The sequence below is a fragment of the Tatumella ptyseos ATCC 33301 genome, assembly GCF_000735525.1.
GTDB classification, from domain to species: Bacteria; Pseudomonadota; Gammaproteobacteria; order Enterobacterales; family Enterobacteriaceae; genus Tatumella; species Tatumella ptyseos.
Map to the genome: position 1 here is coordinate 1 of NZ_JMPR01000041.1, position 57,671 is coordinate 57,671.

The 57,671-nt window shown below is 50.6% G+C and carries 47 protein-coding genes (1 of these 47 running past the window's edge); 22 read left to right on the forward strand and 25 right to left on the reverse strand.

Annotation, left to right across the window (positions count from 1 at the left end):
* Positions 1-40: 40 nt before the first annotated feature.
* The 5 genes from ihfB to serC form a co-directional block, all read right to left on the reverse strand.
* A complete protein-coding gene (gene ihfB / locus GTPT_RS13210; RefSeq protein WP_025902848.1) occupies positions 41-337 on the reverse strand; it encodes an integration host factor subunit beta in 297 nt (98 codons plus the stop codon).
* Between the two features lie 90 nt (positions 338-427).
* Positions 428-2,107, reverse strand: a complete 1,680-nt coding sequence (gene rpsA, locus GTPT_RS13215; RefSeq protein WP_025902849.1) for a 30S ribosomal protein S1 — start codon at positions 2,105-2,107, stop codon at positions 428-430.
* Between the two features lie 125 nt (positions 2,108-2,232).
* On the reverse strand, positions 2,233-2,916 hold the full coding sequence (gene cmk / locus GTPT_RS13220) for a (d)CMP kinase (RefSeq protein WP_025902850.1): 684 nt from the start codon (positions 2,914-2,916) through the stop codon (positions 2,233-2,235).
* Positions 2,917-3,116: 200 nt separating this feature from the next.
* Entirely contained in the window at positions 3,117-4,397 is a 1,281-nt protein-coding gene (gene aroA, locus GTPT_RS13225) for a 3-phosphoshikimate 1-carboxyvinyltransferase (protein ID WP_029990818.1), read from the reverse strand.
* Between the two features lie 76 nt (positions 4,398-4,473).
* A complete protein-coding gene (serC, locus tag GTPT_RS13230) occupies positions 4,474-5,559 on the reverse strand; it encodes a 3-phosphoserine/phosphohydroxythreonine transaminase (RefSeq protein WP_025902852.1) in 1,086 nt (361 codons plus the stop codon).
* Between the two features lie 291 nt (positions 5,560-5,850).
* Between serC and ycaO the strand changes: the two genes are divergently transcribed.
* The 4 genes from ycaO (at position 5,851) to pflA (ending at position 12,067) form a co-directional block, all read left to right on the forward strand.
* Positions 5,851-7,614, forward strand: a complete 1,764-nt coding sequence (gene ycaO / locus GTPT_RS13235) for a 30S ribosomal protein S12 methylthiotransferase accessory factor YcaO (protein ID WP_025902853.1) — start codon at positions 5,851-5,853, stop codon at positions 7,612-7,614.
* Between the two features lie 331 nt (positions 7,615-7,945).
* Complete coding sequence (gene focA, locus GTPT_RS13240; RefSeq protein ID WP_025902854.1) at positions 7,946-8,806, forward strand: formate transporter FocA; 861 nt, start codon at positions 7,946-7,948, stop codon at positions 8,804-8,806.
* Positions 8,807-8,894: 88 nt separating this feature from the next.
* Complete coding sequence (pflB, locus tag GTPT_RS13245) at positions 8,895-11,177, forward strand: formate C-acetyltransferase (protein ID WP_025902855.1); 2,283 nt, start codon at positions 8,895-8,897, stop codon at positions 11,175-11,177.
* Between the two features lie 149 nt (positions 11,178-11,326).
* A complete protein-coding gene (pflA, locus tag GTPT_RS13250; RefSeq protein WP_025902856.1) occupies positions 11,327-12,067 on the forward strand; it encodes a pyruvate formate lyase 1-activating protein in 741 nt (246 codons plus the stop codon).
* A 50-nt stretch (positions 12,068-12,117) separates the two neighbouring features.
* Here pflA and GTPT_RS13255 read toward each other — a convergent pair whose 3' ends face one another.
* The 10 genes from GTPT_RS13255 to lrp all read right to left on the reverse strand — a co-directional run bounded on the left by GTPT_RS13255 (position 12,118) and on the right by lrp (position 27,456).
* Complete coding sequence (locus tag GTPT_RS13255; RefSeq protein ID WP_029990817.1) at positions 12,118-13,269, reverse strand: MFS transporter; 1,152 nt, start codon at positions 13,267-13,269, stop codon at positions 12,118-12,120.
* A gap of 829 nt (positions 13,270-14,098) precedes the next feature.
* Positions 14,099-15,055 (reverse strand): Csu type fimbrial protein, encoded by a 957-nt coding sequence (locus tag GTPT_RS13260; RefSeq protein ID WP_029990815.1) that lies wholly within the window; start codon positions 15,053-15,055, stop codon positions 14,099-14,101.
* Entirely contained in the window at positions 15,046-17,295 is a 2,250-nt protein-coding gene (locus GTPT_RS13265; protein ID WP_235501127.1) for a fimbria/pilus outer membrane usher protein, read from the reverse strand. Before GTPT_RS13265 ends, GTPT_RS13260 begins: the two co-directional genes overlap by 10 nt.
* Before the next feature lie 58 nt (positions 17,296-17,353).
* Complete coding sequence (locus GTPT_RS13270; protein ID WP_025902860.1) at positions 17,354-18,067, reverse strand: fimbrial biogenesis chaperone; 714 nt, start codon at positions 18,065-18,067, stop codon at positions 17,354-17,356.
* Between the two features lie 24 nt (positions 18,068-18,091).
* Positions 18,092-18,571 carry a Csu type fimbrial protein gene (locus GTPT_RS13275; protein ID WP_025902861.1) on the reverse strand — a complete coding sequence of 160 codons (480 nt, stop codon included), beginning with the start codon at positions 18,569-18,571 and terminating at the stop codon, positions 18,092-18,094.
* Between the two features lie 1,055 nt (positions 18,572-19,626).
* On the reverse strand, positions 19,627-20,919 hold the full coding sequence (serS, locus tag GTPT_RS13280) for a serine--tRNA ligase (protein ID WP_029990812.1): 1,293 nt from the start codon (positions 20,917-20,919) through the stop codon (positions 19,627-19,629).
* Between the two features lie 96 nt (positions 20,920-21,015).
* Positions 21,016-22,359: a replication-associated recombination protein A gene (locus GTPT_RS13285; RefSeq protein ID WP_156022696.1), complete on the reverse strand. Its 1,344-nt coding sequence runs from the start codon at positions 22,357-22,359 to the stop codon at positions 21,016-21,018.
* 7 nt (positions 22,360-22,366) lie between these two features.
* Positions 22,367-22,978 (reverse strand): outer membrane lipoprotein periplasmic chaperone LolA, encoded by a 612-nt coding sequence (lolA, locus tag GTPT_RS13290; protein WP_025902864.1) that lies wholly within the window; start codon positions 22,976-22,978, stop codon positions 22,367-22,369.
* Between the two features lie 174 nt (positions 22,979-23,152).
* Positions 23,153-26,845, reverse strand: a complete 3,693-nt coding sequence (locus GTPT_RS13295) for a DNA translocase FtsK (protein WP_038011599.1) — start codon at positions 26,843-26,845, stop codon at positions 23,153-23,155.
* A gap of 116 nt (positions 26,846-26,961) precedes the next feature.
* Entirely contained in the window at positions 26,962-27,456 is a 495-nt protein-coding gene (lrp, locus tag GTPT_RS13300; protein ID WP_025902866.1) for a leucine-responsive transcriptional regulator Lrp, read from the reverse strand.
* A gap of 510 nt (positions 27,457-27,966) precedes the next feature.
* Here lrp and trxB point away from each other — a divergent pair.
* From trxB to infA, 5 genes are all read left to right on the forward strand, one after another.
* Positions 27,967-28,926 (forward strand): thioredoxin-disulfide reductase, encoded by a 960-nt coding sequence (gene trxB, locus GTPT_RS13305; protein WP_025902867.1) that lies wholly within the window; start codon positions 27,967-27,969, stop codon positions 28,924-28,926.
* A gap of 143 nt (positions 28,927-29,069) precedes the next feature.
* A complete protein-coding gene (gene cydD, locus GTPT_RS13310) occupies positions 29,070-30,842 on the forward strand; it encodes a heme ABC transporter permease/ATP-binding protein CydD (RefSeq protein WP_029990809.1) in 1,773 nt (590 codons plus the stop codon).
* Positions 30,839-32,614, forward strand: coding sequence for a heme ABC transporter ATP-binding protein/permease CydC (cydC, locus tag GTPT_RS13315; RefSeq protein ID WP_025902869.1), 1,776 nt, complete (start codon positions 30,839-30,841; stop codon positions 32,612-32,614). Before cydD ends, cydC begins: the two co-directional genes overlap by 4 nt.
* Positions 32,589-33,281: a leucyl/phenylalanyl-tRNA--protein transferase gene (aat, locus tag GTPT_RS13320; RefSeq protein ID WP_025902870.1), complete on the forward strand. Its 693-nt coding sequence runs from the start codon at positions 32,589-32,591 to the stop codon at positions 33,279-33,281. The genes cydC and aat overlap by 26 nt, the downstream gene beginning before the upstream one ends.
* A 346-nt stretch (positions 33,282-33,627) precedes the next feature.
* Positions 33,628-33,846, forward strand: coding sequence for a translation initiation factor IF-1 (gene infA, locus GTPT_RS13325; protein ID WP_002211347.1), 219 nt, complete (start codon positions 33,628-33,630; stop codon positions 33,844-33,846).
* Positions 33,847-33,933: 87 nt separating this feature from the next.
* On the opposite strand, the gene clpA is transcribed toward infA, so the two are convergent.
* Positions 33,934-36,216, reverse strand: a complete 2,283-nt coding sequence (gene clpA / locus GTPT_RS13330) for an ATP-dependent Clp protease ATP-binding subunit ClpA (RefSeq protein ID WP_025902871.1) — start codon at positions 36,214-36,216, stop codon at positions 33,934-33,936.
* Positions 36,217-36,266: 50 nt separating this feature from the next.
* On the reverse strand, positions 36,267-36,590 hold the full coding sequence (clpS, locus tag GTPT_RS13335) for an ATP-dependent Clp protease adapter ClpS (RefSeq protein WP_025902872.1): 324 nt from the start codon (positions 36,588-36,590) through the stop codon (positions 36,267-36,269).
* A gap of 301 nt (positions 36,591-36,891) precedes the next feature.
* On the opposite strand from clpS, the gene cspD reads away from it, so the two are divergent.
* The gene (cspD, locus tag GTPT_RS13340; protein WP_025902873.1) at positions 36,892-37,119 is read left to right on the forward strand and encodes a cold shock domain-containing protein CspD; all 228 of its coding nucleotides are present in this window, start codon (positions 36,892-36,894) and stop codon (positions 37,117-37,119) included.
* 50 nt (positions 37,120-37,169) lie between these two features.
* Here the strand turns inward: cspD and GTPT_RS13345 are convergent, their stop codons facing one another.
* On the reverse strand, positions 37,170-38,777 hold the full coding sequence (locus GTPT_RS13345; protein WP_029990806.1) for an ATP-dependent nuclease: 1,608 nt from the start codon (positions 38,775-38,777) through the stop codon (positions 37,170-37,172).
* A gap of 121 nt (positions 38,778-38,898) precedes the next feature.
* Here GTPT_RS13345 and GTPT_RS13350 point away from each other — a divergent pair, with 121 nt between their 5' ends.
* From GTPT_RS13350 to ltaE, 3 genes are all read left to right on the forward strand, one after another.
* Positions 38,899-39,798: a LysO family transporter gene (locus GTPT_RS13350; RefSeq protein ID WP_025902875.1), complete on the forward strand. Its 900-nt coding sequence runs from the start codon at positions 38,899-38,901 to the stop codon at positions 39,796-39,798.
* Between the two features lie 124 nt (positions 39,799-39,922).
* Positions 39,923-41,644: a ubiquinone-dependent pyruvate dehydrogenase gene (gene poxB, locus GTPT_RS13355; RefSeq protein ID WP_025902876.1), complete on the forward strand. Its 1,722-nt coding sequence runs from the start codon at positions 39,923-39,925 to the stop codon at positions 41,642-41,644.
* A 64-nt stretch (positions 41,645-41,708) separates the two neighbouring features.
* Positions 41,709-42,710 (forward strand): low-specificity L-threonine aldolase, encoded by a 1,002-nt coding sequence (gene ltaE, locus GTPT_RS13360; protein ID WP_029990805.1) that lies wholly within the window; start codon positions 41,709-41,711, stop codon positions 42,708-42,710.
* Positions 42,711-42,726: 16 nt separating this feature from the next.
* Here ltaE and GTPT_RS13365 read toward each other — a convergent pair whose 3' ends face one another.
* Entirely contained in the window at positions 42,727-43,548 is an 822-nt protein-coding gene (locus GTPT_RS13365) for an N-acetylmuramoyl-L-alanine amidase (protein ID WP_025902878.1), read from the reverse strand.
* 185 nt (positions 43,549-43,733) lie between these two features.
* On the opposite strand from GTPT_RS13365, the gene artP reads away from it, so the two are divergent.
* Genes artP through artM form a run of 4 tightly spaced genes read left to right on the forward strand, consistent with a single transcriptional unit; the run spans position 43,734 to position 46,598 of the window.
* A complete protein-coding gene (gene artP, locus GTPT_RS13370) occupies positions 43,734-44,462 on the forward strand; it encodes an arginine ABC transporter ATP-binding protein ArtP (RefSeq protein ID WP_025902879.1) in 729 nt (242 codons plus the stop codon).
* Positions 44,463-44,475: 13 nt separating this feature from the next.
* Positions 44,476-45,207, forward strand: a complete 732-nt coding sequence (gene artJ, locus GTPT_RS13375; protein WP_029990804.1) for an arginine ABC transporter substrate-binding protein — start codon at positions 44,476-44,478, stop codon at positions 45,205-45,207.
* 6 nt (positions 45,208-45,213) lie between these two features.
* The gene (artQ, locus tag GTPT_RS13380; protein WP_025902881.1) at positions 45,214-45,930 is read left to right on the forward strand and encodes an arginine ABC transporter permease ArtQ; all 717 of its coding nucleotides are present in this window, start codon (positions 45,214-45,216) and stop codon (positions 45,928-45,930) included.
* Positions 45,930-46,598, forward strand: coding sequence for an arginine ABC transporter permease ArtM (gene artM / locus GTPT_RS13385; protein ID WP_029990803.1), 669 nt, complete (start codon positions 45,930-45,932; stop codon positions 46,596-46,598). Before artQ ends, artM begins: the two co-directional genes overlap by 1 nt.
* Before the next feature lie 120 nt (positions 46,599-46,718).
* Here the strand turns inward: artM and GTPT_RS13390 are convergent, their stop codons facing one another.
* The 3 genes from GTPT_RS13390 to GTPT_RS13400 form a co-directional block, all read right to left on the reverse strand.
* Positions 46,719-47,192, reverse strand: coding sequence for a YbjN domain-containing protein (locus GTPT_RS13390; protein WP_025902883.1), 474 nt, complete (start codon positions 47,190-47,192; stop codon positions 46,719-46,721).
* Positions 47,193-47,355: 163 nt separating this feature from the next.
* The gene (gene nfsA / locus GTPT_RS13395; RefSeq protein ID WP_029990801.1) at positions 47,356-48,078 is read right to left on the reverse strand and encodes an oxygen-insensitive NADPH nitroreductase; all 723 of its coding nucleotides are present in this window, start codon (positions 48,076-48,078) and stop codon (positions 47,356-47,358) included.
* A gap of 34 nt (positions 48,079-48,112) precedes the next feature.
* Entirely contained in the window at positions 48,113-48,352 is a 240-nt protein-coding gene (locus GTPT_RS13400; protein WP_025902885.1) for a DUF1418 family protein, read from the reverse strand.
* A 167-nt stretch (positions 48,353-48,519) separates the two neighbouring features.
* Here GTPT_RS13400 and GTPT_RS13405 point away from each other — a divergent pair, with 167 nt between their 5' ends.
* The 3 genes from GTPT_RS13405 to ybjG all read left to right on the forward strand — a co-directional run bounded on the left by GTPT_RS13405 (position 48,520) and on the right by ybjG (position 51,582).
* Positions 48,520-48,783, forward strand: coding sequence for a GrxA family glutaredoxin (locus tag GTPT_RS13405; protein ID WP_025902886.1), 264 nt, complete (start codon positions 48,520-48,522; stop codon positions 48,781-48,783).
* 181 nt (positions 48,784-48,964) lie between these two features.
* On the forward strand, positions 48,965-50,650 hold the full coding sequence (locus GTPT_RS13410; RefSeq protein WP_029990799.1) for an aspartate:alanine antiporter: 1,686 nt from the start codon (positions 48,965-48,967) through the stop codon (positions 50,648-50,650).
* 326 nt (positions 50,651-50,976) lie between these two features.
* The gene (gene ybjG, locus GTPT_RS13415) at positions 50,977-51,582 is read left to right on the forward strand and encodes an undecaprenyl-diphosphate phosphatase (RefSeq protein ID WP_025902888.1); all 606 of its coding nucleotides are present in this window, start codon (positions 50,977-50,979) and stop codon (positions 51,580-51,582) included.
* A gap of 43 nt (positions 51,583-51,625) precedes the next feature.
* Here ybjG and GTPT_RS13420 read toward each other — a convergent pair whose 3' ends face one another.
* Entirely contained in the window at positions 51,626-52,825 is a 1,200-nt protein-coding gene (locus GTPT_RS13420; protein WP_029990798.1) for a serine hydrolase, read from the reverse strand.
* 563 nt (positions 52,826-53,388) lie between these two features.
* Here GTPT_RS13420 and moeA point away from each other — a divergent pair.
* Positions 53,389-54,627, forward strand: coding sequence for a molybdopterin molybdotransferase MoeA (gene moeA / locus GTPT_RS13430; protein WP_029990796.1), 1,239 nt, complete (start codon positions 53,389-53,391; stop codon positions 54,625-54,627).
* Complete coding sequence (locus GTPT_RS13435; RefSeq protein WP_029990795.1) at positions 54,628-55,389, forward strand: molybdopterin-synthase adenylyltransferase MoeB; 762 nt, start codon at positions 54,628-54,630, stop codon at positions 55,387-55,389. It begins immediately after the preceding gene.
* Positions 55,390-55,436: 47 nt separating this feature from the next.
* On the opposite strand, the gene GTPT_RS13440 is transcribed toward GTPT_RS13435, so the two are convergent.
* Both GTPT_RS13440 and GTPT_RS13445 read right to left on the reverse strand, forming a co-directional pair.
* Positions 55,437-57,029, reverse strand: a complete 1,593-nt coding sequence (locus GTPT_RS13440; protein ID WP_025902893.1) for an ABC-F family ATPase — start codon at positions 57,027-57,029, stop codon at positions 55,437-55,439.
* Between the two features lie 253 nt (positions 57,030-57,282).
* Positions 57,283-57,671, reverse strand: the 3' portion of a protein-coding gene (locus tag GTPT_RS13445; RefSeq protein WP_025902894.1) for an H-NS family histone-like protein. 10 nt of this gene lie beyond the right edge of the window; 389 of the gene's 399 nt are visible here — the last part of the coding sequence; its start codon lies beyond the right edge, outside the window; it ends in the stop codon at positions 57,283-57,285.

The following is a 57,671-nucleotide window of genomic DNA, read 5'->3' on the forward strand; positions in this document are numbered from 1 at the left end:
AACGATACCCTAAGGTATCGTTTTTAGCATCTTCTGAAATTCAGGCTTTGGCATTAACCGCTAAATTCGCACGGTCACGTAACTCTTTTCCTGGTTTAAAGTGGGGAACGTATTTACCTTCCAGTTCCACTTTGTCACCCGTTTTCGGGTTACGGCCAGTACGGGGAGCACGGTAGTGCAAAGAAAAACTGCCAAATCCCCGGATTTCGATGCGTTCGCCTTGTGCCAGGGTCGATGCCATATGTTCAAGCATCTCTTTAACAGCATCCTCAACAGCCTTAGCCGGTATATGAGTTTGCTGGCTGGCAAGGCGTTCGATCAACTCTGACTTAGTCATGAATCCTCCGGTGATTTCCTTTAGGGAACTTTTTGACAGCTTGCCTGAACAGACAACAGCATTACACCGTTGTCTGTCTCTTCAGGGCAATTACTCGCCTTTAGATGCTGCTTTGAATGCTTCAGCCATCGCATTAGAGAAGGTGCTTTCGTCTTGCTGTTTGTTGTTAACAGTAGCAATTGCATCTTTCTCGTCAGCTTCGTCTTTCGCACGAACAGACAGGCTTACAACGCGGTTCTTACGATCAACACCGGTGAACTTAGCTTCAACATCGTCGCCTACGTTCAGAACCAGAGTCGCATCTTCGATACGGTCGCGTGAAGCTTCAGAAGCGCGCAGGTAACCTTCAACGCCGTCAGCTAATTCAACTGTAGCACCTTTCGCGTCAACTGCAGTAACTTTACCAGTTACGATCGCACCTTTTTTGTTCAGTGTGATGTAGTTGTTGAAAGGATCTTCAGCCAGCTGCTTAACGCCTAAAGAGATGCGCTCGCGCTCTGCATCAACCTGCAGTACAACGGCAGCGATTTCGTCGCCTTTTTTGTACTCACGAACAGCTTCTTCGCCGGTCGCGTTCCAGGAGATGTCTGACAGGTGAACCAGACCATCGATGCCACCGTCCAGGCCGATGAAGATACCGAAGTCAGTGATTGACTTGATTTTACCTTCAACACGGTCGCCCTTGTTGTGGGTTTCTGCGAACTGCTGCCATGGGTTAGATTTGCACTGCTTCAGACCCAGGGAGATACGACGACGTTCTTCGTCGATGTCCAGAACCATAACTTCAACAACATCGCCCACGTTAACAACTTTAGATGGGTGAATGTTTTTGTTAGTCCAGTCCATTTCAGAAACGTGTACCAGACCTTCAACGCCTTCTTCGATTTCAACGAAGCAGCCGTAGTCAGTCAGGTTGGTTACACGGCCGGTCAGACGAGTGCTTTCCGGGTAACGCTTAGCGATAGCAACCCAAGGATCTTCGCCCAGCTGTTTCAGGCCCAGAGATACACGGGTACGTTCGCGGTCGAATTTCAGTACTTTAACTGTAATTTCGTCGCCAACGTTAACAATTTCGCTTGGATGTTTAACACGTTTCCACGCCATATCAGTGATATGCAGCAGACCGTCAACACCACCCAGATCAACGAATGCACCGTAGTCAGTCAGGTTCTTAACGATACCTTTGACTTCCATGCCTTCCTGCAGGTTTTCCAGCAGCTGATCACGTTCAGCACTGTTTTCAGATTCGATAACCGCGCGACGTGAAACGACGACGTTGTTACGTTTCTGATCAAGCTTGATTACTTTGAATTCAAGCTCTTTGCCTTCCAGGTGCAGAGTATCACGAACCGGACGTACATCTACCAGTGAACCTGGCAGGAACGCACGAATACCGTTCAGCTCAACAGTGAAGCCGCCTTTGACTTTGCCATTGATAACACCGGTAACAGTTTCAGCTTCTTCGTAAGCTTTTTCCAGCGTGATCCACGCTTCGTGACGCTTAGCTTTCTCACGGGACAGCAGAGTCTCACCGAAGCCGTCTTCGACAGCGTCCAGGGCTACATCAACTTCGTCACCTACCTGGATTTCCAGTTCGCCGGCTGCGTTTTTGAACTGCTCTGCAGGAATTGCAGATTCAGATTTCAGGCCCGCATCAACCAGGACGATGTCTTTGTCGATAGCAACAACAACACCACGAACAATGGAACCCGGACGGGTTTCGATTTCATTCAGCGACTCTTCAAAGAGTTGAGCAAAAGATTCAGTCATATTGATAATCTTCAGGATTCTTCAATTTAACGTCCATCTGACATCATGTCGGATGGGGTTGTTTCACATTCTTCGCCTCATCCATGAAACGAAGGTAAAGCATTCTGTACGGTGTTCCCCGGGAATTAATCGAAACTCTTCAGCAAGGACTTCGCATAATTCAGAGATTTTTCAATCACCTGGTCGATAGTCATGCCGGTCGAATCAATCACCAGCGCGTCCGCTGCAGGAACCAAAGGTGCCACTGCACGATTGCGGTCCCGATCATCCCGTTCTTTTATCTCGGATAAAAGGCGCTCAAAGTTAACATCAAAGCCCTTCTCCTGCAACTGTAGCATGCGTCGTTGCGCTCTTTCTTCTGCACTTGCATCGAGAAATATCTTCACCGGGGCCTCCGGAAAGACCACGGTGCCCATATCACGGCCATCCGCAATCAGGCCTGGTGCTTCTTTAAATCCGCGCTGGCGACGCAGTAATGCCTCACGAACGCGCGGGAAAGCGGCGACTTTAGATGCGGTATTGCTGACTTCCTGGGTACGGATTTCGTGGGTGACTTCCTCACCTTCGAGGATCACCTGCAACTCGCCCTCTACCGACACAAAGCGGACATCCAGATGGGCAGCGATAGGAACTAATGCTTCTTCGGAACTGATATCCACCTGATGATGCAAAGCGGCCAATGCGAGCACCCGATAGATAGCCCCTGAATCAAGTAAGTGCCATTGCAATGTTTCAGCCAGGGCTTTACATAACGTACCCTTTCCTGCTCCGCTCGGGCCATCAATGGTAATCACCGGGACTGTTGTCATCGTTATCTCCTTGTCACTTTACTGAATTCAGCCTGTAAAAACGCCATCAGCTATCAGTATACCTTCTCTTAAACGTAATAAGTAGCAGAGGCTTATGCTGTCAGTCAGCCAGGAAAACAACATTTTCAGCTAATCTCTCAACACCGGTGTCCCGGTGCTGAGAATAAACATAGACGATAATTTATCATCGCGGGCAATTTTTACTGACTCAATGCCGCAAACTGCCGGAAATAATCAGGGAATGTTTTCGCCGTACAGCCCGGATCAAGAATAGTCACCGGCGTGTCTGAAAGTGCCACCAGCGAGAAACACATCGCAATACGGTGGTCATTGTAGGTCGCGATATCCGCATGCTGAAGCTTTTGCGGTGGTGTGATTTCGATGTAATCATGGCCTTCTTCAACCACCGCACCCACTTTACGCAGTTCCGTTGCCATCGCCGCCAGACGATCGGTCTCTTTCACACGCCAGTTATAGATATTGGTCATCCGCGTAGTGCCTTCAGCAAACAGCGCGGTCGTCGCAATGGTCATGGCCGCATCAGGGATATGGTTCATATCCATATCGATACCTTTCAGACTGCCACGGCGACAGGCAATATAATCGTCACCCCATTCGACCTCCGCGCCCATATTCTGCAGCACATCCGCAAAACGGATATCACCCTGAACGCTGTTCCGGCCAATGCCGGTCACCCGCACGGTACCGCCACGAATGGCCGCTGCCGCGAGAAAATAAGAGGCGGAGGATGCATCTCCCTCGACCAGGTAATCACCGGGAGACAGATATTGCTGCCCTCCTTCGATAACAAAACGCTGATAGGCCTGATTTTCTACCGTAACACCAAAGCATTTCATCAGGTTAAGCGTAATGTCGATATAAGGTTTCGAGACCAAATCACCCTTGATAGTAATAACCGTCTGTTGCGGGGCCAGAGGTGCCGCCATCAGTAACGCCGTCAGAAACTGGCTGGAGACGCTGCCATCCACACTGATCTCGCCCCCGGTGAAACCTCCCCCAATACGCAGTGGCGGATAGTCTTCATTTTCCAGGTAAGTAATCTCCGCGCCGCCCTGACGCAAAGCATCGACCAGATGGCCAATCGGCCGTTCTTTCATGCGAGGCTCACCGGTCAGGATGATATCATTGCCGGCCAGACTTAACGCCGCGGCCAGCGGACGCATTGCGGTACCGGCATTCCCCAGAAACAGTTCAACCGCGCCCGGGGAGCGTAATGCGTCCCCGGTCCCGGTCACAACACATTCGGTACGGTCGTCAGAAAGTGAATACTGAACCCCGAGCAGGGACAATCCGTTCAGCATATGTTTAATATCATCGCTGTCCAGGAGGTTGGTCAGGCGTGTCGTACCTTTCGCCATGGCAGCAAGTAACAGGGCCCGGTTTGAAACACTTTTAGAACCCGGCAGGTTTACGGTGCCCTCAACATGGGCAACAGGTTGTAAGGTCAGAGAATCCGACATGTAAAATCACTCTTTTTAAAAGACAAAAACCCCGTCCATGACGGGGTAAACACAAAAACCGGCATCCCCGGGGGTATCAGCCGTGGCGACGTTCAAAGTCCAGCATAAAATCAGTCAGGGCCTGTACGCCAGCCAGTGGCATAGCGTTATAGATGGAAGCACGCATTCCGCCGACCACACGGTGGCCTTTCAACGCATGCAGTCCCTGACTCAGAGACTCTTCCAGGAAAAGTTTATCCAGCGCAGAATCCGCCAACTGGAAAGGCACATTCATCTGTGAACGGTTGGCTGCTGCCACATTATTCCGGTAGAAGTCACTGTTATCAATGGTGCTGTACAGGAGATCCGCTTTCTGCTGGTTACGTTTTTCCATTGCAGGTACCCCCCCCTGCTCTTTCAGCCATTGGAACACTAACCCTGAGAGATACCAGGCAAAGGTCGGTGGGGTGTTAAACATCGAACCGTTGTCTGCCAGCACGGAATAATTAAAGACTGACGGTAAATCGGTACGGGCTTTGCCGAGCAAATCTTCACGGACGATCACCAGTGTCAGCCCGGCCGGACCGATATTTTTCTGAGCACCCGCGTAAATCACACCATAACGGCTGACATCAATTTCATGGGACAAAATGGTGGACGAAAAGTCAGCCACAACCACTTTATCGCCGAAATCCGGTTGTTCGAAAATCGCCGTGCCATCAATCGTTTCATTCGGGCAATAGTGAACATAAGCCGCATTATCATTCAGTTTCCACTGGCTCATCGGCAGAAGCGCCGTTTTGCCCTCTTCACTGACTTTGATATCGATAGTGTTTGGCGTACAGAATTTTTCAGCTTCTTTGATGGCGCTATGTGCCCAGTAACCCCCGTCGACATAATCCGCATGGCTTGCACCGTTGAGCAGGTTGCCAGGGACAGCAGCAAATTGCCCGCGCCCGCCACCATGGCAGAACAGTACTTTGTAATTCGAAGGGATTTTCAACAGATCACGAAAATCCTGCTCAGCCGTTTCCGCCACCTGGATGAATTCTTTACTGCGATGGCTGATTTCCATTACAGACGTGCCAAGTCCCTGCCAGTTGGTCAGTTCCTGCTGTGCACGACGAAGTACTTCTGCTGGCAACATTGCGGGGCCAGAACTAAAATTATACACCTGCGTCATTTATACTCACCATGGTTACAACGAATGATTATCCGGTACTTACCGGTTTTATCACTGCGGCAATAACGCTGCAATAATAAATCTCTGCCGGAGATGATTTTAAAGGATATCCCCCTGTTCCTTCATGGCGTTGGTGTTTTATCCTGCCACCGTTTACAGGCCTGCAGGCTCCCTCAGCCGCCGCATTCTGTGCGGGTAAGAATTTTCATTCATCCTCATAGCGATAGAGAAAGAAAATCCGTATCATTGCCGGCAACTCAATTACTCATGATCCCCGGGAGAACGCGGCCCATGACACAAACATTTATACCTGGCAAAGATGCTGCACTGGAAGATTCCATTACCCGGTTCCAGGACAAATTACAGGCACTTGGCTTCAATATTGAAGAAGCCTCATGGCTGAACCCTGTCCCCAATGTATGGTCAGTACATATCCGCGATCGCGATTGTCCGCTCTGCTTTACTAATGGTAAAGGCGCAAGCCGCAAAGCGGCACTGGCCTCGGCGCTGGGTGAATACTTCGAGCGTTTATCCACTAACTATTTCTTTGCCGATTTCTGGCTGGGCAACCGTATCTCAGAAGGTGATTTTGTACATTACCCGGACGAAAAATGGTTCCCGTTGACGGAAGATGACAGCCTGCCGGAAGGGCTGCTCGATGAAGGTTTACGTAAATTTTATGACCCGGATGATGTTCTGGGGGCCAGCCTGCTGATCGATTTACAATCCGGCAATGATGAACGCGGGATCTGCGCCCTGCCGTTCACCCGACAGTCGGACAACAAAACGGTCTATATTCCGATGAATATCATCGGTAACCTGTATGTTTCTAACGGCATGTCGGCAGGGAATACCGCGAGTGAAGCCCGTGTACAAGGGCTTTCTGAAGTCTTCGAGCGTTATATCAAAAACCGCATTATTGCTGAGTCCATCAGTCTGCCGGAAATTCCTGATGCGGTGATGGCGCGTTATCCTGCCGTGACTGAGGCTATCGGTCAGTTGGAAGCCGAAGGTTTCCCTATTTTTGCTTATGATGCATCGCTGGGTGGCAAGTATCCGGTGATCTGTGTCGTGCTGTTTAATCCCGCGAATGGCACCTGTTTTGCCTCATTCGGCGCACACCCCGACTTTGGTGTGGCTCTGGAGCGTACCGTCACCGAACTGTTACAGGGCCGTAGCCTGAAAGATCTCGACGTCTTCACACCGCCAACATTCGATGATGAAGAAGTCGCTGAACACACCAATCTGGAAACGCACTTCATCGATTCCAGCGGCCTGATTTCCTGGGATATGTTCAAAGACACGCCTGATTATCCGTTTGCTGACTGGTCTTTCTCCGGCACGACTGGCGAAGAATTTACGACGCTGATGAATATCTTTAAAGCGGAGCAGCAGGAAGTCTATATTGCGGACTACGAACATCTCGGGGTTTATGCCTGCCGTATTATCGTCCCTGGCATGTCAGATATTTATCCTGCAGAAGACCTGATGCTGGCTAATAACAACATGGGGGCAGATTTCCGTGATCTCTTCCTGAGTCTGCCTGACAGTGAGTGGGAGGCTCAGGATTATCTGGATCTGATCACGCGGATAGATGATGAAGGTCTGGATGATTTCACCCGGGTGCGTGAACTGCTCGGTCTGGCAACCGGTAAAGACAGTGGCTGGTCTACCTTGCGTGTCGGTGAGCTGAAAGCCATGCTTGCCCTGGCCGGAGGTGATACAGAGCAGGCCCTGATCTGGACAGAGTGGACCATTGAGTTTAATGGTTCTGTCTTCAGTGCTGAACGGGCAAATTACTACCGCTGTCTGCAGACATTACTGTTACTGGCTCAGGAAGATGAACGTACTGCGGTGGAATATCTGAACGCGTTTAACCGGATGTACGGCAGTGATACCGTTGAAGCCGCCTCTGCCGCCCTCAGCGGTGAAGCGCCTTTCTATGGATTACATCCTGTGGATACCGATCTGCAGGCCTTCCCTGCACATCAGTCATTGCTGGCAGCTTATGAGAAACTCCAGAACGCCAAACGTGAGCACTGGAAAACACGCTGATCCCCTGCCTTTTAGCATTCCCGACAGCGCCGTGAGAACGGCGCTGTTTTTCTTTCTGCCCCCCGCTTTTCTTCTTTTAATGACGAGCCTGTTTTCCGGCACAGCTCTCCCGGTAAAACAACTACCGTACGGTAGGGCGATAGCACAAAAATCAAAAATAAGGATATTTTTTAAAATAAATTTTATCATTTTATTTCAATGAATTAACCTAAAAACACCTCTAAAACCCCCCCTTTTACTCTGCCTGCAGAGGTGAATGATGATCCATATCAAGTTGCCTTCATAGCCGTTTTGTTACGCTTAATTCAGCGAAATACCCGGAGGGGTTAGTGTGAAAACTGACAATCCTTTTGATTTACTGATGCCGGCAGCCATGGCTAAAGTTGCCGAAGATACCGGGGTGTATAAAGCCTCGAAACATCCCTTAACCACGTTCTTGTTGGCTATCACTGCCGGCGTATTTATCTCCATCGCGTTTACCTTTTACATCACCGCGACGACCGGGAGTGCTGTTCTGCCTTACGGTTTGTCAAAACTGGCAGGCGGTTTCTGTTTTTCACTCGGGCTGATTCTGGTCGTGGTCTGCGGTGCCGATCTTTTTACATCAACCGTCCTTATGGTGGTCGCTAAAGCCAGTCAACGTATCAGCTGGGGTCAGCTCGCACGGCACTGGGTCAACGTCTACATAGGAAATTTGTTTGGTGCGCTTTTCTTTGTCGGGTTAATCTGGTTTTCCGGAGAGCATATGTTGGCAAACGGAGGCTGGGGAATGAATGTCCTGCAAACGGCTGACCATAAGATGCACCATACCTTTGTTGAGGCTGTCGTGCTGGGAATACTGGCCAATTTGCTGGTCTGTCTGGCTGTGTGGATGAGTTATGCCGGTCGTTCACTCACCGAAAAAACGATTGCCATGATTTTACCGGTCACAATGTTTGTCTCCAGCGGTTTTGAGCACAGCATTGCTAATATGTTCATGATCCCTTTAGGGATCATCATCAAAAACTTTGCGTCTCCCGAATTCTGGCAAACGGCGGGGATCTCAGCAGATCAATTCCCCTCCCTGACCCCCGGACATTTTATTCTGAACAATCTGATTCCGGTCACCCTGGGCAACATTCTCGGCGGAGGCCTGTTAGTAGGCTTAACTTACTGGATGATTTATCTGCGTAACGACGGTGTCAGTCAGTGACCGCTCGTTACCTTACGGATTCTTTGTACCGCCAGGCACGCATAATGCTGCCAGTGCGTTCAACTCAACTTAATAAGGCAGGCATATCATGACTGAACTCAACGAAAAAATGACCCTGGCGTGGCAGGAATTCACTGCGGGTGAATGGCAGGACAGCATTAATGTCCGCGATTTTATCCAGAAAAACTACACTCCTTATGAAGGCGATGAAACCTTCCTGAGTACTGCGACCGAAGCCACCACCGTGCTTTGGGATAAAGTCATGGAAGGGATTAAAATCGAAAACCGTACCCATGCACCGGTCGATTTTGATACTGACCTTGCCTCCACAATCACTTCTCACGATGCGGGATATATTAATAAGTCCCTGGAAAAAATCGTTGGTTTGCAAACGGATGCCCCGCTCAAACGTGCATTGATCCCTTATGGCGGTATCCGTATGGTGGAAGGCTCCTGTCAGGTTTACGGCCGCCAGCTCGACCCGTCACTGAAAAAAATCTTCACTGACTACCGTAAAACCCATAACCAGGGGGTTTTTGATGTCTATACCCCCGATATCATGCGCTGCCGTAAATCCGGTATCCTGACCGGCTTACCTGACGCCTACGGTCGCGGCAGGATCATCGGTGATTATCGTCGTGTGGCACTGTATGGTATTGATGCCCTGATGAAAGACAAACTTGCACAGTTTGGTTCTCTTCAGAGTGATCTTGAAAGCGGTAAAAATCTGGAAGATACCATCCGCCTGCGGGAAGAAATCGCGGATCAATATCAGGCATTAAAAGACATGAAAGAGATGGCCAGCCGTTACGGTTGTGATATCTCTGTACCGGCGGCAAACGCCCGGGAAGCCGTTCAGTGGACTTATTTCGGCTATCTGGCCGCCGTAAAATCACAGAACGGTGCGGCCATGTCTTTTGGCCGCGTCTCAACGTTCCTCGATATCTATATTGAACGCGATATCCGTGCAGGAAAACTCAGTGAAGATGAGGCTCAGGAACTGATTGACCACCTGGTCATGAAATTACGTATGGTTCGTTTCCTGCGGACACCGGAATATGATGAACTGTTTTCCGGGGATCCTATCTGGGCAACAGAATCACTGGCCGGGATGGGGCTTGACGGCCGGACACTGGTCACCAAAAGTACCTTCCGCTTCCTGAATACCCTCTACACCATGGGACCTTCACCGGAACCTAACATGACCATCCTTTGGTCAGAACACCTGCCGCTGAATTTCAAAAAATTTGCGGCAAAAGTTTCTATCGATACCTCGTCTATCCAGTATGAAAACGATGACCTGATGCGTCCGGATTTCAACAGTGACGACTATGCAATTGCCTGTTGTGTCAGCCCGATGGTGATCGGTAAACAAATGCAGTTCTTCGGCGCCCGTGCTAACCTGGCGAAAACGATGCTCTATGCCATCAACGGGGGCATGGATGAGAAACTGAAAATCCAGGTCGGTCCGAAAGAAGCGCCAATGACCGATGAGGTGCTGGATTTTGATAAAGTGATGGACCGGATGGATCACTTTATGGACTGGCTGGCGACTCAGTATGTCACTGCGCTAAACATTATCCATTACATGCATGATAAATACAGCTATGAAGCTGCCCTTATGGCGCTACACGACCGTGATGTTTACCGCACTATGGCGTGTGGTATCGCCGGGTTATCTGTCGCTGCTGACTCACTTTCCGCCATTAAATACGCAAAAGTAAGGCCGGTGCGTGATGAGAATGGCCTGGCCATCGACTTTGATATCGAAGGGGAGTATCCGCAATTCGGTAACAACGATTCACGTGTTGATGACCTCGCGTGTGACCTGGTAGAACGTTTTATGAAAAAAATTCAGAAACTGAATACCTATCGCAATGCGGTGCCAACGCAGTCTGTCCTGACCATTACGTCCAATGTGGTTTATGGTAAAAAAACCGGGAATACCCCGGATGGTCGCCGGGCTGGCGCACCTTTCGGTCCGGGGGCTAACCCGATGCATGGACGTGACCAGAAAGGTGCTGTTGCATCACTGACTTCCGTCGCGAAATTACCGTTTGCCTATGCGAAAGATGGCATCTCTTATACCTTTTCCATTGTGCCTAACGCGCTGGGTAAAGATGATGATGTGCGTAAAGCAAACCTGGCAGGTCTTATGGATGGCTACTTCCACCATGAATCAGCAATTGAGGGTGGACAGCATCTAAACGTAAATGTTATGAATCGTGAAATGTTACTGGAAGCGATGGAAGATCCGGAAAAATATCCGCAACTGACTATTCGTGTCTCAGGTTATGCCGTTCGCTTCAACTCTCTGACGAAAGAACAGCAACATGATGTCATTACCCGTACGTTTACTCAGTCTATCTGAAGCCACTGAGTCATGACCGATTAAGGCTCCTTAAAAGGAGCCTTTTTACTTGCGTTGTTTTATTATCGGTTAGATAACAATACGACCATCGTAGCCTGTTGAATACCCGCCCTGCATACACCGTTGCAGGTAAAAAGAGGAGCCATTCCATGTCAGTGACTGGTCATATTCATTCTATTGAATCCTGTGGAACCGTTGACGGACCGGGGATCCGGTTTATCGTCTTTTTTCAGGGATGCCTGCTTCGCTGTCTCTATTGTCATAACCGGGATACATGGGATATCCATGGCGGTAAAGAGGTATCAGTTAAGGAACTGATGGATGACCTTCTCTCTTACCGTCACTATATTAAGGCTTCCGGCGGTGGAGTGACGGCATCAGGCGGTGAGGCAATTTTGCAGGCAGAGTTTGTTCGTGACTGGTTCCGGGCCTGCAAAGAGGCAGGCATTGATACCTGTCTGGACACCAATGGCTTCGTTCGCCGTTATGATAAAGTGATCGACGAACTGCTTGATGTGACAGACCTGGTTATGCTGGATCTGAAACAAATTAATGATGAGATCCACCAGAAACTGACCGGTGTGCCAAATCATCGGATGCTGGAATTTGCAGAGTATTTACACAAACGTGGGCAGAATACCTGGATACGTTACGTGGTCGTGCCGGGGTACAGCGATGATGATGCATCAGCCCATCAACTGGGACAGTTTATCGCGCCGATGGATAATATTACGAAGGTTGAACTGCTGCCCTATCATGAGCTGGGCAAACATAAATGGACGGCCATGGGTGAAGACTATCAGCTCGAAGGCGTCCGGCCTCCACCGAAAGAAACAATGGAAAGAATTAAGGCCATTATTGCCGGTTATGGTCATAAGGTCATTTACTGATCTCCGGACAAAAAAGGGCCAGCAGCCCTTTTTTGTCGTTAGTCTGAGAGTCAGGCATGTGCTACCGGGGTCGTCTGGTGGTCTGCTTTTCGCAGTAACATCACCAGATAAACAAAAGACACGGCTGCAATCATAGTAAACAGAATATTGTCCGAGTAGTGTTCCATCAGCAATGAGGTCATTACCGGCCCCAGCAGGCTGCCAATGGTATAACTCAGCAGCAAAGCCTGGTTCATAGCAATCAGTTCATGATGTGCCACTTTCTCACAAGCCCATGACATGGCCACCGGATAGAGCGTAAAACAGGAGCATCCCAGAATAAACAACGCCGGTACCATTGCCATTTGAGATAACATGGCCAGAGCGCCCAGTATCACCATAAATACCTGGATCCGTAACACCATCAGACGCCCGAAACGATCTGCAAGCCGACCGATCGGCCACTGCCCGAGGATCGCAGCACTGACCAATAATGCCATCCAATAGCCTACATTCGAGTCACTCATGCCACGATGTGAAAGGTATAAGGGGAGTAAGCCATACAATGAACCCAGCACCACACCGGACAGGATGCAGCCATTGATCCCTAAGCGAGAAGAATGACGGCTGAACATCTCACGAACATTAGGCGTTTCAGCTTCATCCGCGATTTCAGGGGTGTTAATACGGGTAAACAGTAATGGCAGGAAGGCTACGATAATCAGCATCACCAGCATAGGCAGTACATAACCTGCTTTATCGGAAACGAAGCTGACCAGTAACTGCCCCAACACCGTAGCAATATAATAAACGATCATATACGCTGCCAACAGGCGTCCGCGGTTGCGCGGTGTACCTGAACACAGTAAAGCACTCTCGACAACAACCCAGATTAATGCACAGCCGGTCCCTGCCAGGAAACGCCACAACGTCCAGCCTGCAAAACCGCCAGCGATGAGCAAAGCCCCGGTCGCCATTGCAAACAGCGCAGCAGCAAAGTAATAACTGCGGTTAAAACCGAGCCGGCGAATCACTTTGCCGGCAATGATCGTACCGAGTAAGTTACCGGAGAAATAAGCGGAACTGACGACGCCAACCTGCCAGGTCGCAAACCGGTCATGAGCCAGCCACAAAGGCACAAGCGTATTTAACACCGCAATCGCAATGGTTAATAACAATAAACCACTAAGTAAAAGCAATACGGGACGGGACCATGCAGACATAGCCATAACCACAGAAGGAAATAATGTGGCGAATAATGGCACCAACAATTTTAAAGTCAATTAACAAAAATAAGCAGAGCATTTTTTGCTGTCGTACAGGGAAATTGATGAGAAAACGGGAAAGGCAGGGTCTGTGTAAATTAACAGTTTAATCACTTCAGGGCATAAAGATAGGTAGCAATATCGGGCAGGACATAGAAGCTCTGCCACGGATACATCCTCTGATAGCGTCAGATTTTCCTTTTTATATATCTTTTTAGTAACTCACCACCACACGGTTCATACCATCCACATTCACCACATCCGGACGAACAGAAATCCTATAGGCTACGTGTCTGTTGCAATGCACTGAGATATCACCTGCTGAGGCTTCTAGTAACATTGCACAGCGGTTAACCACCTGCAAATGTACTCCCAAAGAGGCCTCAACTATCTGACTCGATGCCGGAAAAGCTACCATCAGACTCATTGCTGAAAAAATAGCTGAAAAAACTAAAACTCTGATACTTCTGTATGGATATCGCATTTACCACCCCCTCTTGCAATAAATGCAGCAGGCTAATGCTTTCCGCCCTGGTTAAATGTTTAAAATATAAAACTACTTTAGGTAATCTCTGTTACCTGTTGTCTTAGATATACAAGAGGGTGCGAATATTTACAAATGAAATTAATATTTTTTATGATTTTAATCAGTTTTAAGAAAATCATCTGTTTTAACAGAACAAGGGATGAGCAGAATTTGGGTGAAGCGGGGGAAAATACATCAGGTGTTACTGAAGCCGGCTTGTAAAACGCCCTGAGTCGGGCAGAGTACAAGCCGGAAAGCAGATTAATAATTTAGTGTCACGGTCACTGTATCATTATAGCTGCCAGGCGTTGGCCAGCTTTGGGAAGGGACCACACCATAAACGGTCATACTTTGGCTGGAACCGGTTGCTGAAGAGAACGTTTGAGTATTGGTGTTATCCCATACCTTACTGTGTGCAGCATCCTGATACAGCTTATAAGACACACACTGATTATCTGAACTGTTACACAAATAACGGGTTGATTGCTGGCTATGAAGCCCGCTACCAAGCCCTACTGAGAAAGATGTATTCACAGGGCAGGTCACCGTGATTGTTGAGGTGGAAGTTGTCGACAATGTGGATGAAGCCGCCGGGCTTTGTTCACCGAAGCTCAGGTCACTGACATTGTTTATCTGACAACCATTTTTGATCACTGCACTGGCCCCACTGGATGCCTGATACACTTTTGTGGCGGGCATTGACGCACAGGAAGGCAGTTGAGACGCGCTGCTGGCATAGCTGTACTTAGTAATCGTTGTGAAATTATAGTTATAGTAGTCACCTGCCGAAAGCTTACTCTGTCCGGCGATAATCTTTGCAATCAAAGGAATATTTAACCCTGATTGCTGTCCTGAAGCGAGCACCAGATCTTGCTGAGCATAGACAGTGCTGCTTGCACTTAACGGCGAATCGGGATCAGTCGTTGGATACAAATTAAAATACAACGGATAGCCATTATCCGGATTGAGATGCATAGACAATGGCGCATTATCCTGCAATGTCAGACATGCTCTGATATAGGTCGGGGCTGAAGTATAATTCTGGCATGACAGGGGAACCTGAGCCGACGTCGATGCCGACTGCCCCGCTGTCACTGTACCAAAAGCGAAACTCGTCCCGCCATTTGTCCAGCAATACGGATCGGCAGAAGCGCCGGAAGAAAAACTGAATCCGATCCCGGCAACGATTATTAACAGAATAACTCTGATCACTGGCATATCGCCTCCATCTGCACCACATTTTGCTCTGCGGGCAACTGTGCTGGTAATTTTATCCGGCAATCTCCGCCGGTACGGTGGACAACGACGTCACCACTGGCCGGAGGATCTTCCAGATAGATATTGCCTTCATAGCCAACTACCGTATGGGTTGTCCCTTTATCGGCAGTCAGCCCCTCGGCGTTTGTTACATCAACCGCGGCTGCAAAAGGTAACGCCGTCCCGTTTGCCTGTTTACCGATAATCAGTAATGCATGCGTGCGATAAATCGAGAACGATGCTATCGCCCCGCCTCCCCCTTTAGGGATGATCTCCTGCTCGGTATAAAGTGCGCGGTAGTCGAGCGGCAGAGACAGCACATCAATCGTAATATCATTTTTGAAGTAAGGATCCAGATCATTCAGGAACAATGTCCCATGCTTATCCGTCTTACCTGCCGGTCGGTGCTGAAGATATACAGGAATATTCGGTACCCCTGCAGTATCAACAATAGCGAACGCATCACCCAGTTCCCGGGTGGCATAGAAATGCCCCATAAAGAACCCAACAGCTCCGGTCATAGATGCGTAATAATTATTCTGCTGGTTGTACCGGTTATAGCCGAGCTCCAAATCACTCCAGGTAGTCCGCTGACGATAGTCTGCATGGGTATTCGGGTTATCCCCGTTTTGCACCGACAGATTGCCCCCCCAGCCTGGTTTATTAGAGTCCAGAGAACGTGACCAGCTAAGCTGGTTATACGTCGACTGACTTCCCTGCGACCGCTGAATCGATACATACTGATGATCTGTCAGCGGGAACGACAGATTGATATATACCGTCTTATCGTGTGTATCCTCCATCGATTGCGTCAGGCTGGTCGCGATATTAAAACGCTGACCGAACGTCTTAAACCATGAAAAACCTGCATATTGCTGATGTGTTTCCGGATACTGACGGTTAATCCAGCTCATACCGACGGTACCGATATGCCTGAAAGACCAACTGATAAATGCATTATCGGAATGTGTGGCTAAGGTGCTATCTGACAGCGCTGACATATCACGATAAGCCGTACTGCGCCGCGTTTGCGACACGGAAGCACTAAAGCGCTGATCCGACCATTGCCAGCCCATCCCCCATTGCTCGCCGGAATCTCCGTCATGGCGGCTGACAGAAAAATCACTATGAACAATCCCCAGTTCCGGGGAGAGCAAATAGTTAAATCCTAAGCCACCGTTCTGAAGAGGTTGCCCCTGTTCCGTATGCCCCTCAAGAGTAAGGTTATCGGCCAGTCCATAACGCCAGTTGCCTGTTGCCATCAAATCAGGATCGTAACTGAACGATCTGTAGCTGTAATTCTCACGGATCCAGCCTGCGTTCAGACTCCAGGTATTCAACCCTTTAGTCAGTAACAGGTCAGAACCATAAAGATTGAGATTGATGACGCGTTGCTGACCATTAATATCGGTGATCACGACCTGAGCCGTATTACTACCGGTAAAAAATGGTGAGGTTGTCAGAGTAAACTGACCGGGATTCACATGTTCTGACGATTGTTTAATCCCCTGCACATAGAGATCGACAGTCGACGGTAATGCTGTCGTATCTGATAATACATCCTGTGTTGAGGTATTAAAGTTTGGCTGCAAACTATAGTTATGAGAAATGCTGAGTCCGCCGAAACGGACGCTGTTAGTCCATGATTGCGAACCGGTATAACTATCGCCCAGGGTGACACTCAGCAGTTTTTCCGGATTGTCATAACTCCAGCTTGTCATAAGACGCTGTGTGTCATTCTCCGTATTCCCCTCCAGGTCCTCAAAACGACTGTTAAAGGAACTGCTGAAATTCCCCGGGCCGATGCCAAAAGAACGTAACTGCGTATAAGCGGTTAAGTCCTGCCCTGAAATATCCTGGCTGGCATAGAGGTCATAATTCAGAGCCATCCCTTTCACTGCCGGAGAGAATTGCTGGCTGGAAATAAAGCCGGAATGCTGCTGGCTATTGAGCTTTTGATCCCCCCCCAGCCAGTGCTTATCTGCTTTTATTTCCAGGATCTGATTTAAGGCATCATAATTGATCACGAGTCCGGGCTGACTGCTCAGATCTAAATGATTATTTTTTAATGGTAACTGCTGAGTATTAATATTTAATTTTTTCGCATCTTCAGCAGAAATATAAAAATTATTACCATTTTTTGAAATCTGAAACAGACCAGGAATGGATGCTCCATTGACAGAAATATTCAGATATAGCATTTCATCCGGAGCAGCAAAAACAGACGAAGAAACGATAAGCGATGTATATAAAAAATATTTACTGGATAGTGATCGGGACTGTTTTTGTTGTCGAATCATCATTAGTGGTAAAAGTAAGTGTTGAACCGGAGTACCTGCCTTTCGGCAAAGACCATGAACGGGTACTATGTGCTAAAACATACCCCATTAACCCCTGGTTAATCGTTACCTGATGCTTACCTGAAGATAAAATTACATTACTCAGTTTCAAGTGTTCCGGCCCATTATTTACGATGCGCAGTTTTTCAGGAACAGAATGAGTATCCAGATAAAAATTAATGTTACTTAAATTTGGCACGCTCTGAGGCGTATTAATAAATACCGGAAGTGTGTAACGCAGTAAGAATCTTACAGCACGCTTTCCGCTAGTATCTGCAGCTCCGGGCAATTCATCTACAACCAGTTTGTAAGTTTGCTCAGATGGCCCTGCCGGGACAGGAAGGATAATACGTAATAACTGCTGCTTGCCTGGCGGTATTGCTGTAATGGGCGGACTGACTATCAGAGACTGAGTTTCTGTCAGCACATCAGTTTCATTCTGCTGCGTCCATTTATAGACCCGAACCTGTGCGCTGATAGGATCGGCACCCGTATTGTTTACATATATTGCTTTGACATTTTCTCCCTGTGAAAAATTAATATTCACGGGGAAAACCTGTAAGCTGGCGGCATATGAAGAAGAAAAGACAAAAGTCGCAATCAGGATACTGAAAAAATAACAGATACGAGTCATATACCTTACCAGCCAGGAAAATAATTAATAATCTACAGTCAGCATTACTGTATCAGTATAATCGCCAGCAGGTGCAACCTGCAATGCAGCTGAACTTACCTGGCCATAAATGTTAATGCTCTGAGCAACACCGCTACCGGTACCAGTGCTACCTGTGGTAAATGGTGTCGTTGCAGTCTTATCAGTATAGAGACTATAGGCAATTTTGTCTCCGTTAGTATCTGACATTTCATAATCATGTGAACTATCAGACGAAACCTTATACGGCGTATTTTTGGTGCAAACGACCGACGCTGTGGTTGAAACAGATAAGTCACCCGCGTTGCTGTATTGCTTACCAAAAGACATATCACTGGCAGTAATACTACATGCCTTTAATACTGTCAGCGACACATTCATATTGGCAGTTGCCTGCTCAGTATAAGCAGAAGTATCTGCATAACTTGCAGAAGTAAAAACTAAAGATGAAGTTACAGAAATCATTAACAGTGATTTTTTCAACATATTCTTTCTCTTTTTATTTTTTTGGTTGGTATGTTCAATCAGAAGATCGCCGGAGTACCTGAATAAACAGATTAGCGATTCAAATGATTCGTAGTGCGGCAGCATTATACTCGTCAATAATAAAAATCCAACGCAGATGAATGATCAAATATAACTATCAATGAAGTTAGCATCAATAAAACCCATGATGGAGATATTTTTTAGAGTATATAACTATTAATATTCAAAATTTTAGCACAGAACACTATATAAATAAATAATATGCAATTAAATACTCTAAGGTGCCGCCTTGCATTAATAGGGAAAAACTATTAATCAGTCATTTAATCCAGCTTATAAATCGTCTAAACACCTCTTTTCAAGACTAAAATATCGTCGTAAATTACAAATAGCCTTGATTAATATCGTTATCTTTACAATAAAATTACTCTAAAGGCATTGACCTGATTATGTATTCACCAAAATAACTCTTTTATTCATAAGTACGTATATATATTCCATACATGTTTATTTTTTAACCAGATAAAACACTGGGTTTTTAATGCTTTTTTGTCACTTGTCGTTTTAATCAGGGTGCTATATATTTCAGGGCTATTCTATATTTCGCGGTAAATGTTCTGGTTATTATTAATATTCTTATTTGCGATTTCGTTTCGTTGGTTAATTATTCTGAGCCTATCGAATACACGCCTTTTATTATGATATCTATTGATGCATAAACATTAGGCAGGTAACTATACGCAGTAGGGTGCGGTATATTCTTCTTCTGATTATGGCTAAGCCCATTATCCCGGGACACTGTAAGCCTGTCTGAGAAGCCCCTCACCTGCTTGCTTCACAGGAAGTCAGCAGGCATGCATAAGCATCATTCCGGAATACATACCTGCCAGTAATAGTACTGCTTTTTTAGTACGGTTTAGCTCTGTTCATCACTGGCATGAGAAACATTCAGTGCCCGGCACGACGGTATCGAGAGCATCCTTAACAGGCTGTTTTACAGGCAAAAAAAAACCTGCCGTTCTTTCGAAAGGCAGGTTTTTGATCAGCATGAAGGATCAGCCAATAAAGTCCAGATTATTCATATAAGGCTTCAGGACTTCCGGAACACGGATCCGACCATCGGCCTGCTGGTAGTTTTCCAGTACAGCCACCAGAGTACGTCCGACCGCCAGTCCTGACCCATTCAGAGTATGCAGCAGCTTCGGTTTTTTCTCGGTTTTACTGCGGCAACGTGCCTGCATACGACGAGCCTGGAAGTCAGCCATATTTGAACAGGAGGAAATCTCGCGATAGGTATCCTGTGCCGGTAACCAGACCTCAAGGTCGTAAGTCTTAGTGGCACCAAAGCCCATATCGCCGGTGCATAGCAGCATTTTGCGGTAAGGAAGTTCCAGTAACTGCAGAACTTTCTCTGCATGACCGGTCAGTTCTTCCAGCGCCTGCATCGACGTCTCCGGAGCAACAACCTGCACCATTTCGACTTTATCAAACTGATGCATACGGATTAATCCGCGGGTATCACGACCGTATGACCCGGCTTCAGCACGGAAGCAAGGTGTGTGTGCCGTCATTTTCAGCGGTAAATTTTCTTCGTCCAGAATTTCATCACGGACCAGATTCGTCAACGGAACTTCCGCTGTCGGGATCAACGCATAATTACTGCTGTCGGCTTCTTCTTCCAGCGGACGAGTATGGAACAGGTCGTTACCAAATTTTGGTAACTGACCGGTGCCGTATAATGAATCCTGATTCACCAGATAAGGGACATACATCTCGGTATAACCATGTTCACCGGTGTGCAGGTCCAGCATAAATTGCGTCAGGGCACGGTGCATACGGGCAATTTGCCCTCTCATCACCACAAAACGTGAACCGGTCAGCTTAACCGCAGAGGCAAAATCCATCCCGCCGGCAAGCTCACCCAGATCCACATGGTCACGTACCTGGAAATCAAACTTCAGAGGTTCACCCCAGCGACTGACTTCCAGGTTATCTTGCTCATCTTTCCCCTCAGGCACTTCATCTGCTGGCAGGTTTGGCAATGTCAGTGCAAGATTACGGATGTCCGTCTGAAGTGCGTCCAGTTCTGCTTTGGCAGCTTCCAGTCGCTCTCCCAGTTCATTCACTTCCTTACGCAGTGGCTCGATATCTTCCCCACGCGCTTTGGCCTGACCGATGGATTTGGATCGTGAATTACGTTCCGCCTGGAGATTTTCGGTTTCTACCTGCAAAACTTTACGACGTTCTTCAAGAGAACGTAACGTCTCAACATCCAGAGTAAATCCCCGGCGTGCCAGTTTTTCTGCAACTGCGTCTGGCTCATTACGCAGCAGATTGGGATCGAGCATACTAATCCTGTGTATGAGTTAATAATATGAAAAAATCGTCGGGAGAGATCCACAAAACGAAATAACGTTGCTACTCACCTTACCGTAATGTTTTTATCAGCGGTAGCGTTTTGTCGGGCTATTTTGATTCTGTTCAGTCAGCCATGCCAGCTTTTCTGCAATTTTCGTCTCCAGACCGCGTTCAACTGGTGAATAATAGCGCGAACCGGCCATTTCAGGCGGAAAATACTCCTCACCAGCGGCATAGCCGTTAGGCTCATCATGGGCATAACGGTAACCTTTATTGAGCCCCATTTCTTTCATTAGTCGGGTCGGTGCATTACGGAGATGATCCGGAACATCATAATCAGGATTTTCTCTGGCAGATGCCATAGCAGCATTAAAAGCCCGGTATACCGCATTACTCTTTGGCGCGCAGGATAAATAAACAATCGCTTGTGCTATCGCCCTTTCTCCTTCGGCCGGACCCACCCGGGTATAACAGTCCCAGCCTGCCAGCGCGACCTGCATCGCTCTCGGGTCAGCATTACCGATATCTTCTGAAGCAATCGCCAGCAGGCGTCGGGCAACATACAGAGGATCACCGCCTGCGGTAATAATACGTGCATACCAGTAAAGGGCTGCGTCCGGGGCTGAACCGCGAACGGATTTATGCAACGCTGAAATCAGATCATAAAAGCGGTCACCTTTATTATCGAAGCGGGCGGTACGTTCGCCGGCGACTTCGGTTAATAACGCCGGAGTAAGTATTCGCATCCCCCCGGCATCTGGTTCAGCCATATCCGCCATCATCTCCAGTGTATTCAGCGCCCGGCGCGCATCCCCGTTCACTAACTCCGCTATCATCTTCCGGGTATCGTCCGGTAATTGCAGATTCTGTCCGCCGAGTCCGCGTTCACTGTCGGACATTGCCTGACTGAGCACGTCCTCAATGTCGTTAACCGTCAGTGATTTCAGCAGATAGACCCGGGCACGGGAAAGCAGTGCCGAATTAAGTTCAAAAGAGGGATTTTCTGTCGTAGCGCCGATAAAGGTAATGGTTCCGTCTTCTATATGCGGCAGAAAAGCATCCTGCTGACTTTTATTAAAGCGGTGCACCTCATCCACAAAAAGGATCGTCCTGCGACCTGCCTGTCTGCTCTGATCCGCCCTCGCAATAGCTTCACGGATATCTTTGACCCCGGAGGTAACCGCAGAAATACGCTCGACACCGGCATTCGCATACCGGGCGATAATCTCTGCCAATGTTGTCTTACCGGTTCCCGGAGGGCCCCAGAGGATCATAGAATGCAGGTGACCGGCTTCAATGGCTCTCGGCAGGGGTTTACCTGCGGCCAGCAGATGCTGCTGGCCGCCATATTCAGCCAGTGTTCGAGGCCGCATACGTGCGGCCAGGGGCTGAAAATCGTTTGCAGCGAAATCCAGAGAAAGTGTATCCACATTCACCTCACTGACGCTGATCATCCACCGTTACCCCTTGAGGAGGAGTAAACCTGAATTTATCCGCGCTGATCGCACCATTCTGTTGGCTTTTCAGCTCATAACTGCTGCGTTGCCCGTCCTGCTCAACCGCACTAAACTGACGGATCGTGCCGCCCGGAGTCACATCAATCGTGAACTCTTTTAAATTACCGTCACTGCTCTTCGGCGTCAGTTCAAAATTATCGCCCTGCTGCTTCACATTATAGCGTTTCCAGTCTGATGGCTGATTACGTGCGATCAGCATAAAAGGCGTATTGCTGGTGGCATTTTTCACCCAGGTCGCCGTCACCTGTTCAACGAAAGGATTATAAAACCATAACGTTTTGCCATCGGAGATAATGGTACTTTCATCCGGGGCGGTCATGTGCCAGTTAAACAGGCTCGGACGCTGAACCCACAGTTCACCTTCACCGTTCTGCACGTTATTGCCTGAAGCATCCGTGACTTTCTGACTGAATTGCGCATGAAAACTACTCACTTTATCCAGACGTGCCTGCAGGCTGGCTGAGTCGTCGGCCCTGACAGCGGCTGAAATCATAAGACTGATAACACCTGTAGCAATCAACAATTTTTTCATCTGTAATTATTCCTTATCCTTCATTCCGGCTGTGCACTGTTAACCGTAGTCTCTGCCGGTATATTCCGACAGGAGAAAAAACTGAATTCTGAGTATTACTATGGGGATAGCGGGAGTGATAAGCAATGGGCCAGAAAACTCTGGCCCATCAGGATAACAACCTGTTATCAGAACTTACATTTCGTGCGGCGGGGGTGACAGCACTTCCCGGTTACCGTTATGTCCGGGTTCGGAAACTATCCCCTGAGCTTCCATCTGTTCGATGATCCTGGCGGCCCGGTTATAACCGATACGGAACTGTCGCTGAACACCGGAAATCGAGGCGCGACGTTTTTCGACCACAAATCCGACCGCCTGGTCGAACAGCGGATCCAGTTCTTCACCGTTGCCATCTGCGCCGCCCGCTCCGTTCTCACTCTCATCACCGGCAGTGATACTGTCGATATATTGAGGTCTGCCCCGGGCTTTCCAGTCCTGAACCACAGCATGAACTTCCTGGTCACGGACAAACGCCCCATGCACACGTACCGGCATCGACGAGTTAGGCGGCATATAAAGCATATCCCCCATCCCGAGCAATGATTCCGCCCCGGCCTGATCCAGGATGGTACGGGAGTCAATTTTACTTGAAACGGTAAAAGCGATACGCGTAGGAATATTCGCTTTAATAAGCCCGGTGATCACATCGACCGACGGACGCTGCGTCGCCAATACCAGGTGAATACCGGCGGCACGGGCTTTTTGTGCCAGGCGGGCGATCAGTTCTTCTACCTTTTTACCCACGGCCATCATCAGGTCAGCAAACTCATCTACCAGCACGACGATGTAGGGCAGCTTTTCGAGAACCGGCGGTGTAGTGTCCATACTATCACCAGGTTTCCAGAACGGATCCGGAATAGGCCGGCCCATCGCTTCAGCCTGCACGATTTTTTCGTTATAACCTGCAAGGTTACGTACGCCCAGCGCGGACATCAGCTTGTAGCGACGTTCCATCTCTCCGACACTCCAGCGTAACGCATTGGCTGCATCCTTCATGTCTGTCACAACTTCAGTCAGCAGATGCGGAATACCTTCATACACAGAAAGTTCCAGCATTTTCGGGTCAATCATAATGAAGCGCACTTCATCAGGGGTTGCCTTATACAGCATACTGATGATCATGGCGTTCACGCCGACAGATTTCCCTGAACCGGTGGTACCGGCGACCAGCAAATGGGGCATTTTAGCAAGGTCTGCCACCACTGGCTGACCGGCAATATCTTTCCCCAGTACAATCGCCAGCGGCGACGGATTGTCCCTGAACTTTGCGCAGTCCAGCACTTCACGCAAATAAACGGTCTGGCGATGTTTATTCGGTAATTCCAGCCCGACATACGGCTTGCCCGGAATGACCTCAACAATACGAACCGCAACGGCGGATAATGAACGGGCCAGGTCGCGGGAGAGATTAGAAATTCTGGCGGCTTTCACCCCTGGCGCCAGGTCCAGCTCAAAACGGGTGATCACCGGTCCCGGTGAAATACCGACAACTTCTGCTTTGACTCTGAAGTCATTCAGTCTTGCCTCAACCAGTTTACCTGTTTGTTCCAGTGCAAACATATCCACCGGCTCTTCTTCCACCGGAGGTGGCGTCAGTAAATCCATGGTCGGAAGAGGTGTTGATGGTTTTTCCAGTGGCTGTTCATGACGAACCAGGAACGGGTGGAACAGACTCTGCTGTTCCTGAGCAGCCTGCGGTTGAGAAACCGTTTCCTGCGGGGCCGCGTATTGCGGCTGCCCCGGTTGTGCAGTGGCGCCCTGCGGCTGCGAATACTGCGCTGAGTTAACCCCTGAGGCAGAAGACGGTGACTGTGCCGGTGCTTGCTGAGCCGCGTATTGCGGCTGCCCCGGCTGTGCAGTGGCGCCCTGCGTCTGCGAATGCTGCGCTGAGTTAATCCCTGCGACAGAAGACGGTGACTGTGCCGGCGCTGCAGTTTCAGCCCCCGGAGCAATCGTAAACAGAGGCTCTGCCGGATTGTCATCCACCAGTTCTTTCATCGGTGAGAAATCAAACGCAGAGATAGCCTCTGAAGAGAGTGGCGCAGAGGTCGCTACATGGTCAGCACTGACTTCAGTAACATCCTCTGCCGTCGTCTGATACCGCTGTTGTTGCTGTTCGGAGAACTGTCGCGCCAGCATCGCCTGTTGCAGCTCATCTTCTTCTTCAGGTGTCACAGTGACATGATCCTCGCCATACCGTGCCTTTTGCTGCATGGTAAACGCCTGGCGCAGCGCCGCCTGGTCGAATTCATTTTCTTCGGCCGAAGACTCGCTTGTCTCCGTCATCTGAGAATTCAACTGACGCTGTAACTCCTCTTCACGTGCTTTTTCTTCCGCAATACGTTGTGAAGGTAATTTAATACCATAAGAGGCCATTTCACGGCGGGTCGGCAAACGGACAGGATTCGGACGTGGCAGTTCCGGCCCCCCAATCCCGCGTTTTACCTGAGGGTTACCACTACGCTGTACAGGTTCCGTCACCGTCGGAGGGGTCTGTAATTTACCCATACTGGCTGCCACAGCAAACGGTGACTGCCCGGCCGGTTTTACTACGGTGGCAGCCACGGTCTGAGCATTGACTGCAGCAGGCGTCGCCGCCGCAACCCGGGTCTGAGGTACCGCCGACGACGACGTCTGAGGGTCAGACCGGGATGTCTGAACCTGCGGAGCTACCCCGGAGGCCCGTGATGCCGGTGACGGCGGAGCTTCAGGCGTCGGCTGAGACGCAACCGTCTCCGGTACATCGAAACGGTAAAGCGGTGGCTCTGCGGCCTGCGTTGTTTTCACCTGTGCCGGTGCTCTGTAAGCATCGGCTGCGACGACCGGCGTCGGGCGGTTTTCCGGTACCCCGGATTGAACCGATGCAGGTTGCGGGGTTACCGGTGCAGCGGTTTCCGGTGCCGTTCCAAACGCTGGCGCACTGAATAATGGATCGTTGTCATCCTCCGCCGTGACTGAAGCAAAGGTTGATGGGCTCAATAAGGGGTCATTATCATCCGTTTTCGGAGCAGACACTGGCGTTGAAAACAGCGGGTCATGTTCTTCGTTCTCTGACGGATGTGCGGTATTTCCGTGTGCCGATGGCTCGTTTGCCGCAGCATCTGTCGAACGGAACAGAGGATCATCTTCTGTGACTTCCTGTGAGGTTTCTTTGCGGGAAACCGACTCAGGCGCGTCATCCTCATCCTCATATTGCCAGCGATCATCACCCCGGGAGCGATTGCTCGCGAAGGTAAGAACGGTCATTACTGCCCCGCCGATCTTCTCTGCAATTGTCAGCCATGACCACCCGGTATACAGAGTGATCCCGGCCGCCCAGACAAACAGCAGGACCAATGTCCCTGTCATCTGATTGAGATAAGGTGCCATCGCACTACTGACCAGGCTGCCAATCACGCCTCCGGAGGCGAAATACCAGATATCATCAGCATTGATTGCGGCCAGACCACAGGTAGTGACCACCAGCGCCAGCACGCCTATCAGACGCAGGCCGATAGCAAAGCAATCGATGTATTCATTGCGGTTGCGATGACGGAAGGAAATCCAGCATAAACCAATGATCACCACCGGAATGGCGTAAGCCATCACCCCGAAGATAAAGAACAGGGTATCAGCCAGCCAGGCTCCGGGCCGGCCACCTAAATTATGGATGGGCTCATGCCAGGCGGTTTGTGACCAGCTCGGGTCAGAAGGATTAAAACTGACCAGGGAGACCATTAAATAAACGGCAAAAAGTGCCACCAGAATCAGTAATGCTTCCAGCAGCCGTTGTCCACTACTCAGTGGCGTTAAAGATACATCTTTATCTTCTGTATATTCCTGGCTCAAGAGATCTCTCCAGGTGCCTGTCAACGAAAGAGAGGAACAGCACCATTAGTCAGCACTGTTCCTGTATGAATTCACAGGAGTGTACCTAATTGCCACAGGTTTTGCACCTGGCTGATTTAGCGAGTTTTAATCACTAAGCGGTTACTCTGCTTCACTTCTTCCATGACCACATACGTGCGGGTATCGTTGACGCCAGGCAGGCGTAACAGGGTTTCCCCCAGCAGCTTACGGTATGCGGACATATCCGGAACACGGGTCTTCAGCAAATAGTCAAAGTCACCGGAAACCAGATGACACTCCTGAGTTTCCTCAAGTTTCTGGACCGCGGTATTAAATTGCTCGAACACATCAGGGGTGCCACGATTCAGAGTAATCTCAACAAAAACCAGCAGTGATGCATCCAGATAGTGCGGATTAAGCAGTGCGGTATACCCCAGAATAAACCCCTGACGTTCCAGGCGGCGGACTCGTTCAAGGCAAGGCGTCGGAGACAGACCTACCCGTTTAGAGAGCTCGACATTCGAAATACGGCCATCTTTTTGTAGTTCATTCAGGATATTTCTGTCGATACGGTCCAGATCTTTGCCAGGGCGTTTCTTATTATCTGTCATTATTATTTTCTCTCTTCATTTCCTTCCCTAAGACTACCTGCCCTTCAACCTGTCATCGGTGAAGGGCCTGAGTTATGTTGAAACATTGCCTGTATATTTGCTGTTTTCGGTTCATTTCACTGTCTGTCCACGATGAAACAGGCCAAAGACAACTCAGGTTTATTTATCCGGCGTTCAGAAGCTACGGCCTGCGCGGCTCCTGTTCGCTGAACTTTATTTGTCTCACCTCATGTTTTCGCAAAACAACAGGCGATTGTCAAAGTAAAACATCCAATTTCAGTACAACATTCCGCCGTCTGCGGTGAATATAAATTTTCGGCCAATACTTTTAGCCTTTTATCCTCCCGTCACCACAGTGACGGATCCCTGTCAGAGGCCTTAACCACGGGTGATTAGTTTCAACGTTCACATTAATAAGTAATCTCCGCTATCGGACTCTTTTTTTCGTCGTCGCGTTTGCCTACAATCTACCGATATTTGTCAGCGGTTTGTTTTATTGAGGAAAAAAGCATGGCCAAACACAGTAAACTACTGATCCTGGGTTCCGGCCCTGCCGGTTACACTGCAGCTGTCTATGCTGCGCGTGCAAACCTTAATCCGGTATTAATTACCGGGGTAGAAAAAGGCGGGCAACTGACCACCACAACAGAGGTCGAAAACTGGCCGGGTGATCCTGAGGGCCTGACCGGGCCCGGGCTTATGGAACGTATGCATGAACATGCGATTAAATTTAATACTGAAATCGTTCACGACCATATTCATACCGTCGACGTAAAGCAACGCCCGTTTCGTTTGATCGGCGACAGTGGTGAGTACACCACTGATGCGCTGATTATCGCGACCGGAGCCTCTGCACGTTATATTGGTTTACCTTCGGAAGAAGCCTTTAAAGGTAAAGGCGTCTCCGCCTGTGCGACCTGCGACGGTTTCTTTTATCGTCAGCAAAAAGTGGCAGTGGTCGGCGGCGGAAATACTGCCGTCGAGGAAGCCCTCTATCTGGCAAATATCGCCTCTGAGGTTCATCTTATCCACCGTCGCGACACCTTCCGTGCCGAAAAAATCCTTATTGACCGGATGATGGAAAAAGTCGCCAGTGGCAATATCGTTCTGCACACCAATCGCATCCTGGAAGAAGTCACCGGAGATGAGATGGGGGTCACCGGGGCGCGTCTGCGTCCGACAGAAGACAATGCTGAATCCGAGCAGATTGATGTCGCCGGGGTATTTATTGCCATCGGTCACAGCCCGAATACTGCGATTTTTGCTGATCAGCTGGAACTGAATAACGGCTATATCGTGGTGCAGTCCGGTCTTCAGGGGAATGCAACCCAGACCAGTATCCCTGGTGTGTTTGCCGCCGGCGATGTGATGGATCATACCTATCGTCAGGCAATCACTTCTGCAGGAACCGGCTGTATGGCTGCCCTGGATGCCGAACGTTATTTAGACGGCCTGGGCCAGGACGCGTAGTTTTCCCCCTTCATTTTGAATGAGACTCTAAGGCGACAGCGAAACTGTCGCCTTTTTACTGTTCCTCATGTTAAGGTACCTGCACTTTTACAAGGGGTATTACTTTACACCTCTGGTGTCTGACATTCACTTTGCAGAATTCCATGAATAAATCCCGTCAACAGTTTTTAGTTCGCTGGCTCAAAGAACAGCGTCATTACGGACGCCGCTGGTTACGCCTCTCCGTTATCACCGGTGTATTCAGTGCACTGTTAATTATCACGCAGGCCGGGATCATCGCCCGCGTATTACAAAATTTTATTATCAGTCATCAGCCTGCCAGTGACACCCCCGGGTTACTGGTGGCACTGGCGGCCTGCTTTGCCGGGCGCAGTCTGTTGCATTATTTACGGGAAATAGCCGGTTTTCGTGCCGCTAGCGCCATTCGTGAGGCTATACGCCAGCAGATTATTTTACGCCTGGAAGCCCGGGGCCCTGCCGGAACAACGAGCCGTGCCGTCGGGAGCTGGACGACCCTGTTGCAGGAACAAATTGATAATATGCAGGACTACTATGCACGTTATCTGCCTCAGATGAGCCTGGCAACACTGATCCCTGCCCTGATCCTGATCACGCTGTTACCCCTTAACTGGACAGCGGCGCTGATCCTGTTCTGTACCGCGCCTCTGATCCCACTATTTATGGCGATGGTCGGTATGGGAGCCGCAGAAGCCAACCGCAGAAATTTCCAGGCACTAGCCCGTCTTAGCGGTGACTTCCTTGACCGTCTGCGTGGACTGGAAACACTACGGCTTTTTCATCGGGGTCGTGCAGAGCAAGCCGCTATCGCCGGAAGCACTGAACAGTTCCGCCTGCGTACCATGGAGGTTCTGAGACTGGCATTTCTCTCGTCTGCGGTGCTTGAGTTCTTTGCCGCAATTTCTATTGCCGTGGTCGCCGTCTATTTCGGCTTCTCTTATCTTGGCGTACTGCATTTCGGTGATTACCACCGCGGAGTCACCCTGTTTGCCGGCTTTCTGGCACTGATACTGGCACCGGAGTTCTTCCAGCCTCTGCGTGATTTAGGGAATTTCTACCATGCGAAGGCTCAGGCTGTCGGTGCTGCCGACCAGCTGGAAACTTTCCTGAGCGAAACCGAAGAGGCAAACCTGAACACCGGAACACTGACACCGGGCAGGTCCGGTCCCTGTACCCTGGTCGCTCGTGACCTGGTTGTCATGACAGCCAAAGGGAAGCCGTTAACTCAGCCTCTGAATTTCACTCTTCCGGCAGGCAAACGTATTGCGCTGGCCGGGGTCAGTGGTGCCGGTAAAACGTCACTGATTAATGTCATCCTCGGCTTTCTCCCGTATCAGGGTTCCCTTACGGTTGACGGTACAGAGTTACGGGATATTCGTCCGGATCACTGGCAGAAACAACTGGCCTGGGTCGGGCAAAACCCGGTGCTGCCGGCAGAAACCGTACGCGATAACATCATTCTGGATCGCCCCTGTGACGCACAGCAATTTCAACGGGTAATGGAATGCAGCGGTATCAATGCTTTTATTGCCGACCTGCCTGAGGGGATTGATACACCCACCGGCGATAATGCGGTCCGGCTATCTGTCGGCCAGGCCCAGCGTGTTGCGGTTGCACGGGCCCTGTTACTGCCTTCAGCACTGCTACTGCTGGATGAGCCAACAGCCAGCCTGGACAGACAAAGCGAGCAACATGTGATGCATGCACTTACCGAAGCCTCCTTACAGCAGACAACGCTGATGATCACTCACCAGCTCGAAGGGTTACAGGACTGGGATGAAATCTGGGTAATGGCAGCCGGACAAATTATTCAGAAAGGCCGCTGGCAGGCGCTCGCCACGACAGCAGGGCCGTTCAGGGACATGTTAGCTCAGCGTGACGGGGAGATTACCTTATGAAAACTTTACTGCCCTTTTTGCGTCTCTGGAAACGTCACGGCTTCTTACTGGGGCTGGGGTTGATACTGGCCCTGCTGACACTGCTGGCAAGTATCAGTTTACTGACACTTTCCGGCTGGTTTCTGGCTGCCTCCGCAGTCGCCGGGACCGCCGGGCTGTACAGTTTTAACTATATGTTACCTGCTGCCGGAGTCAGGGGGGCTGCCATTATCCGTACCGTGGCACGGTACTTCGAGCGACTGGTCAGCCATGACGGCACATTCCGTGTACTTCAGCATCTTCGCGTGTACACCTTCAGCAAGCTGTTCCCCCTATCCCCTGCCGGGCTGTTACCGTTTAATCAGGGCGATTTGCTGAACCGCTTTGTTGCAGACGTTGACCACCTTGACCATCTCTATCTGCGGGTGATTTCCCCCCTGGCCGGGGCGTTATGTGTCATTATCGTCGTCACTTTCGGACTGAGTTTCCTGAACCTGCCGCTGGCACTGGTCGCGGGCCTGGTGATGTTACTGACGCTGCTGATCCTCCCTCCCCTCTTTTACCGCCTTGGTAAAGGTTCCGGTGAGGCAATGGCTCTGACGCAGGCCAGTTACCGCCGGCAACTGACCCGCTGGCTAAGCAGTATGGCGGAGCTGAAGATTTACCAGCACAGTAAACGCTGGCAACAGCAACTGACGACCACCGGCGACGATATTTATCAGGCCGAACGGCAGCAGCAGTCGCTGACCGCCGCATCGCAGAGCCTGCTGATGTTTATTACCGGGCTGACTGTCTGCCTTATGCTGGGGCTGGGTTCGCTGCTCCTCCACTCAGCCTCTGCCGACCCCACCTGGCTGGCACTCTTTACTTTCTGCGTTCTGGCGGCTTTTGAGTCCCTGGGGCCGGTGGCTGCCGCTTTCCTCCATATCTCAAAGGTGATGGTTTCTGCTTCACGCTTAAACGAAATTTTAGGCCAGAAACCTGCGGTACAGTTTCCGCAAAAAGCGCTGACAGATAATCACCCGGGGATTGCCGTCCGGATCACCGGACTGGGGTTCAGCTATCCCGGACAACCCCGGGCGGTGATTAACGGACTGAACCTGACGGTTGCTCAGGGCGAAAAAATTGCTCTGCTCGGTTTTACCGGCTGCGGTAAGTCAACGCTCCTGCAACTGCTGACCCGTGCGGCTGACCCCGGGCAAGGCGAAATTTGCTTTAACCAGTCCCCTTTGCCGCAATGGGATGAAGCGACGCTTCGTCGGCGGACCAGCGTGGTGACTCAGCGCGTTTCGGTCTTCAACCAGACCCTGCGTGACAACCTCAAACTTGCTGCACCTGACAGTACCGATGAAGCGCTGGTCGACGTATTGCAACAGACCGGCCTCGGGCAGTTGCTGGAAAATGACGGGCTTAACGGCTGGTTAGGAGAAGGCGGCAGAACACTTTCCGGGGGGGAATTACGCCGTTTAGCCATCGCACGGGCGCTCCTCCACCAGGGAGACCTCTGGTTACTCGATGAGCCGACCGAGGGACTGGATGCCACCACCGAGCAGCATATTCTGGCGCTTCTGGCGCGGGTTACCCGGGATAAAACCGTGATAATGGTGACACACCGCCTGACCGGACTGGCTGCAATGGATCGTGTTTGTGTGATGGAAAACGGCCATATTATCGAACAGGGTGACACGTCAACGCTTCTCAGCGCGCGTGGCCGCTACTGGCAGTTTACTCAGCGTCTGAACCCGAGTGAGGTCATCCCGGATGCCATTGATCCTGCCGCAGTTAGCGGCTGATACACTCAGCTTTCCCCCGCCCTCACAAGCGCTGACAGAACCTGACGGGCTGCTGGCGTTTGGCGGGGATCTGAGCTGGCAAAGGATGCGGGAAGCCTACCGGCAGGGTATCTTTCCCTGGTTCTCTGAACAGGACCCGTTGCTGTGGTGGTCACCGGATCCACGGGCGGTACTTTACCCTGAGGCATTCCATCTTAGCCGCAGTATGGCCCGTTTTCATCGCCACTCACCTTATCAGGTCACCATTAATCGGGACTTCGAGGGCGTGATCCGCGGTTGCGCGGCAGAAAGGACCGGAGGGACCTGGATCACGGATGAAGTGATCGCTGCCTGGCTGACTTTATCGCAGAAAGGCTATGCGCATTCGGTGGAAGTCTGGCAGGACGGGCATCTGGCAGGTGGTTTGTATGGGATGGCGGTCGGCCAGCTATTCTGCGCGGAATCGATGTTCAGTACGCGCCCGAATGCTTCTAAAACTGCACTGATGCTGTTTTGCCGGCACTTCAAGGCCCACGGCGGACAGTTAATTGACTGCCAGATACTGAACCCTCATACCGCCTCCTTAGGGGCGACAGAGATCCCGCGCGAAGCCTATCTGCAACAGGTCGCCGCACTACAGGTATTACCACTGGCAGACGGGTGCTGGCAAACCGGCGAGCCGGGTTAAGCTGCCCGTTAATGTTTTACAGACATTTCACCCGGAAAGTGTTAGACTCTGTCTGCTTGTTATGTCGTTCGCGCTTCAGAAGGTGTTTTCCGATGCGCCCTGATGGAGATTCTGCTGGTACACTGATGAACATCAAGGAAGGTTTCCCCCCGACTTGCTATTCAGATGCACGATTCTGCAAATATCCCCGATTAACGTCAGAACACCCGAATTTATTTGCACTGCGCATGTTTTTGCATGCCGCATAGCGGAGTGTTGGTATTTACACCAACAATTCTTTACATAGATACCAGAATTGGGCATTATCTTGCCGATTCAAATTTAGCTAGTCCATTCAGAGGATTCGATGGCCAAAGAAGACAATATTGAAATGCAAGGTACCGTACTGGATACGTTACCTAACACCATGTTCCGCGTTGAGCTCGAAAACGGGCACGTGGTTACCGCTCATATCTCCGGCAAAATGCGTAAGAACTATATCCGCATCCTGACCGGTGATAAAGTCACCGTTGAGCTGACTCCTTATGATTTGAGCAAAGGCCGCATTGTCTTCCGTAGTCGCTAAGAGTCAGTAACCTGTTTTATACAGGTACAAAAAATTAAGGCCGGATATTCCGGCCTTTTGTTTTATGACTCACGGGCGAATACGGACTTAATGCACCGTTCCTGCCGCTTTACGCTGTTCCGCACTTTCAAAATGGTAGGTTAACGTATTGCTGGTTTTATCCAGCGCCACCTTCACCGATCCCCCGTCGACCAGTGAACCAAACAGCAATTCATTAGCCAGCGGTTTCTTGAGGTTTTCCTGCACGGCACGGGCCATAGGACGGGCACCCATCGCTTTGTCGTAGCCTTTTTCAGCCAGCCAGTCCCGTGCACCGTCACTGACTTCCAGAGACACGCCTTTCTGATCCAGCTGGGCCTGCAGTTCGACAATAAACTTATCGACCACCTGATGAATAACATCCGTCGACAGATGATCAAACCAGATAATATTATCCAGGCGGTTACGGAATTCAGGTGTAAAGGTTTTCCTGATTTCTTCCATCGCATCGGTCGTATTATCCTGATGGATCAGTCCGATAGATTTACGCTCCGTTTCACGTACCCCGGCGTTAGTGGTCATCACAAGCACCACATTACGGAAGTCTGCTTTACGTCCGTTATTATCCGTCAGTGTCCCGTTATCCATCACCTGCAATAACAGATTAAAGACATCCGGATGGGCTTTTTCAATTTCGTCGAGCAGCACGACCGAATGTGGATGTTTGATCACCGCATCCGTCAGTAACCCGCCCTGATCAAAGCCCACATAGCCCGGAGGCGCACCAATCAAACGACTGACGGTATGACGCTCCATATATTCCGACATATCAAAGCGTAGCAGCTCAATACCCAGAGCTTTCGCCAGCTGTACCGTGACCTCCGTCTTACCTACCCCGGTCGGCCCGGCAAACAGGAAGGAACCCACCGGTTTATGATCATGACCCAGGCCGGCACGACTCATTTTGATAGCTTCCGCCAGAGCATCGATGGCGCTGTCCTGACCAAACACCAGCATTTTCAGCCGTGAATCCAGCTGACGCAGGGTATCGCGATCCGTGGCTGAAACACTCTGCTCAGGAATACGGGCAATACGCGCCACTACACTCTCGATGTCCTGCACATTGATGGTCTTTTTACGTTTACTCTGTGGCACTAACCGTGCACGAGCCCCGGCTTCATCAATAACATCGATGGCTTTATCCGGCAGGTGTCGGTCATTAATATATTTAACCGCCAGCTCTACCGCCGCACGAACAGCTTTCGCGGTGTAACGGACATCATGGTGTGCTTCGTACTTCGCTTTCAACCCGTTAATGATACGAATGGTCTCTTCGGCCGAAGGTTCAGTGATATCAATTTTCTGGAAACGACGTGCAAGCGCACGGTCTTTTTCGAAAATAGAGCTGAATTCCTGATACGTCGTCGAGCCCATCACACGAATTTTACCGCCGGAAAGCAGAGGCTTAATCAGGTTAGCGGCATCTACCTGCCCGCCGGAAGCTGCACCGGCACCGATGATGGTATGGATCTCATCGATAAACAGGATACTGTTGACGTCCTGCTCCAGTTGCTTAAGCAACGCTTTAAACCGTTTTTCAAAATCGCCGCGATACTTAGTCCCGGCCAGCAGAGAACCGATATCCAGTGAGTAGATAGTACAGTCTTTCATCACTTCCGGCACATCGCCTTGCTCAATACGCCAGGCGAGACCTTCCGCGATCGCCGTCTTACCGACACCGGATTCCCCCACCAGCAGCGGGTTATTTTTCCGGCGGCGGCATAGCACCTGAACGGCTCTTTCCAGCTCTTTATCACGTCCGATCAGAGGATCGATACCACCGACCCGGGCCAGCTGATTCAGATTGGTGGTGAAGTTCTCCATACGTTCCTCCCCGCCAGCACTCTGCTCTTCGTTATTGGCCTGGTTTTCAGGGGCAGGCGCACTCTCACCCTCATCTTTACGTACACCATGAGAGATAAAGTTGACGATATCCAGGCGGCTCACTTCGTGCTTACGCAATAAATATGCTGCCTGAGATTCCTGTTCACTGAAAATAGCCACCAGTACATTTGCACCATTGACTTCACTACGGCCGGAAGATTGCACATGAAACACGGCGCGTTGTAATACCCGCTGAAAACTCAGTGTCGGCTGGGTATCACGTTCACCGTCAGTTTCCGGTAAAACCGGGGTTGTTTTTTCGATGAAGGTTTCGAGTTCCTGACGCAAAACCACCAGATCTACCGAGCAGGCTTCAAGAGCCTCCCGGGCAGACGGATTACTGATCAGCGCCAGTAACAGGTGTTCCACGGTCATAAATTCATGGTGGTGCTCCCGCGCTCTGGCGAAAGCCATATTTAAACTGAGTTCCAGTTCCTGATTGAGCATAAAGCACCTCCTCGATTCACGCTCTGATGTCTGCCTACAGATATGGTGGCTTAATCAGATTTTTCCAGAGTGCAGAGCAAAGGATGTTCATTTTCTCTGGCATACTGATTGATTCTGACAACTTTTGTTTCTGCCACTTCGGCAGTAAACACTCCGCAGATGGCTTTGCCATCGTAATGGACTTTCAGCATGAGTTCTGTTGCGCGTTCAATATCATAAGAAAAGAACTTTTGCAGTACGTCAATAACAAATTCCATCGGTGTATAGTCATCGTTGTTCAAAATAACTTTATACATTGACGGTGGCTTCAGTTCCTCACGAACTGTGTTGTCAGTAAGGTGTTCAAAATTAAGCCAGTCGTTTGTATTCGCCATAATATTCCACTGAAGTGTGCCTGTGACTCTGTAGAGAATTCTTCAGTTAAGTCTATCATGCCGCCAAAATGATGCGCAGTCTGCATTATCCTGATTACGGAGGTTCTCTGTGATTTTGAAATACGGATAGCGTTAACTGCTTCAAAGTTTGAGAAATTATCCCTGTGATACCTGTGGTAATTTCTTGACGATCATTACCGGTGAAGAGATAGTCTTAATGACAGAGTTGTCTGTTTTTTCATCAGGTGGCTCTCCGGCCACCCTCATTCATTTTTGCAATTCAGGTGAGAGGCATCATCACATGGAAACAGGATTTGTAAAATGGTTTAACAATGCCAAGGGATTCGGTTTTATTTGCCCGGAAGCCGGAGGTGAAGATATTTTCGCGCACTACTCCACCATTCAGATGGAAGGGTATAAAACACTCAAGGCAGGCCAGAAGGTAAGCTACAATGCCAGTGAAGGTGAAAAAGGTAACCAGGCCAGCCTTATCGTTCCTGTCAACGACCCTATGGCCAATCTGTCATAATGACGTCTGCTGTGCAAGCCCGTCTCGCACAGCATGTTAAATGTCTGATGTTAACCGAAACGGCCCCTGGCAAGCCCCCGTACCCGGCCCATCATTTTACGGAGTAACAGCGGAATCGACTGGCTGCCCCGCTCTGCAACTTCATTCGCAACCGCAATCGCCAGCGAAGGTTTGGAGCTGTGCTGTATTGCACGAGTGATCACTCGATTCATCCCTCCCGGCCCATGCTCCGGGAGTTGAGCTGCCTGCCGGTAAACCTCAGCAAATCCGTTGCGGTAGAAGTAATGTTCGATATCTGCCGCCGGAAAACGGGTAAGATGATGCCGTTCCGTCTGTTTCTCTGTCAGGTGACTGGTCGCGATGGCGGCGTATTTCGCGCCTGCTTCATCTCCGTCCGTCAGAACATGCCAACGGATCCCCATATGAGCGGCAAACCGTAATAACGGTTTCAGTCCGGACTGGGCAAATTCAACCACACGTATCCCTTCAGAAGCCAGAGAAAACCCTGTCTGCCGGGCCAGTTCGTTAATCAGCCAGACTTCTGTTTCTCCCTCCACCAGAAGCCAGCAACGGGCAAATAACGCCGACGGTCGACTCACCTGAATATGGAAGGTCACTTTTCTCAACTCATCGTGGGACATCCCCTCATCAGGAATATGCCAGCAGCGGGTGATTTGCTGATATCGATCAAGACGGTAAACACTCTCCAGCGGGACCATAGAGACCAGATCTGACGAGTTAGTGGTCACCACTTTTTGTGCCGGTAACAGCGCCAGAAACTGCCATATCATCGATAACATCATCGGATGCAGACGGGTTTCCGGGTCTTCAAACAGGATCAACGGGCTGGCCTCGTCCGGAAGGGTTCCGGCGAACGGCGGGCGGGCGAGTAACATCAGCAGGGCGCGCAATACCGGCGCCCGCTCCGGGCGGGCTGTTTTTGCCAGTTTCCGGTTCAGTTCATTCAATTGCTGCCAGAGAAGATCGTTTTTCTCCTCTGACACAGGCAGTTCTGATAGTGCTCCGCCTGCACGGATATGGAAATAGTGTCCGGATAACCGGCATAACAGCGTAAGAGCCTGTTGCAGAACGTCTTCTCCCTGCAGCGTATTCTGCTGCTCAGTCCCCGCCATGAGTACCTCACCCGTCTGACGGCTACCCTCCGCCGTTGACGCCATCACTTCCGGTGAACTGAACCGCGCATCGCGCAGTCGCAGCACCGGACAGAGGACCCGTAAAGCGTGTATTAACTGAGATACCACTGGCTGCGTTAAGTGAGGATAGTCCGGAAAGGAAAAATCCTGAGAAATCCCCTGCGTTGTCCTGCGGGCACTGAAGCTGAAACGTAGCCCGCGAGCGCCGGGAGCCGCAGGCAGCAGTGCTGCGATGGCTGCCGGAAGCTTCCCTGCCGGGGAGTCCGGACCGAAGGTCAGTTCAATCAGACAGGCCCCTGCGGGCTTATCGTCCTGCGTGCGAAAGAAATCTGTCTCTGTCAGGCGGAAACTCTCAGCCGCAGGCGACATCATCAGGGTCAGCGCATCCAGTAAACTGGATTTCCCCCAGGCATTTTCCCCAATCAGCAGGGACACCTGGCGGAACGCGAGTGACAGAAACGCTATACCGCGAAAATTTCTGATCTCGATCTGTTTTAGCATCATCGGGGAATTACACTCCATAGGGCTAAACTGACAGGCCGGTGAGGGGCATCAGTATTTTATTTACTCTCCAATATCAATCAGATAACCTGATCCTTTGATCATGAAATTTGCCGGACTTCTCATGTACTCGGGTTTACTCATTGTGCTCCTTCCTCTGGTCGCGGGTTATCTGCTGCCTGTCCGACGTCGCGGTGTTCTGAAAGCCGTAAATTATTCACTGACCCGAATGGTTTACATCATTCTTTTGTTTATGGGGGTCAGTCTGGCCTTTGTGGATAATCTGACCGCGAACCTGTGGGTCATTGTCCGGATCACGCTGACCTGTGCTCTTTGCATTTTAGTCTGTAATTTTCTGGCACTGAGATTATTTGACCGCTTAGCGCCTTCGCCGACTGCCCATGCTTCCGGTCCGCTTCCCTCCCGGCTACACATGCTGCTGGATTCACTGAAAATGTGTGGTGTGGTGATTGCCGGATTTCTTATCGGGTTAACCCATTGGCAGGTGTTACACAATGCTACCCGGGCGGGGGAGTATGCCTTGTTACTGCTGCTATTACTGATTGGTATCCAGTTACGCAGCAGCGACATGAATTTGCGGCAGATCCTGTTTAATCGCCAGGGCGTGATTGTCGCTGCCATCGTGCTGGCCAGCTCCCTGCCTGCCGGAATACTCGCCGCCCTGCTCCTTGGATTACCTTTGAAAACCGGGCTGGCTCTGTCCAGTGGATTTGGCTGGTATTCTCTGTCCGGGATTTTGATGACCAATGCTTTCGGACCGGTGATTGGTAACAGCGCTTTTCTGGTAGATTTGTTGCGGGAACTGATCGCAATGATGCTGATCCCGGTGCTTATCCGCCGCTATCGCTCGACTGCACTGGGGTTATGCGGTGCAACCTCCATGGACTTTACCTTGCCGGTACTGCAACGCGCCGGAGGGGTGGAAATTGTGCCTGCCGCGGTCGTTCACGGTTTTATTATGAGCTTGCTGGCCCCCATCATGATTGCATTCTTTTCCTCATGAGCCCCCGGTAACTATCACGCTCCGGGAGCTTCCCGGCGATTGTTAATAAATACGCTACAATTTTATTCATTATCCGTGCTCATAACCGTTCCGGGCGGACCGGTTTTATTCCAGGGAGTCAGTAATGAAAAATACGGTCGCGTCATTTCTTATCAAGAGTCTGGAACTTGCCGGCGTCAAACGTATCTGGGGGGTCACCGGCGACTCCCTGAATGGTCTCAGTGATAGCCTGAATAAACTGGGGACCATTGAGTGGATGTCCACCCGTCATGAAGAGGTCGCCGCCTTTGCCGCCGGTGCTGAAGCCCAAATAACCGGTCAGCTCGCCGTGTGTGCCGGCTCCTGCGGCCCGGGAAACCTGCATCTCATCAATGGGTTGTTTGACTGCCACCGTAACCGGGTACCGGTACTGGCCATCGCCGCGCATATCCCTTCCAGCGAAATCGGCAGTGGCTATTTCCAGGAAACTCACCCGCAATCCCTGTTTCAGGAGTGCAGCCATTATTGTGAGATGGTCTCTAATCCGGAGCAGTTACCGCAGGTACTGGCCATTGCAATGCGAAAAGCAGTTGTGGAGGGGGGCGTTTCAGTCATTGTATTACCCGGCGATATCGCTCTGGAGCCTGCACCGGAAAATGTGACACCCGCCTGGTATCCGCCTGCCGTACCCGTTTCCGTCCCCCCGTTGTTACAACTCGATACTCTGGCTGCAATGCTGAATCAGTCCGAAAATATCACGTTGTTGTGTGGCAGTGGCTGTGCCGGCGCACACGCAGAAGTCACCGCGCTGGCTGAAAAACTTAAAGCCCCTATCGTGCATGCTCTGCGTGGCAAAGAACATCTGGAATACGATAATCCTTATGATGTCGGAATGACCGGTTTTATTGGTTTCTCTTCCGGATATCAGGCCATGCTGAAAGCCGATACGCTGGTTCTGCTGGGCACCCGCTTCCCTTACCGCGCTTTCTACCCCACCGGCGCGAAAATTATTCAGCTCGATATTTCTGCAGGCAGTCTGGGGGCACACTGCCCTGTCGATCTTCCGCTCATCGGCGATGTAAAAGCCACGCTGATGTTACTGCTTCCCCGCTTAGAGGAAAAACAGAACCGTAAGCATCTCGACAGGGCCATCAACCATTATCAGGATGCGCGCCGGGACCTGGATGATTTAGCGATCCCTGATGATGAACAAGCTATTCATCCCCAGTATCTGGCAAGCCAGATCAGTTCGCTGGCCAGTGAAGATGCGGTATTCACCTGCGATGTCGGTACTCCGACGGTCTGGGCCGCCCGCTATCTGAAAATGAACGGTCGCCGGCGATTACTGGGGTCGTTTAACCACGGTTCGATGGCGAATGCCATGCCGCAGGCGATGGGCGCTCAGTCGGTAGACCCGCAGCGTCAGGTCGTGGCACTGTGCGGGGATGGCGGCTTTGCCATGCTGATGGGCGATTTACTTTCCATCGCGCAACATAACTTACCGGTTAAGATGATTATCTTTAATAACAGTGTACTGGGCTTCGTCGCCATGGAAATGCAGGCTGGCGGCTTCCTGACCGACGGTACTGAGCTGGTTAATCCGGATTTCGCGGCGATTGCGGCGGCCTGCAATATCAAAGGGATCCGTGTGGAAAAATCGTCTGCCCTGCCCGATGCTCTGCAACAGGCCTTTGACCATCCGGGCCCGGTGCTGGTGGATGTCACTACTGCCGGGGATGAGTTGGTGATCCCGCCGAAAATAAAACTTGAGCAGGCGAAAGGCTTCAGTCTGTATATGGTCCGGGCCATTATCAATGGCCGGGGGAATGAGGTGGTAGGTCTGGCGAAAACTAACTGGCTACGGTAAAAGAGTAAGGCCGGCTATGGACAATGGCCGGTCTGCTGATCCTTTACTGACAACGGAGCCTGATGTGATTGATTTACGAAGTGATACAGTGACCCAACCCGGGGCTGAAATGTTGCGTAAAATGACCTCCGCACCGACCGGAGATGACGTTTACGGCGATGACCCGACAGTAAACGCACTACAGGAAAAAGCCGCGGCGATGAGCGGTAAACAGGCAGCCCTTTTCTTTCCCAGCGGAACTCAGGCGAACCTGGTCGCGCTGCTCAGCCACTGTCAGCGGGGGGACGAATATATTGCCGGACAACATGCCCATAATTACCGCTATGAAGCCGGCGGCGCGGCCGTTTTAGGCAGCATCCAGCCCCAGCCCGTTATGGAAAATGCGGACGGTACCCTGCCGCTGGACATTGTCCGGGAGGTCATTAAACCCCGGGATATTCATTTCGCCCGTACCCGCCTTATCAGTATCGAAAATACCCATCATGGCAAAGTGCTGCCCTCTGACTGGCTGGCAGACGTCTTTGCTTTCTCCCGTCAGCATCATCTGGCATTACACACTGACGGGGCGCGTATTTTCAATGCGGCTGTCGCCAGCGGTCAGCCCCTGGATGCGCTAAGCCGTTACTGCGATACACTGTCCATATGCCTGTCAAAAGGTCTTGGAGCACCCGTCGGGTCCCTGTTATGCGGCAGCCATGATTTTATTGAAGAAGCCTGTCGCTGGCGAAAAATGACCGGAGGCGGAATGCGTCAGGCCGGTATTCTGGCCGCGGCGGGGATTTATGCCCTCGACAATAACGTGGAGAGGCTGGCTGAAGATCACGAAAATGCCCGCTGGCTGGCGGCTGAATTAGCAGAACTGGGTATCGAAGTGAGTCGCAGGCAGACAAATATGATTTTTATCCGTCTGCCGGAAACACAGATTACTCCGTTACAGCAATGGATGGATGCCCGGGGTATCCGTATCAGCTTCGGCTACGGCACGCGTCTTGTGACCCACCTGGATACGCCACGCCCGGCACTTCAGAAAGTTGTCGACGCCTGGAAGGCCTTCTTACAGCAATAGCACCGGGCCGGCCGGGTCAGTGCGCGGTGCCGTATTTCTGAAGCAATGCCCGCGCAATGGCTTCGGTTTCAGCATCAGCTTTGCCGGTGACCCGTGCCGGCCTGAAATGCATCTGAAAGGCACTAATGACACCGGCCTGTTCGCCGGGAGAGCCGGGGTCAGTGACGGGATAACCATAACGCGCCAGTAAGGTCATCAGCTCACGGGGATCCGCAGGGTCCCTGGCAGAATGTCCTGCCAGAAACTGCGCGACAGCCCCTGCATCCGGCCAGGCCCCCAGACCGGCTTTTGCCAGCAGGTGCCATGGAAAACAGGGGCCGGGGTCCTGTTTTCGTAAGGGGGCGACATCGCTGTGCCCGACAATATTCACCGGAGTGATTGCATAACGTTTCACCACCGTCTGCAGGAGATTTTCCAGCGCATCGATTTGCGCAGGCGGATACAGGGTGCAGGTCGTCCTGTCGCCTTTCCGGTAATATCCCGGATTAACCAGTTCGATGCCTATCGAAATACTGTTCAGATGGGTATAGCCACGCCAGCCACTCACCCCGGCATGCCAGGCAACACGGGATTCAGGCACCAACTGATAAACCGTCACGGCGGGTGAAGGCTTTCCGTCGGGAGACGTTATCAGATAATGCGCACTGACCTCCCCCTGGCTGAGAAGATGCAGTGACCTGGCATTATCTTCAGCCGTATAGTGAAGGACGACCATTTTCACCCGGGGCTCCTGGCTTCGGGCATTCAGATGATGATCGACGGTGAACACCTGGCGGTGCTCTGTGCCTGAATGACAACCGCTTACCAACAGTGCTATCCATAACCAGTTTTTTTTCATGCGTCCCGCCAGAACAACCAGAATAAACAGGCTAAAGCATACGCAAGCCCCTGCTGACTGACAAAATTTTGTGCTACTTTTTTGACTCTGACGCGCATTTATACAAATTTCCAGCGACCGGAATTGCATAACTATGCTGGCAACGTTACTATTCGCTCCACTTTATTACTATTCAATTTTTGCGCATGAGTATTCAACTAAACGGGATAAATTGCTTTTACGGCGATCACCAGGCACTGTTTGATATCGGACTGAGTTGTCCGCAGGGTGAAACTATGGTTTTACTCGGCCCAAGCGGTGCGGGTAAAAGTTCGCTCCTGCGGGTACTCAATCTGCTTGAAATGCCACGTACCGGGGAACTGTCAATCGCCGGTAACCACTTTAACTTCAGGAATAAGCCTTCTGAAGAAGCTATCCGTGAGTTACGGCGTAATGTCGGTATTGTTTTCCAGCAATACAATCTCTGGCCTCATCTGACCGTCATGCAGAACCTGACTGAAGCGCCTTGCCGTGTGCTGGGATTGAATAAAACAGCAGCTCGTCAGCGTGCCACCGCACTGCTTGAACGTCTTAAACTCAGCTCGTTTGCTGATCGTTTTCCGCTGCACCTGTCCGGGGGACAACAGCAACGTGTCGCTATCGCCCGGGCATTGATGATGGAACCACAGGTACTGCTTTTCGATGAGCCAACCGCTGCGCTGGACCCGGAAATCACCGGACAGGTCGTCGATATTATCCGCGAGCTGGCACGCACCAACATTACACAGGTTATTGTGACCCACGAAGTGGAGTTTGCCCGGAAAACGGCAAGCCAGGTGGTTTACATGGAAAACGGACACATTATTGAACAGGGTGATGCCGATCGCTTCACTCACCCGCAGACCCCTCAGTTCGCACATTATCTTTCACATTAATCCGGGACTCATTATGAAAAAAATTCTTTTAGCCGCCCTGTTTGCCGGTGCCAGTCTGAGTGCTTCCGCAGCCATGACTCTGCATTTTGCGACCGAAGCGTCTTATCCTCCGTTTGAATTTGTCGGGGCCGATAATAAAATCCAGGGCTTTGATGTTGATCTGGCGAATGCTATTTGTAAAAAGATCGATGCCACCTGTGAATTCACTAATCAGTCATTTGACAGCCTGATCCCGGGTCTGAAATTCCGCCGCTATGATGTGGTGATGGCCGGGATGGATATTACGCCTGAGCGTGAAAAACAGGTGCTGTTCACCAAACCCTACTACGATAACTCTGCGCTCTTTATTGCACAGAAAGGCAAAGTTGCCAGCATTGCGGCTTTAAAAGGCTTACGCGTCGGGGTTCAGAACGGGACTACCCACCAGAAATACCTGACCGACAAGCACCCTGAAATCACCATGGTGGCTTATGACAGCTATCAGAATGCGATGCTGGATCTGAAAAACGGTCGTCTTAATGCCGTATTCGGTGATACTGCCGTGGTGAATGAATGGCTGAAGAAAGATCCTCAGCTGAGCAGTGTCGGTAATAAAGTGACCGATAAAGACTATTTCGGCACCGGCTTAGGGATTGCCGTTCGTCAGGGGAATACCTCTCTGCAAAAATCACTGGATCAGGGCCTGGCAGAAGTGAAAGCCGATGGCACTTACCAGACCATCTATCACAAATGGTTCCAGCAGTAATCGCCAATGAGTGAGTTATTTCCATTAGCAAGCGCCGCCGGGATGACCGTCGGCCTTGCCGTCTGCGCATTACTGCTCGGACTGTTACTGGCGATACTGTTCGCGGGCTGGGAATCGCTGCGTTTTAAGATCCTCGCCTGGCCCGGAACATTGCTGGTGACATTATTGCGGGGACTGCCGGAGCTGCTGGTCGTACTGGGGATTTATTTCGGTTCATCCCAGTTACTGCTGACCCTCTCCGATGGTTTTGACATCCCGCTTGGCATCACCCGGCTGCATGTCCGGATGAACATCACCGATTTCAATGTCAGCCCGTTTCTTTGCGGTGTCATTTCACTGTCGCTGCTCTATTCGGCCTATGCCTCTCAGACCCTGCGCGGAGCTCTGAAAGCCGTTCCCGAAGGGCAACGCGAGTCCGGTATGGCGCTGGGGATGAAAAAATTCACCATCTTCTACCGCCTGATTTTACCGCAGATGTGGCGCCATGCCTTGCCGGGACTGGGTAACCAGTGGCTGGTACTGTTGAAAGATACGGCGCTGGTTTCGCTGATCAGCGTTAACGACTTAATGTTACAGACTAAAAGTATTGCCACCCGTACCCAGCAGCCGTTTACCTGGTATTTGCTGGCGGCTGCCATTTACCTGATTATCACTCTGTTCAGTCAGTTTATATTACGCCGTCTTGAACAACGTGCGACCCGTTTCGACCAGGAGCATACATAATGGCAGAGTATTTTCCTCAGTTGCTGAAAGGTCTGCATACCAGTCTGTTCCTGACGCTCAGCTCTTTACTGATAGCCCTGGCGCTGGCGGTAGTCTTTACCCTGATCCTTGCGCTGAAAAAGCCGCTGGCGGGGCGGCTGGTGAATATCTATATTACCCTGTTTACCGGGACACCGCTGCTGGTACAAATCTTCCTGATTTATTACGGCCCCGGACAGTTTCCACAGTTACAGCAGTATCCGTGGCTCTGGTCCCTGCTCTCTCAGCCCTGGTTTTGTGCCATTCTTGCACTCTCCCTGAACAGTGCCGCGTATACGACACAGCTCTTTTATGGTGCGGTCAAAGCCATCCCGAAGGGTCAATGGCACTCCTGCGCTGCGCTGGGTATGAGCCGTCATCAGACCATGAGAATACTGCTGCCCTATGCTTTTAAGCGGGCATTATCGGCATATTCCAATGAAGTGGTGCTTATTTTTAAAAGTACGTCGCTGGCTTATACCATCACGCTAATGGATGTGATGGGCGAAGGACAATTGCTGTACGGCCGTACCTACGATGTTTCAGTATTTGTGGCTGCCGGAATTATCTATCTGTGTGTTAACGGGCTCCTGACACTCCTGTTACGTGGCCTGGAACATTACGCATTGCGTTTCGAGCGCCGTAGCTGACCTTGCCAGGGCCGGGGAAAACCGGCCCCGGACACTTCACTCTCTTTTCTCTTTCTCTGTGTTACCGTACCGGTCGCGCTGACTGTCAATACACTCGATATACCCACGCCGGTACAGGCTTTAATGTAACAGGGGCTGTACCGTATGCGGCGAAGCTGTGTTTTCAGAGGTGACCAGTAAATGGTTAGCAGCAAGCTCCATAATAATCATGGATAACTGCTCTTCGCTCTGCTGCATAAAGAAAGAGAATTGCGGTAAAGCCAGGCCATAGCCAATGCTGAGCGACTGACAGATGATAAGCCTGGGTAAACTGTCATCCTGAATATCCAGAAAGCATTTTGCCGTCAGTGAGCTGGCATTGATCTGAGAAATTTCCCCCACCAGCGTCAGCAGGGCTGACGATCTGACTTCCGCACTTACGGTCACCAGGATCACATTATCGATAATGTCCAGTTTTGCATCAAACACCCCATCAATATTCTGCATTGCAGATAAGTGCAGAGCCTGACAGCTGCCACATTCAAACCAGTCAATCGTGGTTTTGTCCATCCAGTCGCGCAGCATTTCAAGGTCAGGTGTGACAAGAGCGTCCATCATTTTTTTCCGGCTTAATCATCAGGCGCAACAGATTACGCAAAAAAACCCTGCAACGCCATGACCGGTGCATAATTTCGTAGCCGCAGACCACAACAGTTATCCTTGTTGTGATCGTTAGCACCCGGAGATAGTCTTCAGGACGGAACGGATGGGTCACACCTTAACGTGTTGCCCAGCCTTGCTGGTGCAGGAAATCCAGCATAAATGGCCGGTTCTCTTTGACAAGCATACGCTGGATCATCTCGCTCCAGCTTTCCTGACGGCTATTACTGCCCCGCTGCTGATAATATTCCCGAATATGCTGGTCATAACCGGCCAGCACCTGACTATCCATAGGCTGATAACTGTTTTCATGCACCAGCAGGCTCAGTGGTAACCGGGGTTTTACCTCCGGGTCGGCGTCCGGCCAGCCGAGGCATAGCCCGAACAGAGGCAGTACGAAACGCGGTAATGAGAGTAGTTCGGTCACTTCATGGGGATGATTACGTAAGCCGCCGATAAAGACCCCCCCCAATCCCAATGACTCCGCAGCCACCATCGCATTCTGTGCCATGAGTGACGTATCCACACACCCCAGCAGTAACTGCTCGGCAAGCCCTAACCCGGCCTCAGGGCAAATCTGCTGGTGGCGGTTAAAGTCGGCACAAAAGACCCAAAACTCCGCAGCTTCGCGGACCCAGGGCTGAGGGCCTGCCAGTTCTGACAAACGGCTACGCTTTTGCGGATCTGTCACCCGGATAATAGATGAGCACTGTAAAAAGCTGGAAGTGGAGGCGGACCTGGCTGCAGCCAGAATAGCATGACGCTCTTCATCGCTGATCTGACGGTCAGTAAACGCCCTGATTGAACGATGACGGCGTAACAGGTCGATCGTCGGGGTCATAAGGATCTCCTTCGTGTTGCAGTTAGAGGTTACGTTATTTCTTTGCCGGTGAACCTGTCAATATAGCCCTGAGCGTCCGGTACCCCAGAGTTATCACGGCCGGCAGGATAAGCAGGATGCCGACTGTCAGGATGATTTTTGCCAGTCTCTGGCTGTCTTCCACACCGGGCAGACGACCGGTGCAGTTAATCAGCACTATCGACAACAGCACCAGAATCCCTCCGGCAAGCTCGGTAATAATCAGGTATCGCGGCAATCGTGTAGTATCAGACATCTCATTATATTCCTGTTAACCGGGTGTGCGCCCGACATAGCCAGTCGTTCCTGATTGATAGTAACATTCATAGCAACAGGGATTTCCTGTTTTCCTTTCACCCTGAAGACAGGCATCATAGCGCTTTGTTATATGTTCTGTTTCTATGAATCGCTCAGGAGAGTGCTATGTTCGCTGTTATTTTTGGTCGTCCGGGCTGCCCTTATTGTGTTCGCGCTAAAGACCTTGCCGAAAAATTAACCGAAGATCGCGAAGACTTCAGCTACCGCTATATCGATATTCATGCGGAAGGTATCACTAAAGCTGACCTGGAAAAAACGGTCGGTAAACCTGTAGAAACCGTACCGCAGATTTTCCTCGATCAGCAACATGTGGGCGGATTTACCGAATTTGAAGCCTATGCCAAAGAGCATCTGGGTCTGTTTCAGTAATCTCTCTGCAGTATGCGCGCCGCTTCTCCGGCGCGTAATTCCCTCCCGCTGTTTTTTTCACGTTCCCGCCGTAGTCTGTTACAGAAAATATGTTTAGAATGCTGACCTTAGATCTGCCGCTGAGCGCCAGTGTTCAGAGGTATTTACTCATCTCGTTCCTTTGCGGATAAGAAGCCAATTTGTGAATATTAACGTCGCCAACCTCCTGAGTTCCAATGACGTTTTGTTGTTATTTGTCGTCCTTTCTCTCGGGCTATGCCTGGGTAAACTCCGCCTCGGCAGTATCCAGATAGGCAGCTCTATCGGTGTGCTGGTCATGTCTTTACTTCTCGGACAACAACACTTTTCGATTAATACCGATGCACTGAGCCTGGGCTTTATGCTGTTTATCTTCTGTGTCGGAGTAGAAGCCGGGCCTAACTTCTTTTCTATCTTTTTCCGTGACGGAAAAAACTACTTTATGCTGGCCATGGTCATGGTGGTCACGGCACTGGTACTGGCGCTGGGCCTTGGCCGGTTATTCCATTGGGATATCGGGCTGACGGCAGGTATGCTCGCAGGCTCGATGACCTCGACACCGGTACTGGTTGGTGCCGGGGATACACTACGACAGAGTGTTACGGATGCCAGTAAGCTGAATCTGATGCAGGATCACCTGAGCCTGGGATATGCCCTGACTTATCTGGTCGGGCTGGTCAGCCTTATTCTGGGGGCCCGCTACCTGCCGCGGTTACAGCATCAGGATTTACCCACCAGCGCACAGCAGATTGCCCGCGAACGCGGACTGGATGCAGACAGCCAGCGTAAAGTTTTTTTACCGGTAATACGTGCTTATCGCGTAGGTCAGGAGCTGGTGGAATGGACCGGCGGTAAGAACCTCCGGGAACTGGGGATTTACCGGCATACCGGATGCTATATAGAGCGGATACGTCGCAACGGTATTTTGGCCAGCCCCGACGGCGATGCGGTACTGCAGCAAGGCGACGATATCTCGTTGGTGGGTTATCCTGATGCTCATGCGAGGCTGGACCCCAGCTTCCGCCACGGCAAGGAAGTGTTCGATCGCGATTTACTCGATATGCGTATTGTGACCGAAGAAATTGTGGTGAAGAACCATAATGCTGTGAATAAAAGGCTGGGTAAATTACGGCTGACGGATCATGGCTGTTTCCTTAACCGCGTGATCCGCAACCAGATCGAAATGCCGATTGATGATGAAATCGTTCTGAACAAAGGCGATATCCTGCAGGTAAGTGGCGAAGCAAAACGTGTAAAAAGTATTGCTGATCGGATTGGCTTTATCGCCATCCATAGTCAGGTGACCGATTTGCTGGCGTTCTGTGCCTTTTTTATCGTCGGTCTGATGATAGGAATGATCACTTTTCAGTTCAGTAATTTTAATGTCAGTATCGGTAACGCAGCCGGATTATTATTTTCAGGTATCATGCTGGGCTTTTTACGGGCTAACCACCCGACCTTCGGTTATATCCCTCAGGGCGCCTTAACTATGGTAAAAGAGTTTGGGCTGATGGTCTTTATGGCTGGCGTCGGACTCAGTGCCGGTAGCGGAATTAATCAGGGGTTAGGCAGAGACGGCCTGGAAATGCTTGCCTGCGGTTTGCTGGTCAGCCTTATTCCGGTGGTTATCACTTACCTGGTGGGGGCTTATCTTCTGCGGATGAACAGAGCCATGTTGTTTGGTGCATTAATGGGGGCAAGAACCTGTGCACCGGCCATGGAAATTATTTCTGATACCGCACGCAGTAGTATTCCGGCCCTCGGATACGCCGGAACCTATGCTATCGCTAACGTATTACTGACCCTTGCAGGGACACTGATAGTGCTTATCTGGCCACTGATCAACTGACGGCCATGCTTCCGCTTAACGTATTCAGGCACCCTGTTTCACTTAGGGTGCCTTTATTTTTCCTGAGCCTTCAGCCCTTAACCAACTGTTTTCCTGAGTTTTTATATCTTTCAGGACAGCGACTTGTTAACGCTTTGTGCGCTGAGGATGTTAACGCACAGATACACAAGAAATAAGAACCGGATTATTTACTTTTTATGACGTTGTTTTATGCTGTTAAGCTAATCTTAAGCTATTCACAGTATGCTTGACGTCAATTTAAGATAAATTGCCCGCGCTGAAGAATGTGATACCGCGTTGACTGCCCATAAGGATCGCACAAAACAATGGAACACCTGAATCACATCCTGTTTCTATGGATTAATGCCACACCGGACTCCCCCCACGGACTTATTCAACTGGCACTGTTCTTCGCCAAAGACCTGATAGCTATTGTACCGCTACTGATCATTGCCTTGTGGTTATGGGGGCCGGACAGCCAGGTCACCCAACAACGGATATTGGTACTGAAAACCGGAACAGCCCTGATCTACGCATTAGCCATAGCGACAGTGGTCGCGTTTATTTATCCTCATCCCCGGCCTTTCGCCGTCGGACTGGGCTATCAGTTTCTCAGTCACAGTGCGGACGACTCCTACCCCAGTGATCACGGCACCACTATATTCACCTTTGCCCTGGCATTTATTTTCTGGCACAGACTTTGGTCAGGGATTGTGTTAATGGCGATCGGTATCGCAATCGCATGGTCGCGGGTTTATCTGGGAGTTCACTGGCCGATGGACATGCTGGGAGGATTTCTGGTCGGAATGCTCGGTTGTCTGGCATCACAGCTGGGCTGGGGTGTTTACGGCGAACGTTTCCTGTCTTTGACCAGCGATATTTATCACCTTGTCTTCGGTCCGTTAATTAAGAAAGGCTGGGTACGTCACTGATAACCTGGCCGGCCGACGGTAAAACGTCGCCCGGCCAGTGGGTTTAGCCAAACCAGCGTTTGAACAGCGTATTGAGCTGCAGACTGATAAAGTCCCAGATACGGCTGACAAAGCCGCCCTCTTTGACCTCATCCATCACTACCAGTGATTTCTGATCAATCGTTTTACCATTCAGCAGAAAATTAACCGTACCCACCACCTGCCCGCGGGCCAGCGGCGCTTCCAGTACCGGTGAGTTAAGCGTATAAGATGCTTTAAGGTTGTTGATCTGCCCACGGGGAATAGTCACGGCCGTGTTATTGATCACACCCAGATTAACCATTCGATTATCACCGTACCAGACCCGTTTCTGCACAAAAGGTTGATCAGACTTTAGCGGAGAGACGGTTTCATAAGAACGGAATCCCCAGTTAAGTAATTTCTCACTTTCACGGAAGCGGCTTGCATCAGTTTTCGCGCCCAGCACCACCGAAATCAGCCGCATATCACCGGCGGTAGCAGAAGCGACAAGGTTATTGCCGGCACCAGAGGTATAACCTGTTTTGATCCCATCAACATGCAGATCGGTGCTCCACAACAGGCGATTCCGGTTAGGCTGGCGAATATTATTAAACGTGAATTCTTTTTCCTGATTTAACGCATACTCCTGAGGAACATCACGGATCAACGCCTGACCGATTAACGCCATATCCCGGGCAGTGCTGTACTGGCCGGGTTCATCGAGTCCGTGCACCGTGGAGAAATGAGTATTCTGCAGTCCCAGTCGTTTGGCATAGTTATTCATCAGGTCAATAAATGCCCCCTGACTTCCTGCAACGTAGTCCGCCAGCGCGATACAGGCATCATTCCCTGACTGGATAACAATTCCCTTGTTCAGGTCGGAGACAGAGACCTGATCGCCGGGTTTCAGGAACATCAGTGACGAACCGCGCAACTGAGGATTCCCCGTTGCCCAGGCATCCTGGCCGATAGAGACCATATCGGTGGATTTAATTTTGCCGTCTTTCAATGCCTGACCGACCACATAACTGGTCATCATTTTGGTGAGACTGGCCGGATCCAGTCTGTCGTCAGCATGTGATTCAGCAAGAACTTTACCGCTGGCATAATCCATCAGGATCCATGCTTTGGCGTCTAAGACGGGGGCATCTGAGGGTTGTGCAGCGTAGCCCACTACCGGTGCCAGCAGCAGCGCAACGATCACCGCACGGGATCGGGAAAAGTGACGAGTGTGATGTACCATTAACAGTCCGTCCTTGTTTGCTCAAAAAATATAACGTATATACAGGTGACTGAACTGACCTTCGCAACCGGAACCCCAATGTTGTTAAACCGGTAAGACACTCACCAGGAGGCAAAGGCTCCTGGTCATAGCAGTGACAGGCGCCTTGCAGAACGGTGCAGATTGACAATTTAATCTACTGATTTCGTTCCCGATACTATCAATAGCATAAGCACCCCTTCGTTGTATACTTCACCCTCTTTATTTACTTTTCACAGTGTTTCTGAGTCACACTTTAGCCGGAAAGCGCCTCAACACCCGGCAGCTTAAGGCACTAAAGGCCCCGGTATAACGTGCGCCGGGCCACTTTATCGGGTCACCGGGGTCGCTCTGACGCAAGCAGGGCCCCGGTCAGGAAGCCCTCAGGAATGCCGGGGCTATCCGCTATCCGCCCCGCCTGCCGGTACTTTTTTTGGGCCGGACGGACAGTTAACATGCTATTCTCTCTCTTAATTCTGTTCTGATCGGCATATGACCCCGCATAGGCCGATGCTCTGATAGCACTCACTAAGGCAGGAGCCACTATGGAACCTTTTACATCCGGACTTATTTCTCCGGAAGAAGCATTACAACTCATTCAACGCCCCCTGAGCCCGATACATGACAAAGTCAGTCTTGCACTGAAGGATGCCACGGGACGTATCACCGCCGGACCGGTGATCTCTCCGATTGCGGTGCCCGGTTTTGATAATTCCGCAATGGATGGTTATGCCGTCCGCCTGTCTGACCTGGTGCTGCCTGAAACCCCGCTGTCCGTGGCCGGTAAAGCGCTGGCGGGTAAACCCTTTACCGGGGATTGGCCACAAGGCAGCGTTATCCGGATCATGACCGGTGCACCGGTACCGCCGGGAACCGATGCCGTCGTGATGCAGGAACAGACCGAAACCCGTGAAGAAGGTATCATTATCACTGCCGATGTTGCCGCAGGACAAAATATCCGCAGGGCCGGTGAAGATATTCAGGCCGGGCAACCGGTGCTGGATGCAGGCATCCGGCTGGGAGTTTCGTCCCTTCCGTTGCTGGCCTCACTGGGGATCGCCGAAATCAGCGTTCTGCGCCGGATCCGTGTGGCGATTTTTTCTACCGGAGATGAACTGGTCCCGGTCGGTGAACCTTTACAGGAAGGACAGATTTATGACACGAACCGGTTTGCCATCCGCCTGATGCTTGAAAAAATGGGCTGTGAGGTTGTGGATTTAGGCATCATTGCCGACGATCCGCAATTACTCCGTCAGGCCTTCGAAGAAGCGGATCGTCAGGCGGACGTTGTTATTAGTACCGGGGGCGTATCGGTCGGTGAAGCCGACTATACACGGGATATGCTGGAGGCCCTGGGCTCCGTCACCTTCTGGAAGCTGGCGATGAAACCAGGCAAACCTTTTGCTTTCGGCCGCCTGTCGGAAAGCTGGTTTTGTGGTCTGCCCGGTAACCCGGTGTCTGCCGTGGTTACCTTCTATCAGCTGGTTCAGCCCATGTTAAATACCCTGATGGGCCTGAAGAACCACGAGTCCGGGACTTCGTTACAGGCAACTGCCGGGCGATTTATCCGCAAGACCCCGGGCCGGATGGATTTTCAGCGCGGACATTACTCCAGTGATGCTGAGGGTCGGTTACAGGTTGTTCCTGCCGGACATCAGGGGTCACATGTGTTCAGTTCATTTATGAAGGCCAACTGTTTTATTGTGCTTGAACGTGAATGCGCCGATGTTCAGCCCGGGGAAACCGTGTCGATTGAACCTTTTAATTACCTGCTGGACGACTGAATGGACGGGACTCTCAGCGATGAAGAAATCCTCCGCTACAACCGGCAAATCGTACTGAAAGATTTCGACTTCGAGCGACAGGAGCAGTTAAAAACCTCACGGGTTCTGATTGCCGGACTGGGTGGTTTAGGCTGCGCCGTTGCCCCTTACCTGGTCGCTGCAGGAGTCGGCGAAATGACATTATGTGACTTTGATACTGTCTCAGTATCTAATCTGCAACGACAGATCCTGCATAATGATGAAACGCTGGGGATGCCCAAAACGGCCTCAGCGCTTCTTGCACTGGAAAAGCTGAATCCCTTTGTCCGGCTCATTGCAGATAATCAGGCCTTAGCAGAAGAGAATGCCGATGAGCAGGTAAAACATCAACATGCTGTTGTGGATTGCAGTGATAATGTTGCGACCCGTGAACTCCTGAACCGTATCTGTTATCGCCATAAAGTCCCATTGATTTCAGGCGCGGCGATCCGTATGGAGGGTCAGCTTTCGGTGTTCCGCTGGCACGACGATGAGCCGTGTTATCGCTGTATCAGTCGTTTATTTGGCGATCAGGGGCTTAGCTGTGTCGAAGCCGGGGTAATGGCTCCGCTGGTGGGGATGATAGGTACGTTGCAGGCCATGGAAACACTGAAGGTCCTGACCGGCTACGGGGAAAGCCCGCGGGGCAAGCTACTGCTGATTGACGCCATGGTAACCCGTTTCAGGGAGTTCCGGGTCCCCCGGGATCCGCACTGTGAGGTCTGCGGCACCAAATCCGCATAAAAAAACGGTTGTCTGTACACAGACAACCGTTTTCACATTACAGACGTTTACACAATGCCCTGGCTGCGCAGGTAATCTTCGTAAGTTCCGGAGAAGTCAGTCACCCCTTCCGGTTTGATCTCAATAATACGTGTTGCCAGCGAGCTGACAAATTCACGGTCATGAGAAACAAAAATCAGCGTACCTTCGTACATTTCCAGTGCCATATTCAGGGATTCGATAGATTCCATATCCAGGTGGTTTGTCGGCTCATCCATTACCAGCACGTTCGGTTTTTCCATCATCAGTTTACCGAACAGCATACGGCCCTTTTCACCCCCGGATAAGACTTTCGCAGGCTTTTTAATATCATCCTGTGAGAACAACAACCGGCCAAGAATACTGCGCACAGCCTGCTCATCATCCCCTTCCTGTTTCCACTGGCTCATCCAGTCGAACACCGTCAGGTCATTCGCAAAATCTGCGGCATGGTCCTGAGCATAATAACCAATCTGCGAATTTTCAGACCACTTAATGCTGCCGTTATCAGGCGTCAGCTCACCCATCAGTGTTTTCAACAGTGTTGTTTTACCGATACCATTCGCACCAATAATGGCCACTTTCTCACCCACTTCAAGTAGCAGATTAAGCTTATTGAATAGGGGACCTTTATCAAACCCTTTGGTTAATGCTTCAGTGGTCAGTGCATTTCTGAACAATTTCTTATTTTGTTCAAAACGCATAAACGGATTCTGACGGCTGGAGGCTTTAACTTCATCCAGCTTAATTTTATCCATTTGTTTAGCACGTGATGTTGCCTGACGGGATTTAGAAGCATTCGCGCTAAAGCGACTGACGAATGACTGCAGCTCTGCGAGCTGGGCTTTTTTCTTCGCATTATCAGACAGGAGGCGTTCCCGCGCCTGAGTCGCCGCGGTCATATACTCGTCGTAATTGCCGGGATAGACACGTAACTCACCATAATCCAGATCCGCCATATGCGTACACACCATATTCAGGAAGTGACGATCGTGCGAAATAATGACCATGGTACTGTTACGCTCGTTTAAGACTTGCTCAAGCCAGCGGATAGTATCTATATCCAGGTTGTTCGTCGGTTCATCCAGTAACAATATATCCGGATTAGAGAACAGCGCCTGGGCTAATAACACACGTAATTTCCAGCCCGGAGCCACCTCGCTCATTAAACCGTAATGCTGGCTTACCGGAATGCCTACGCCTAATAACAGTTCCCCTGCCCGTGACTCAGCAGTATAACCATCCATTTCACCATACAGCACTTCAAGATCCGCGACTTTATAACCTTCTTCTTCACTCATCTCAGGTAAAGAATAAATGCGGTCACGTTCTTTTTTTACTTCCCACAGTTCGGTATGGCCCATTATGACAGTATCGAGTACCGTAAATTCTTCGAAAGCAAACTGATCCTGGCGTAATTTACCAATCCGCTCATTCGGGTCATAAGAGACGTTACCTGCCGATGGCTGCAAATCGCCCCCAAGGATTTTCATAAACGTCGACTTACCGCTGCCGTTGGCACCAATTAAACCATAACGATTCCCTCCGCCAAATTTTACAGAGATATTTTCAAACAATGGCTTACTGCCAAACTGCATCGTCACATTACTGGTTACTAACACGGGATAGCCTTATCAATGAATCAAACTCAGGAAAAAATATGCCAGCAGCCACAATGGCTGGCATAGCGTGGTGGAACTTGTTACATGCCCGGCAACTAAAGCATCCTTGTATGGCCTGTACGCTGGACAGGTCCCCTGCCTGTGGTGCCGGGTTCAGGCTAATTTATATAGCCTGTTACGTTACTCGTTAAAAGCAAAAAAGCCAGTAACAAAACGTCACTGGCTCTCCCATTAACAAGGAGTTTACAGCGGATTAGATGAGAAAATCATCCAGGCTTTTGCCTTCATCCAGTGCTTTTTTGATGGCTGCAGGTGTACGGCCCTGACCGGTCCAGGATTTAGTTTCACCGTTTTCGTCAGTGTATTTATATTTCGCAGGACGCGGCGCACGTTTCACACGTTTTTTGCTGACATCAGCAGCACCAATTAATTCGTTAGGATCAATACCATCTGCCAGCAGCATTTCACGGTATTTAGTCAGTTTTTCTTCTTTCTCACGATTCAGAGCTTGTTCAGCTTCAATTTCTTCGCGGCGTTCATTAACTACGACAGTCAGTTTCTCCAGAACTTCTTCCAGATCACTCAGTGCCAGGTCACGAGCCTGAGCGCGCAGAGTACGAATGTTGTTGAGAACTTTAAATG

What these genes read in the sequence shown, in the direction of transcription:
- GTPT_RS13350 (WP_025902875.1), top strand. Translation starts at nt 38,899, where the DNA reads ATGTACTCGGGTTTACTCATTGTGCTCCTTCCTCTGGTCGCGGGTTAT.
- cspD (WP_025902873.1), top strand. Translation starts at nt 36,892, where the DNA reads ATGGAAACAGGATTTGTAAAATGGTTTAACAATGCCAAGGGATTCGGT.
- ycaO (WP_025902853.1), top strand. Translation starts at nt 5,851, where the DNA reads ATGACACAAACATTTATACCTGGCAAAGATGCTGCACTGGAAGATTCC.
- artP (WP_025902879.1), top strand. Translation starts at nt 43,734, where the DNA reads ATGAGTATTCAACTAAACGGGATAAATTGCTTTTACGGCGATCACCAG.
- artM (WP_029990803.1), top strand. Translation starts at nt 45,930, where the DNA reads ATGGCAGAGTATTTTCCTCAGTTGCTGAAAGGTCTGCATACCAGTCTG.
- artJ (WP_029990804.1), top strand. Translation starts at nt 44,476, where the DNA reads ATGAAAAAAATTCTTTTAGCCGCCCTGTTTGCCGGTGCCAGTCTGAGT.
- GTPT_RS13405 (WP_025902886.1), top strand. Translation starts at nt 48,520, where the DNA reads ATGTTCGCTGTTATTTTTGGTCGTCCGGGCTGCCCTTATTGTGTTCGC.
- GTPT_RS13345 (WP_029990806.1), bottom strand. Translation starts at nt 38,777, where the DNA reads ATGATGCTAAAACAGATCGAGATCAGAAATTTTCGCGGTATAGCGTTT.
- GTPT_RS13435 (WP_029990795.1), top strand. Translation starts at nt 54,628, where the DNA reads ATGGACGGGACTCTCAGCGATGAAGAAATCCTCCGCTACAACCGGCAA.
- GTPT_RS13400 (WP_025902885.1), bottom strand. Translation starts at nt 48,352, where the DNA reads ATGTCTGATACTACACGATTGCCGCGATACCTGATTATTACCGAGCTT.
- nfsA (WP_029990801.1), bottom strand. Translation starts at nt 48,078, where the DNA reads ATGACCCCGACGATCGACCTGTTACGCCGTCATCGTTCAATCAGGGCG.
- GTPT_RS13265 (WP_235501127.1), bottom strand. Translation starts at nt 17,295, where the DNA reads ATGCTATATCTGAATATTTCTGTCAATGGAGCATCCATTCCTGGTCTG.
- cydD (WP_029990809.1), top strand. Translation starts at nt 29,070, where the DNA reads ATGAATAAATCCCGTCAACAGTTTTTAGTTCGCTGGCTCAAAGAACAG.
- infA (WP_002211347.1), top strand. Translation starts at nt 33,628, where the DNA reads ATGGCCAAAGAAGACAATATTGAAATGCAAGGTACCGTACTGGATACG.
- cmk (WP_025902850.1), bottom strand. Translation starts at nt 2,916, where the DNA reads ATGACAACAGTCCCGGTGATTACCATTGATGGCCCGAGCGGAGCAGGA.
- moeA (WP_029990796.1), top strand. Translation starts at nt 53,389, where the DNA reads ATGGAACCTTTTACATCCGGACTTATTTCTCCGGAAGAAGCATTACAA.
- pflB (WP_025902855.1), top strand. Translation starts at nt 8,895, where the DNA reads ATGACTGAACTCAACGAAAAAATGACCCTGGCGTGGCAGGAATTCACT.
- GTPT_RS13390 (WP_025902883.1), bottom strand. Translation starts at nt 47,192, where the DNA reads ATGGACGCTCTTGTCACACCTGACCTTGAAATGCTGCGCGACTGGATG.
- serS (WP_029990812.1), bottom strand. Translation starts at nt 20,919, where the DNA reads ATGCTCGATCCCAATCTGCTGCGTAATGAGCCAGACGCAGTTGCAGAA.
- clpA (WP_025902871.1), bottom strand. Translation starts at nt 36,216, where the DNA reads ATGCTCAATCAGGAACTGGAACTCAGTTTAAATATGGCTTTCGCCAGA.
- serC (WP_025902852.1), bottom strand. Translation starts at nt 5,559, where the DNA reads ATGACGCAGGTGTATAATTTTAGTTCTGGCCCCGCAATGTTGCCAGCA.
- cydC (WP_025902869.1), top strand. Translation starts at nt 30,839, where the DNA reads ATGAAAACTTTACTGCCCTTTTTGCGTCTCTGGAAACGTCACGGCTTC.
- ihfB (WP_025902848.1), bottom strand. Translation starts at nt 337, where the DNA reads ATGACTAAGTCAGAGTTGATCGAACGCCTTGCCAGCCAGCAAACTCAT.
- GTPT_RS13270 (WP_025902860.1), bottom strand. Translation starts at nt 18,067, where the DNA reads ATGACTCGTATCTGTTATTTTTTCAGTATCCTGATTGCGACTTTTGTC.
- artQ (WP_025902881.1), top strand. Translation starts at nt 45,214, where the DNA reads ATGAGTGAGTTATTTCCATTAGCAAGCGCCGCCGGGATGACCGTCGGC.
- ybjG (WP_025902888.1), top strand. Translation starts at nt 50,977, where the DNA reads ATGGAACACCTGAATCACATCCTGTTTCTATGGATTAATGCCACACCG.
- rpsA (WP_025902849.1), bottom strand. Translation starts at nt 2,107, where the DNA reads ATGACTGAATCTTTTGCTCAACTCTTTGAAGAGTCGCTGAATGAAATC.
- GTPT_RS13365 (WP_025902878.1), bottom strand. Translation starts at nt 43,548, where the DNA reads ATGAAAAAAAACTGGTTATGGATAGCACTGTTGGTAAGCGGTTGTCAT.
- pflA (WP_025902856.1), top strand. Translation starts at nt 11,327, where the DNA reads ATGTCAGTGACTGGTCATATTCATTCTATTGAATCCTGTGGAACCGTT.
- lrp (WP_025902866.1), bottom strand. Translation starts at nt 27,456, where the DNA reads ATGACAGATAATAAGAAACGCCCTGGCAAAGATCTGGACCGTATCGAC.
- lolA (WP_025902864.1), bottom strand. Translation starts at nt 22,978, where the DNA reads ATGAAAAAATTGTTGATTGCTACAGGTGTTATCAGTCTTATGATTTCA.
- GTPT_RS13420 (WP_029990798.1), bottom strand. Translation starts at nt 52,825, where the DNA reads ATGGTACATCACACTCGTCACTTTTCCCGATCCCGTGCGGTGATCGTT.
- trxB (WP_025902867.1), top strand. Translation starts at nt 27,967, where the DNA reads ATGGCCAAACACAGTAAACTACTGATCCTGGGTTCCGGCCCTGCCGGT.
- GTPT_RS13255 (WP_029990817.1), bottom strand. Translation starts at nt 13,269, where the DNA reads ATGTCTGCATGGTCCCGTCCCGTATTGCTTTTACTTAGTGGTTTATTG.
- aroA (WP_029990818.1), bottom strand. Translation starts at nt 4,397, where the DNA reads ATGTCGGATTCTCTGACCTTACAACCTGTTGCCCATGTTGAGGGCACC.
- poxB (WP_025902876.1), top strand. Translation starts at nt 39,923, where the DNA reads ATGAAAAATACGGTCGCGTCATTTCTTATCAAGAGTCTGGAACTTGCC.
- GTPT_RS13260 (WP_029990815.1), bottom strand. Translation starts at nt 15,055, where the DNA reads ATGCCAGTGATCAGAGTTATTCTGTTAATAATCGTTGCCGGGATCGGA.
- clpS (WP_025902872.1), bottom strand. Translation starts at nt 36,590, where the DNA reads ATGGCGAATACAAACGACTGGCTTAATTTTGAACACCTTACTGACAAC.
- GTPT_RS13275 (WP_025902861.1), bottom strand. Translation starts at nt 18,571, where the DNA reads ATGTTGAAAAAATCACTGTTAATGATTTCTGTAACTTCATCTTTAGTT.